The sequence below is a fragment of the Desulfobacter curvatus DSM 3379 genome, from assembly GCF_000373985.1.
Classification (GTDB): Bacteria; Desulfobacterota; Desulfobacteria; order Desulfobacterales; family Desulfobacteraceae; genus Desulfobacter; species Desulfobacter curvatus.
The window spans coordinates 1-57,671 of sequence record NZ_KB893068.1; the positions used below are offsets into that span (position 1 = coordinate 1).

General features: G+C 47.6%; 56 protein-coding genes and 1 tRNA gene (1 of these 57 running past the window's edge). 28 read left to right on the top strand and 29 right to left on the bottom strand.

What is annotated here, in order from left to right:
- From B147_RS32935 to B147_RS0115395, 15 genes are all read right to left on the bottom strand, one after another.
- Window positions 1–298 (bottom strand): AAA family ATPase (locus B147_RS32935; RefSeq protein WP_245569028.1); only part of this gene is annotated, 298 nt, incomplete at its 3' end.
- A 54-nt stretch (window positions 299–352) separates the two neighbouring features.
- On the bottom strand, window positions 353–1,447 hold the full coding sequence (rfbB, locus tag B147_RS0115325; RefSeq protein WP_020588079.1) for a dTDP-glucose 4,6-dehydratase: 1,095 nt from the start codon (window positions 1,445–1,447) through the stop codon (window positions 353–355).
- On the bottom strand, window positions 1,444–2,304 hold the full coding sequence (gene rfbD / locus B147_RS0115330) for a dTDP-4-dehydrorhamnose reductase (protein WP_020588080.1): 861 nt from the start codon (window positions 2,302–2,304) through the stop codon (window positions 1,444–1,446). Before rfbD ends, rfbB begins: the two co-directional genes overlap by 4 nt.
- The gene (rfbC, locus tag B147_RS0115335; RefSeq protein WP_020588081.1) at window positions 2,301–2,843 is read right to left on the bottom strand and encodes a dTDP-4-dehydrorhamnose 3,5-epimerase; all 543 of its coding nucleotides are present in this window, start codon (window positions 2,841–2,843) and stop codon (window positions 2,301–2,303) included. The genes rfbD and rfbC overlap by 4 nt, the downstream gene beginning before the upstream one ends.
- A gap of 1 nt (window position 2,844) precedes the next feature.
- Window positions 2,845–3,714 (bottom strand): glucose-1-phosphate thymidylyltransferase RfbA, encoded by an 870-nt coding sequence (gene rfbA / locus B147_RS0115340; RefSeq protein ID WP_020588082.1) that lies wholly within the window; start codon window positions 3,712–3,714, stop codon window positions 2,845–2,847.
- A 267-nt stretch (window positions 3,715–3,981) separates the two neighbouring features.
- Window positions 3,982–4,662 (bottom strand): PEP-CTERM sorting domain-containing protein, encoded by a 681-nt coding sequence (locus tag B147_RS0115345; RefSeq protein ID WP_020588083.1) that lies wholly within the window; start codon window positions 4,660–4,662, stop codon window positions 3,982–3,984.
- Window positions 4,663–4,910: 248 nt separating this feature from the next.
- A complete protein-coding gene (locus B147_RS0115355; protein WP_157237908.1) occupies window positions 4,911–6,041 on the bottom strand; it encodes a radical SAM protein in 1,131 nt (376 codons plus the stop codon).
- Window positions 6,028–6,525, bottom strand: a complete 498-nt coding sequence (locus B147_RS0115360) for a S24/S26 family peptidase (protein WP_020588086.1) — start codon at window positions 6,523–6,525, stop codon at window positions 6,028–6,030. Before B147_RS0115360 ends, B147_RS0115355 begins: the two co-directional genes overlap by 14 nt.
- Entirely contained in the window at window positions 6,513–6,809 is a 297-nt protein-coding gene (locus tag B147_RS0115365; RefSeq protein ID WP_020588087.1) for a PqqD family protein, read from the bottom strand. The genes B147_RS0115360 and B147_RS0115365 overlap by 13 nt, the downstream gene beginning before the upstream one ends.
- A 5-nt stretch (window positions 6,810–6,814) precedes the next feature.
- A complete protein-coding gene (locus B147_RS0115370) occupies window positions 6,815–7,693 on the bottom strand; it encodes a hypothetical protein (RefSeq protein ID WP_157237909.1) in 879 nt (292 codons plus the stop codon).
- 1,033 nt (window positions 7,694–8,726) lie between these two features.
- Window positions 8,727–9,566 (bottom strand): efflux RND transporter permease subunit, encoded by an 840-nt coding sequence (locus tag B147_RS33185; RefSeq protein ID WP_026259683.1) that lies wholly within the window; start codon window positions 9,564–9,566, stop codon window positions 8,727–8,729.
- Window positions 9,559–10,374: an efflux RND transporter permease subunit gene (locus B147_RS33190; RefSeq protein WP_026259684.1), complete on the bottom strand. Its 816-nt coding sequence runs from the start codon at window positions 10,372–10,374 to the stop codon at window positions 9,559–9,561. The genes B147_RS33185 and B147_RS33190 overlap by 8 nt, the downstream gene beginning before the upstream one ends.
- On the bottom strand, window positions 10,340–10,552 hold the full coding sequence (locus B147_RS30435; protein WP_020588089.1) for a hypothetical protein: 213 nt from the start codon (window positions 10,550–10,552) through the stop codon (window positions 10,340–10,342). Before B147_RS30435 ends, B147_RS33190 begins: the two co-directional genes overlap by 35 nt.
- A complete protein-coding gene (locus tag B147_RS0115390; protein ID WP_020588090.1) occupies window positions 10,552–11,904 on the bottom strand; it encodes a TolC family protein in 1,353 nt (450 codons plus the stop codon). The genes B147_RS30435 and B147_RS0115390 overlap by 1 nt, the downstream gene beginning before the upstream one ends.
- A gap of 192 nt (window positions 11,905–12,096) precedes the next feature.
- Window positions 12,097–12,630, bottom strand: a complete 534-nt coding sequence (locus B147_RS0115395) for a nitroreductase family protein (protein WP_020588091.1) — start codon at window positions 12,628–12,630, stop codon at window positions 12,097–12,099.
- A gap of 297 nt (window positions 12,631–12,927) precedes the next feature.
- Between B147_RS0115395 and B147_RS0115400 the strand changes: the two genes are divergently transcribed.
- The 4 genes from B147_RS0115400 (at window position 12,928) to B147_RS0115415 (ending at window position 18,437) form a co-directional block, all read left to right on the top strand.
- Complete coding sequence (locus B147_RS0115400) at window positions 12,928–13,386, top strand: MarR family winged helix-turn-helix transcriptional regulator (protein WP_020588092.1); 459 nt, start codon at window positions 12,928–12,930, stop codon at window positions 13,384–13,386.
- Window positions 13,387–13,630: 244 nt separating this feature from the next.
- Window positions 13,631–16,309 carry an efflux RND transporter permease subunit gene (locus B147_RS0115405; RefSeq protein ID WP_020588093.1) on the top strand — a complete coding sequence of 893 codons (2,679 nt, stop codon included), beginning with the start codon at window positions 13,631–13,633 and terminating at the stop codon, window positions 16,307–16,309.
- 33 nt (window positions 16,310–16,342) lie between these two features.
- Entirely contained in the window at window positions 16,343–17,170 is an 828-nt protein-coding gene (locus B147_RS0115410) for an outer membrane lipoprotein-sorting protein (RefSeq protein ID WP_020588094.1), read from the top strand.
- Window positions 17,157–18,437, top strand: a complete 1,281-nt coding sequence (locus B147_RS0115415; protein WP_020588095.1) for a hypothetical protein — start codon at window positions 17,157–17,159, stop codon at window positions 18,435–18,437. Before B147_RS0115410 ends, B147_RS0115415 begins: the two co-directional genes overlap by 14 nt.
- A 67-nt stretch (window positions 18,438–18,504) precedes the next feature.
- On the opposite strand, the gene B147_RS0115420 is transcribed toward B147_RS0115415, so the two are convergent.
- The gene (locus tag B147_RS0115420) at window positions 18,505–19,122 is read right to left on the bottom strand and encodes a hypothetical protein (RefSeq protein ID WP_020588096.1); all 618 of its coding nucleotides are present in this window, start codon (window positions 19,120–19,122) and stop codon (window positions 18,505–18,507) included.
- Window positions 19,123–19,274: 152 nt separating this feature from the next.
- Here B147_RS0115420 and B147_RS30440 point away from each other — a divergent pair, with 152 nt between their 5' ends.
- Genes B147_RS30440 through B147_RS0115440 form a run of 4 tightly spaced genes read left to right on the top strand, consistent with a single transcriptional unit; the run spans window position 19,275 to window position 21,631 of the window.
- Window positions 19,275–19,874, top strand: a complete 600-nt coding sequence (locus tag B147_RS30440) for a TetR/AcrR family transcriptional regulator (RefSeq protein ID WP_020588097.1) — start codon at window positions 19,275–19,277, stop codon at window positions 19,872–19,874.
- Between the two features lie 55 nt (window positions 19,875–19,929).
- Entirely contained in the window at window positions 19,930–20,505 is a 576-nt protein-coding gene (locus B147_RS0115430; protein ID WP_020588098.1) for a class I SAM-dependent methyltransferase, read from the top strand.
- An 11-nt stretch (window positions 20,506–20,516) separates the two neighbouring features.
- Window positions 20,517–20,996 (top strand): GNAT family N-acetyltransferase, encoded by a 480-nt coding sequence (locus B147_RS0115435; RefSeq protein ID WP_020588099.1) that lies wholly within the window; start codon window positions 20,517–20,519, stop codon window positions 20,994–20,996.
- Between the two features lie 38 nt (window positions 20,997–21,034).
- Window positions 21,035–21,631, top strand: a complete 597-nt coding sequence (locus B147_RS0115440; protein ID WP_157237910.1) for a class I SAM-dependent methyltransferase — start codon at window positions 21,035–21,037, stop codon at window positions 21,629–21,631.
- A 17-nt stretch (window positions 21,632–21,648) separates the two neighbouring features.
- Here B147_RS0115440 and B147_RS0115445 read toward each other — a convergent pair whose 3' ends face one another.
- On the bottom strand, window positions 21,649–21,936 hold the full coding sequence (locus B147_RS0115445) for a DUF503 domain-containing protein (protein ID WP_020588101.1): 288 nt from the start codon (window positions 21,934–21,936) through the stop codon (window positions 21,649–21,651).
- Window positions 21,937–22,133: 197 nt separating this feature from the next.
- Here B147_RS0115445 and B147_RS0115450 point away from each other — a divergent pair, with 197 nt between their 5' ends.
- Window positions 22,134–23,516, top strand: coding sequence for an NAD(P)/FAD-dependent oxidoreductase (locus B147_RS0115450; protein WP_020588102.1), 1,383 nt, complete (start codon window positions 22,134–22,136; stop codon window positions 23,514–23,516).
- Here the strand turns inward: B147_RS0115450 and queD are convergent.
- Both queD and dnaJ read right to left on the bottom strand, forming a co-directional pair.
- Complete coding sequence (queD, locus tag B147_RS0115455; RefSeq protein ID WP_020588103.1) at window positions 23,494–23,892, bottom strand: 6-carboxytetrahydropterin synthase QueD; 399 nt, start codon at window positions 23,890–23,892, stop codon at window positions 23,494–23,496. The genes B147_RS0115450 and queD overlap by 23 nt on opposite strands.
- A gap of 26 nt (window positions 23,893–23,918) precedes the next feature.
- Entirely contained in the window at window positions 23,919–25,016 is a 1,098-nt protein-coding gene (dnaJ, locus tag B147_RS0115460; protein ID WP_020588104.1) for a molecular chaperone DnaJ, read from the bottom strand.
- A 124-nt stretch (window positions 25,017–25,140) separates the two neighbouring features.
- On the opposite strand from dnaJ, the gene ubiE reads away from it, so the two are divergent.
- The 3 genes from ubiE (at window position 25,141) to B147_RS0115475 (ending at window position 29,379) form a co-directional block, all read left to right on the top strand.
- Window positions 25,141–25,842: a bifunctional demethylmenaquinone methyltransferase/2-methoxy-6-polyprenyl-1,4-benzoquinol methylase UbiE gene (gene ubiE, locus B147_RS0115465; protein WP_020588105.1), complete on the top strand. Its 702-nt coding sequence runs from the start codon at window positions 25,141–25,143 to the stop codon at window positions 25,840–25,842.
- An 87-nt stretch (window positions 25,843–25,929) separates the two neighbouring features.
- Window positions 25,930–26,598, top strand: coding sequence for a small multi-drug export protein (locus B147_RS0115470; protein WP_020588106.1), 669 nt, complete (start codon window positions 25,930–25,932; stop codon window positions 26,596–26,598).
- Window positions 26,599–26,610: 12 nt separating this feature from the next.
- A complete protein-coding gene (locus B147_RS0115475; protein ID WP_020588107.1) occupies window positions 26,611–29,379 on the top strand; it encodes a phosphoenolpyruvate carboxylase in 2,769 nt (922 codons plus the stop codon).
- Between the two features lie 22 nt (window positions 29,380–29,401).
- On the opposite strand, the gene B147_RS0115480 is transcribed toward B147_RS0115475, so the two are convergent.
- Entirely contained in the window at window positions 29,402–29,608 is a 207-nt protein-coding gene (locus B147_RS0115480; RefSeq protein WP_020588108.1) for a hypothetical protein, read from the bottom strand.
- Window positions 29,609–29,754: 146 nt separating this feature from the next.
- Here B147_RS0115480 and B147_RS32945 point away from each other — a divergent pair, with 146 nt between their 5' ends.
- Window positions 29,755–30,093, top strand: a complete 339-nt coding sequence (locus tag B147_RS32945; protein ID WP_020588109.1) for a DUF6122 family protein — start codon at window positions 29,755–29,757, stop codon at window positions 30,091–30,093.
- A gap of 190 nt (window positions 30,094–30,283) precedes the next feature.
- On the opposite strand, the gene B147_RS0115490 is transcribed toward B147_RS32945, so the two are convergent.
- The gene (locus tag B147_RS0115490) at window positions 30,284–30,625 is read right to left on the bottom strand and encodes a 4a-hydroxytetrahydrobiopterin dehydratase (protein ID WP_020588110.1); all 342 of its coding nucleotides are present in this window, start codon (window positions 30,623–30,625) and stop codon (window positions 30,284–30,286) included.
- A gap of 333 nt (window positions 30,626–30,958) precedes the next feature.
- On the opposite strand from B147_RS0115490, the gene B147_RS0115495 reads away from it, so the two are divergent.
- The 4 genes from B147_RS0115495 to B147_RS0115510 all read left to right on the top strand — a co-directional run bounded on the left by B147_RS0115495 (window position 30,959) and on the right by B147_RS0115510 (window position 35,601).
- A complete protein-coding gene (locus tag B147_RS0115495; RefSeq protein WP_020588111.1) occupies window positions 30,959–31,972 on the top strand; it encodes a helix-turn-helix domain-containing protein in 1,014 nt (337 codons plus the stop codon).
- A gap of 199 nt (window positions 31,973–32,171) precedes the next feature.
- Window positions 32,172–32,774 (top strand): DUF4405 domain-containing protein, encoded by a 603-nt coding sequence (locus B147_RS0115500; protein ID WP_020588112.1) that lies wholly within the window; start codon window positions 32,172–32,174, stop codon window positions 32,772–32,774.
- On the top strand, window positions 32,771–33,415 hold the full coding sequence (locus B147_RS0115505) for a class I SAM-dependent DNA methyltransferase (protein ID WP_020588113.1): 645 nt from the start codon (window positions 32,771–32,773) through the stop codon (window positions 33,413–33,415). Before B147_RS0115500 ends, B147_RS0115505 begins: the two co-directional genes overlap by 4 nt.
- A gap of 17 nt (window positions 33,416–33,432) precedes the next feature.
- Entirely contained in the window at window positions 33,433–35,601 is a 2,169-nt protein-coding gene (locus tag B147_RS0115510) for a TonB-dependent receptor (protein ID WP_020588114.1), read from the top strand.
- 134 nt (window positions 35,602–35,735) lie between these two features.
- On the opposite strand, the gene B147_RS0115515 is transcribed toward B147_RS0115510, so the two are convergent.
- Window positions 35,736–35,822 (bottom strand) — tRNA-Leu (locus B147_RS0115515).
- A gap of 119 nt (window positions 35,823–35,941) precedes the next feature.
- On the opposite strand from B147_RS0115515, the gene B147_RS0115520 reads away from it, so the two are divergent.
- The 9 genes from B147_RS0115520 to B147_RS0115560 all read left to right on the top strand — a co-directional run bounded on the left by B147_RS0115520 (window position 35,942) and on the right by B147_RS0115560 (window position 45,377).
- Complete coding sequence (locus B147_RS0115520; RefSeq protein ID WP_020588115.1) at window positions 35,942–36,871, top strand: bifunctional riboflavin kinase/FAD synthetase; 930 nt, start codon at window positions 35,942–35,944, stop codon at window positions 36,869–36,871.
- Window positions 36,872–37,402, top strand: a complete 531-nt coding sequence (def, locus tag B147_RS0115525) for a peptide deformylase (RefSeq protein ID WP_020588116.1) — start codon at window positions 36,872–36,874, stop codon at window positions 37,400–37,402. It abuts the gene before it with no gap.
- Window positions 37,399–38,346, top strand: a complete 948-nt coding sequence (fmt, locus tag B147_RS0115530; protein ID WP_020588117.1) for a methionyl-tRNA formyltransferase — start codon at window positions 37,399–37,401, stop codon at window positions 38,344–38,346. The genes def and fmt overlap by 4 nt, the downstream gene beginning before the upstream one ends.
- Complete coding sequence (gene rsmB, locus B147_RS0115535; RefSeq protein WP_020588118.1) at window positions 38,343–39,719, top strand: 16S rRNA (cytosine(967)-C(5))-methyltransferase RsmB; 1,377 nt, start codon at window positions 38,343–38,345, stop codon at window positions 39,717–39,719. The genes fmt and rsmB overlap by 4 nt, the downstream gene beginning before the upstream one ends.
- 2 nt (window positions 39,720–39,721) lie before the next feature.
- Complete coding sequence (rpe, locus tag B147_RS0115540; protein WP_020588119.1) at window positions 39,722–40,387, top strand: ribulose-phosphate 3-epimerase; 666 nt, start codon at window positions 39,722–39,724, stop codon at window positions 40,385–40,387.
- Window positions 40,384–40,935 carry a glycine cleavage system transcriptional repressor gene (locus tag B147_RS0115545; RefSeq protein WP_020588120.1) on the top strand — a complete coding sequence of 184 codons (552 nt, stop codon included), beginning with the start codon at window positions 40,384–40,386 and terminating at the stop codon, window positions 40,933–40,935. The genes rpe and B147_RS0115545 overlap by 4 nt, the downstream gene beginning before the upstream one ends.
- Before the next feature lie 205 nt (window positions 40,936–41,140).
- Window positions 41,141–42,511: a PFL family protein gene (locus B147_RS0115550; RefSeq protein WP_026259685.1), complete on the top strand. Its 1,371-nt coding sequence runs from the start codon at window positions 41,141–41,143 to the stop codon at window positions 42,509–42,511.
- A 12-nt stretch (window positions 42,512–42,523) separates the two neighbouring features.
- On the top strand, window positions 42,524–43,708 hold the full coding sequence (locus tag B147_RS0115555) for an MFS transporter (RefSeq protein ID WP_020588122.1): 1,185 nt from the start codon (window positions 42,524–42,526) through the stop codon (window positions 43,706–43,708).
- A 10-nt stretch (window positions 43,709–43,718) separates the two neighbouring features.
- Entirely contained in the window at window positions 43,719–45,377 is a 1,659-nt protein-coding gene (locus B147_RS0115560) for a B12-binding domain-containing radical SAM protein (protein WP_020588123.1), read from the top strand.
- Between the two features lie 146 nt (window positions 45,378–45,523).
- Here B147_RS0115560 and pyk read toward each other — a convergent pair whose 3' ends face one another.
- From pyk to rsmG, 6 genes are all read right to left on the bottom strand, one after another.
- The gene (gene pyk, locus B147_RS0115565) at window positions 45,524–46,954 is read right to left on the bottom strand and encodes a pyruvate kinase (RefSeq protein WP_020588124.1); all 1,431 of its coding nucleotides are present in this window, start codon (window positions 46,952–46,954) and stop codon (window positions 45,524–45,526) included.
- 245 nt (window positions 46,955–47,199) lie between these two features.
- Window positions 47,200–48,465 (bottom strand): DNA polymerase III subunit delta, encoded by a 1,266-nt coding sequence (holA, locus tag B147_RS0115570; protein WP_020588125.1) that lies wholly within the window; start codon window positions 48,463–48,465, stop codon window positions 47,200–47,202.
- Window positions 48,452–49,222, bottom strand: a complete 771-nt coding sequence (gene lgt, locus B147_RS0115575) for a prolipoprotein diacylglyceryl transferase (protein ID WP_020588126.1) — start codon at window positions 49,220–49,222, stop codon at window positions 48,452–48,454. Before lgt ends, holA begins: the two co-directional genes overlap by 14 nt.
- Window positions 49,223–49,233: 11 nt before the next feature.
- Window positions 49,234–49,728: a signal peptidase II gene (lspA, locus tag B147_RS0115580; RefSeq protein ID WP_020588127.1), complete on the bottom strand. Its 495-nt coding sequence runs from the start codon at window positions 49,726–49,728 to the stop codon at window positions 49,234–49,236.
- A complete protein-coding gene (gene ileS, locus B147_RS0115585; RefSeq protein WP_020588128.1) occupies window positions 49,728–52,523 on the bottom strand; it encodes an isoleucine--tRNA ligase in 2,796 nt (931 codons plus the stop codon). The genes lspA and ileS overlap by 1 nt, the downstream gene beginning before the upstream one ends.
- Window positions 52,524–52,626: 103 nt before the next feature.
- Window positions 52,627–53,289, bottom strand: coding sequence for a 16S rRNA (guanine(527)-N(7))-methyltransferase RsmG (gene rsmG / locus B147_RS0115590; RefSeq protein ID WP_020588129.1), 663 nt, complete (start codon window positions 53,287–53,289; stop codon window positions 52,627–52,629).
- 318 nt (window positions 53,290–53,607) lie between these two features.
- On the opposite strand from rsmG, the gene fusA reads away from it, so the two are divergent.
- Both fusA and B147_RS0115600 read left to right on the top strand, forming a co-directional pair.
- Window positions 53,608–55,695 (top strand): elongation factor G, encoded by a 2,088-nt coding sequence (fusA, locus tag B147_RS0115595; protein WP_020588130.1) that lies wholly within the window; start codon window positions 53,608–53,610, stop codon window positions 55,693–55,695.
- A gap of 26 nt (window positions 55,696–55,721) precedes the next feature.
- Window positions 55,722–56,417 (top strand): hypothetical protein, encoded by a 696-nt coding sequence (locus tag B147_RS0115600; RefSeq protein WP_020588131.1) that lies wholly within the window; start codon window positions 55,722–55,724, stop codon window positions 56,415–56,417.
- A gap of 148 nt (window positions 56,418–56,565) precedes the next feature.
- Here B147_RS0115600 and B147_RS0115605 read toward each other — a convergent pair whose 3' ends face one another.
- Window positions 56,566–57,671, bottom strand: partial view of a putative Na+/H+ antiporter gene (locus B147_RS0115605; protein ID WP_033397515.1) — the 3' portion only. The gene runs 670 nt beyond the window's last position; only the last 1,106 of its 1,776 coding nucleotides appear in the window; its start codon lies beyond the right edge, outside the window; it ends in the stop codon at window positions 56,566–56,568.

The following is a 57,671-nucleotide window of genomic DNA, read 5'->3' on the forward strand; positions in this document are numbered from 1 at the left end:
GATTATGGTGAATTATATTAAAAAATTGGGTGTATGCTCTAAAAATTAGACTTTTTCGACCGATTTTATTGATTTTTAAATTTATAAAATTCAAAATGGGAACAAGCGAAATCCAAGTTGAATAAGTCCTGTTTTTGTTGAATTTGCCTACTCCGGTGATAAAACAGAACCAGATATAGCGATCACAGTCCTTGATGACAGAGTAGAATCTTTTAAGAGTATCCCGCATCTCTTCAGCTTTGGCAGGGTTTTCGATATGATTCAGAATGGGTTTGTTATATTCATCCCCTATAATCACCACTGGTTTACCGCTATTTGTCTAAAACTTTTGGATCAGTTCCACCAGATAGGATCAGGCATAGTTTACCGCAATCCAGTCTTTATAGGAGACATCCAGCAGTTCATTCCACCAAGGTTGATGGTCCAGGAACCAAGTAAGGGTTTTGCGGATACCCGTTTCAAAGGATTCTTCGGGTATAAATCCAAGATTATTCTTGATCTTTTTGGCATTGATGGCATACCGCCGGTCATGCCCTGCCCTGTCTTTTACGTGGGATATCAAGGAGGCTGGATGATTTGCCTGTGCTGCAGGTGAATTGGCGAATTGTTTAGCCAGGCTTGTATCGTTGGAAAATTTTTTAAGCAGCAGGTCGCAAATCAAATGAACAATATCAATGTTTGCCCATTCATTGGTGCCGCCGATATTATATGTCTGGCCGGGTATGCCCTTTTCCAGTATCAGGTCCACACCCCGGTTGTGGTCGTCTACGTAGAGCCAGTCCCGGATTTGCCTGCCGTCACCGTATATTGGCAGGGGTTTATTAAATAGGACATTGATGATTACAAGGGGGATCAGTTTTTCCGGGAACTGAAAGGGGCCGTAGTTGTTGGAGCAATTACTGATGGTGGTGTTAAGTCCGTAGGTCTCGTGGTATGCCCGGACCAAATGGTCGGAGGATGCCTTGCTGGCAGCATAGGGAGAATTGGGCGCATAGGGGGTTAATTCCGTAAAAGGCGGGTCATCGGGCCCTAATGTGCCATACACTTCGTCGGTTGAAATATGGTGAAATCTATGAGATTTATTGTCGGCATCCAGCCAGATCTTTTTAGCGGCTTTGAGCAGGGTATGGGTGCCAACGATGTTTGTGTTAATGAATTCATCCGGGCCGTGAATGGATCGGTCTACATGGGATTCCGCTGCAAAGTGGACGATTGTGTCGATATTGTGATTTTCCAGGAGAGTCTCCACCAAGGACTGATCTAAAATATTGCCGTGAACAAATTCGAATTTGGGATTCTTTTCAGCTTCTGTCAGGTTAGCTTTGTTGCCGGCATAGGTGAGGGCATCCAGAACCACGATATGGTCTTCGGGATATTTATCGAGCCAGTAATATACAAAGTTGGTGCCGATAAAACCGGCCCCGCCTGTGACGAGAAGGTTTTTCATTTGAGTTCCTGCAGCATGGACCTTAGTTGTTTGCGCCAATGGATTGGGCTTATCTCCAGAGCCTGCCAAAGGGATGTTTTATCCAAAACGCTGTAAAAAGGGCGCCTGGCAGGGGTCGGGTATTGACTTGCCGGGATGGGCGTTATGGGTATTTCTTTTCGGATGAGGTTCAGGTTCAAGGCTTCTTCCTGAATGGCTATGGCAAAGTCGTACCAGGATGCTACGCCGGCATCTGTGAAATGATGTGTTCCGGTCACTTTTTTCTCAATTGTGCCCCATACTGCCCGGGCCAGACCGTTGGCCCAGGTTGGGGTGCCAACCTGCTCATCAATGATGTTCAGCGCAGGTTTTGTATCCATCAATGAAAGCATGCTTTTAACAAAATTGCTGCCATGGGATGAATAAAGCCAGGCTGTTCTGATGATGGTGGCGTTTGTATTAAGGATTTCCCGGACAACCTGTTCTCCTTTTAATTTGGTTTCGCCGTATACGGAAATGGGATCCGGAGTGTCCTGGGGCAGATAGGGTTTGTGGTTCATACCATTGAAGATAAAGTCTGTGGAGATATGAACCAGATGGATTCTATCGCTGCTGCAGATTTCTGCTATTTGTCTGACGGCACCATGATTAAGTTTGTCTGCGTTCTCTTTTTCCTGTTCTGCTTTATCAACAGCGGTATAGGCTGCGGCGTTAACGAGAATGTCCGGCTGCGCCGCTTTAAGGCAGGTGTGGATACTATGAGAATCAAGCAGGTCGATTTCAGGATAATCACATGCCGTCAAGCTGACATTGTCCGGGCATGTCCGCTGCAGCTCCCATCCCAACTGGCCGTTGGCGCCTAAAATCAGAACCTTCATTTGAATACCTCCGCGGATACCAGAGTTATTGCCTGTGCATCTTTTGCGGATAATACCGGCTCTTTGTCCAAAGGCCAGTCAACGGCAATATCAGAATCGTTCCAAAGAATGCTGCGCTCATGTTGTGGGGCGTAGTAGTCCGTACATTTATATGAGAATTCGGCTTCATCACTCATCACATAAAATCCATGGGCGAATCCCGGGGGAACCCAAAGCATATTTTTATTTTCGGCAGAAAGAATTTCACCCACCCATTGGCCAAACCAGGGTGATGATTTGCGGATATCCACCGCCACGTCAAAAACCGTTCCTGATGTCACCCGGACAAGTTTGCCCTGGGGCTGTTTGATCTGATAGTGAAGTCCCCTTAATATACCCTTTGTGGATTTGCTGTGGTTGTCTTGAACAAAATGATAATTGCCGACGTGGGTTTCAAAATCATCCTGACGAAATGTTTCCAAGAAGAAACCTCTGTGGTCTCCAAAAACCTGCGGCTTGATCAAAACAACATCGGGTATGGATAAAGGCGTGTATTTCATTTTATTCTCTTAAAAGATTGAGCAGATATTGGCCGTATCCGTTTTTTTTCATGGGAGCGGCAAGCTGCGCCAGTTGTTCCTTATCGACCAAACCCATTCTGAATGCAATCTCTTCAAGGCAGGCAATTTTTAGGCCCTGGCGGTCTTCAACCACTTTTATAAACTGTCCTGCATCCAGAAGAGACTCATGGGTACCGGTATCCAGCCAGGCAGTGCCGCGGCCGAACAATTCAACAGTCAGGCGCCCCCGGTCAAGGTAGGTTTTATTGACATCTGTGATTTCAAGTTCGCCACGGGCTGACGGTGTGATTTGTTTGGCAATGTTAATGACGTCATTGTCATAAAAATATAACCCGGTTACGGCATAGTTGGATTTGGGATTTGCCGGCTTTTCTTCCAGGCTTGTGACAATGCCGTTTGCATCGAATCCGGCAACGCCGTACCGTTTGGGGTCTTTGACATAATATCCGAAAATTGTGGCCCCCTTATCCTGACCGGAGATAGTCTGAAGCCTGGAGGACAGCCCTTCTCCATAAAATATGTTATCACCCAGTATTAAGGTAACAGGATCATTTTCAATGAATTCTTCACCAATAATAAACGCCTGGGCCAGCCCGTCCGGGGAGGACTGGACGGCATAATCTATGGACAATCCCCATTGGGAGCCGTTGCCAAGCAGGCATTTAAAGTTGTCCAGATCTTTGGGAGTGGTAATGACAAGGACCTCTTTTATCCCTGACAGCATGAGCGTTGACAAGGGATAGTAGATCATGGGTTTATCATAAACAGGCATGAGTTGCTTGCTGACCGAATAAGTCAGAGGATACAGGCGGGTGCCTGATCCGCCTGCGAGTATGATTCCTTTACGCATGGTTTAACTCACTGGGACATATAATATCAGTTTAAAGAAATTCTGCAGGACACTCCCTGTTTTGATATGTTATAATTGTGATTAACGCGTTTTAGTCTCAATTAATTTTCCAAGAAACAGCTATCCGGTACTGGATGAATGGATTCACCCCGCATTTTTATTTAGCCGTATTGTAGCGTTTTTTTACACTTAGGAAGGAGAAAAAGAAAGGCACAGGGCCAAACCTATTAGCAGCACGGGAGTTGATTTAGCCCTGTGTTTGGGGAGTTATTTCAAAGACCTTCTTCTGCTAAACCAAGCCAAGCCAAAAAGGCCAAGGCCGAAAAGGGTGAAGGTAGCGGGTTCTGGAATTTCACTGACTGGCCATTCCGCGCTAGTTGCCCATGTCCCTGCGATGGTGACGCTTGTGTCAGCGTTGGCGACTATAAGATTGGTGATACCGTCGGAGCCAAGATCATTATAACCATCCTCGTCAATAACTCCATCGCCGTTAGAATCCAAACCTGAGTAGTTGTTAGTGTTACTAATGGCGGTCAATGTCGGAGTTCCACTTGTGGATTCAATTACATACAAGGTTCCATTAGTTCCAGTAGTGACCCAATATTCAATTGCATTAACGCTCCCATCGGAATTCAGAGTGACTAATGGATAGCCTTCTGTCCAGGAAAAGGCGTCATCGGAATAGGGTGTTCCGTCTACTGTCAGAGAAATCGTGAACAACGAGTCATAAGCGTTATAACCAGTTACAATAGCATCTAAGCCGTTGTGCATGCTGGGATAACTGTCAGTACCCTGATCAGTGTCAATAGTGAATAAAATAGTAGCGTCGCTGCCATCCGACAAAGAAAAAGAGTTTGAATAATCAATTGTAGTGGCGTTAGCCGTACACGCCAATGACGTTACAAAAAATATGGCTAAAAAAAACTGGCTAATCTTCTTTGATAACATGTGAGATCTCCTGATTTGATTTTAATAGTATTAAATTAACTTGCAGCAATCACAAAGCTGGGGCCGTCGCTGGTCCCACATGTGTGTCGTGACTGCTTGCATACCCCAAGTACGCTTTCTTCGGGCCTGCAACGAACGATCACAACAAGTTTTGGTTCTTCGTAGACTTTCTTTTTCATTGACTTCTCCTTTTTTTAATTAATTTGTCTTAGGATTTTTTCCCAAGATGAATGTATTTGTTACTTAATCTATGTCCGCTTTAGATAAGGAACATAATCAAATTTTTTCCACGCCCTTTGTCTTTCTTTGGCAACTTTGCAAAAATACGGAATGCAGCCGTCCAATTGACCTGTTTCCAGGTCTGCGTGGGCCGGGCACCAAGCGCAGATGTCGTGCAGAGTGCATGTGCCGCAGGTTTCGGTATAATGGCTGCGCACTGAGGTGCGTTTCAGGATCTCAGGGGAGAAATGGTTCCAAGCCTGGGCCAATGTATGAGTTTTAAGATCAAGGGTGCAATTCCGGTTAACAAGAGACGGGCAAAGCTGATATTTACCATCCCATCCGATGGCGCAGGTATTGATGCCTGCCTGACATTTAAACAGTGTGTCCGCATCTTGCTCAATGCTGTTGTCCAGGTTTTTGCAACCTTGCTCCAACGCCTTGTATCGTTGCGGGTCTTTTTTATCCAAAGCAGCGATCTGCTCTGGAGTCAGACGCTGGGACAGAATGGATTTATTTCTATGGGGATCTCTATCGGCTCTCAGCTGAAGGCATGGATCAAATCTGAAGAGGCGGCTGGTTTTTGATCGACAAAAATTTGCGATATCATCAAAGTCCGAGAAATTGGCCTGCATGATTGTGGACTTCAGGGTGACGGGAAGACCCGCAGACAGAAGCCGGTTAATACCCGTCATGGTTGATTCAAATGTGTTTTTTCGGACAACACTCTTATGAATTTCCGGGGTGGTGCCATAGACGGACACCTCAATCTCCCTTGGTGGATACTTTTTAAATAGCCTGATGTGCTCATCTGTTACAAGAGAGGCGTTAGTGAAAACTGAAACAAATACCCCCCGGGTTTTGACGTGGGTATAAATTTCTGAAAAATCGGGGCGCAACAGCGGTTCGCCGCCGCTTAAAAGTATCCACAGGACGCCCAAATCCACAGCCTGGGCCGTTATGGCTTTTATCTCATCCAGGGTCAACTCTTTTTCCAGAGCCTGCCGGTCATGGGCCGGCCGATTGATGTAACAGTGGACGCAGTCGTTGTTGCACCGGGCGGTTAGATCCATAACCATGGAGAGAAGAACTCTTTTTTCTTTGGCCCGTTCCCAGACCGGAAGGCTTGCAATGGATATCTTGTTGTCAGACCTGTACATGATGTACATAACCGGTCAGTTTTTTGATTATCTTTTTGATTACCCTGGCTGCGGGCAAAAACAGATAGTTAAGCAGTCCTGTTTTTGAGGCTCGGGCAATGAATTTGTTTGACCAGGGGACCGGGATAATTTTCCGACCGTTAAATTCAATAGCCTGGACCCGGCCCAGCAGATCTTCCCTGTTGAACCAACCGTCACTTTTCAGATTATTATCGCCTTTTACCTGGTACCGGTTATTTTTACAGGCAACAATTCGGTGGACGACCATTTTCCGGCATTTGTGCATGGCTGCAAGGACGATATCTCCTGTTTCCAAAGTGTGGGACGATTGAAGAACCGCCAGGGTCAGAAGACTGTCGTGACGGATGAAGGGAGCCATACTGAATCCCGGGCACTGGAGCTTGAACCGGTATTTGTCGGACCCGCTGAAAAATGCGGTCATCATGGCGTAGAACTGTTCGCCTGTCGGGTTCAGGATGTCCATTCAACAATAAGTTCCTTTTCGAGCAGTTCGGCGACGAGTTTTTTTACGCCTCGCTCTATCTGATCCATACCGGAATCATACTCTTCGGAAATGGCCGCACAGATCTGACTTATTGATTTTTTTTGCTCAATGCATTTCCAGGCAAGGGCGCCTGTCTCGTTAAAGGAAAACATCGCATCACTGAAATCGGCAATGCCCGATTCAATGGGAACAATGACGATTTCGCCCATGATATCTCTGGAAATTATTTTGTCTGACGGGGCATAAATTTTATCAAGGTCCATTGAACTTATATTCCTTTCATCAGATTGTAGACTTGGCCTGTTTTATCAAACTGCAGGTTCCAGCAGGGAACCTGCCGACAAAGACCGGACAGAAAATCAAGCGCGTTGTCCCACCAGTCGCGGGTTTCAAGGGGCCGAATCATGCAGGCCAACAGCCGCTCAAAGGCATGGCGCTTATCTCCGACAGGGACAATCTGGTTGGTGTTGGCTTTTTCAAGAAAAAAAATGCCTTTTAAAGGGACGGTTTCCGGGGAGATATCAGGAACGTCTCCGTGGCTCCAGGTACCGGAAACAAAATAGTTATCGTCTTTTTTTCGTACGATGTTGCGATCATCACAAAGGATATCTGCTCCTTGCTTCATGATACCGGCCATGGTGGATTTACCGGCGTCCGAGTGGCCTACAAATAAAAGGCCCTGTTTATCTAAGCTTACGCCCAGGGAGTGCATGATACAACCGTTTTTATATGCAAGGATGCGTCCCATGAGAATCTGGTCTGTGGGAAACATGGTCAAACTGGTTAATCCGCCCTTGAGAAATTGTTCTTTCATACTATTATCATTGTAGATATCCAAAAACGAGTGCTCCTTGTCGGTAACAACGGTTCTAAAATAGTTCTCATGGGGAGGGTCAGCTTTGATCCATTGATAAATCCATTGGCCGTCCTGGTGGTAAACAGCCCAAGGTGGTTTCAAATAAACCCGATTTTCAGGCCTTGGTATTGTCTTGCATGTTTCAAACCGATGGTGAAGGACAATATTTTCCTCTAAAGGGCTGTTTATCTCAAAATTTTTAAATTTTGGACTGAGGGTGGTGTTTGAGAATGGCAGATCACTTAACACCTCAATGCTCATGCCTGCAATTTGAAAGAATATCTTATGCACAACTAAAAAAATCCCTATGAAAAAAAAAGAAAAGCTACTGAAAACATAGCTTCGCATTGTCGGTCACATTACTTAGCACCGAAAACCGATCGAATTTATTATATCTTTATATTATTTGATTTTTAAATACAAACTATAGGCGACTCTTTTTGCAGAATATAGAATAGGAAATTTCGCCTGTCAAGGTTAATTAAATTAAAAATTTTGATCTAACATGGGTTTAATATTGAACGAATCATAATTTTTAATTCGTCTATTTAGGAGGGGCCCATTTGATTTTAAATAATGTGAGTTTAAAGCATGACACCCGGTGACATATCCCAAGAAACAGATTGGAATAATATAGCTCCGCCCCGTCACTCACAACAGATAGAAGCGACAATTTTTCTAATACAACTCTTTTGTATGAAAGTATGTGTAACCGACACAGATCTTTCATTTTTTCTTGCAGGGTGAGCTTAGGAGCCGATAAACCCGATCTGCCCATGGCTGCTATATGCAACGGTGAGGACTAAATGAACTCTTTCGGCCTTAATCACTTTAACAAAAAAATATGAGCATATAGTCAGGATGTAAGGTGTTTTTGATTAATTGTCCCTATTACAAAACGACATACTTTCACATCGCAGCTTCATTGCAAATCATGTACCACCCTCTACTATACGATGTTTTCAACGTATCACCCGTTTTAACACCACGATATCGGCGTCATGGTTACGAAATATTCATTACGAGTTACGAAATTTGCACCTTGCTTTTAAAAATAATGCAAGCCCGGTGCCGACCGTCTTCCTCCCGGCTGGTATAGGACCAGCCAAGCTTGTCGCACAACTGCCGGGTCAGCTGCAGACCCAGTCCAAACCCCAGATCCCTGACCGTATCGTCTTCCCCTGGGATATCTCCGAAGTCGGCAGTTGGGCGTGTTCATTCTGTCCCAGCCACAAAAAGGGTCTGGGTCAGGTGCTTCATGGTCAGGCTGGCTCTATCTACGCGGTCTATGATTTTGTTTTTCTGCCGGGTCTGGTGAGCGAGTTTATCTGGATCTGTGTCGGTAATAGCGCACCTTGACTTCCACCTCGTCCGTTGAGCGCTGGAACCGCTGTACCACCTGGCCGGAAAAGGCCTGGAGCACCTGTTCGGCCAGCATGTCCGTACTAAAGCCTAAAGCACGGCCTTGGGGGGTCAATTCCATATAGAGCTGGGGTTGGCCTGGTTCCAGGTTGTCTTCAATGCCGCTCACCGCAGAAATTATGGATGACTGATTTTTCAAAGTCTCTCCTGCCTGGGTGAGGACGGTATCATCACTGGAACGTAGTTCAATACGAAGCGCATCCTTGGTCAGCTGCAGTTTCACAGACCCGGACTGATCTGCTTCGGACAGCACCTGCAGATACTCAATGGCACTGTTTTCGTCATCTTTGGCATGTAGTAGCTCCCGGTCCGCCTCATGTGCCCTTGACTCCAGAAGAGTTAAAGCCGCATGGGTCTGGCCGTAGCTTGCATCATTTTTCATGGTCAGTTCCGCCCGCACCGTATCGCCGGGAATATCCGGGAAAAAACTCATACGCACCATGCCGGTCAGGGGCATGGAAATGACAAAGATAAAAATGCCGACAAACACCACTAACACGGCATACCGGTGGTGAAGGGCGATCTTGATAAGGGGGCCGTAAATGTGTTCGTTCACCAGATTCAGGCTCTGGTCGGTGATTTTCTGCACCCACATCCAGCTACGTTGTATTGGATTTTTTCCAGGGGTCTGGCGCGTGTTAAGATGTGCCAGATGGGAAGGCAGGATTAGTTTTGATTCAATCACCGACAGCACCAGGCAGATGGTAACGACGGTGGCAAACTGGGAGTAGAGCTCACCCATGTGGCCGCTGACCTGGGAAATGGCCTAAAAGACCGCCACTGGCCACTGTGGTCAGCACACCAAACAGGGTGGGAATGGCCACAGCCTGGGCGCCCCGGATGGTGTTTTCAATGGTATCGCCGGCCTTGGAGCGCAGGGTGTAGATGCTTTCGCCGATAACCACGGCATCATCCACCACAATACCTAAAGCCATGATAAAGCCGAACGTTGTGAATTCATTCAAAGAAAGCCCTGCAAAGCTGTTCCCCATGAAATACAGGGTGCCGAAAAAAATAAAGGGCAGGCCCGTGGTAATGACCTGCAAAGCGATGCTGGCATGACCGTTAAAACGGCAAAGCATAGGCGTTTCATCATCAAAGGTATCGTCAATTTTAGCAACATCTCCCAAACGAATCCGGCTGCCGTCCTCAAGGGTGACCAGGGGGATGGCGGCAAACTCCTCTTTCAGGTAGGCCTGTTCCGAAGCTTTGAGCTGCAGATACAGGTTTTTATCCCGCAGCACTGCCGTGCGTGAACTTCCCGATTCATTGTTGATGGCATCTTCCACATCGGACAGGGACAACCCGTAGGACTGAAGCTGGGCCTTGTCAATCTCAACACTGATTATGGGATCAAGGTCGCCGGAGATCTCCACCCGGTTCACATTGGCATTGGCTAAAAGATCATCTTTAAGTTCTTCGGCCAGGGTCTGCAGGATATGGCGGCTCACCTCCACGTAAAGCTGGAGCCATAGGGTATGCTCCTCACGTTCCGCCTTTTCAATGACCAGCTTGTCAGCATCGGTGGGAAAATTGGATAATCTGTGCATTGTAGCTGCCGGTGGACACCGAGGTAACAGACACTTCAGGATGCACGCTTACTTCTTCTTTTTCCGGAACCGGCATATTGGCCTGGGCCTTGATGGCCCCCTGGATATAAAAGACAAGGCCGATCAGAAGACCAACGTCAACCAGAAGAACCACGATCTGGGAAATACGTCTAATCATTATTTTGCTCCAATGCCCAGTGCCAGCCCGAGGGTAACCCGGTTGGCCAGGCGGTCATATGTAAGGTTGTTCAGTTGAATGGCAAGATCAAAGGTCTGGGTCTGGACAGTGAGCAGATCCAGCATGTCCGAAAAGCCCTGGCGATAACTCTTCTGATACTGGACAAGGGAATCTTCGGCCTTGGATAGGGCGGTTTCAATATGAACCTGCTGTTTTTTTAAAGATCGTTCAAGTCCCATGGCGTCTTCAATTTCCTGGACAGCGGTATACAAGGTTTCCCGATACGCCTCAAAGGCCTGAGCGGTTTCCAGATCCGCAATCTCAGCCTTAGCTTTGAGTTGCCCGCCCTGGAACAAAGGCGCCGTGAGCTGTCCCAGAAGTGACCATACCGGACTTGTGAACAGCGCGGAGCCTGGGGTTGAAGCGATATCCTCAAGGGATGCCTCAAGACTGATGCTGGGCAAAAGATCCTTATATGCCACATCCGCATTCAAATCGGCCGATTCAATGGCCAAAAATGCCGCTTTCAGATCCGGCCTGCGCTGCGGGGTCTGCTCGGGAAAATCTGCCAACGGTACGATCACATTGGTATAATCTCCGGACATGGTGATGTCAGCATTGGGATCGCCCAAAAGCCTGGTAAGGGCGCGTTGCTGCTGGGCCAGGGTTTCCTTGTATTTTTCCAGGGTTGCCCTGGCCGAAGCCGTGGCAGTTCTGGCCGTATCCAGATCCTCCAGAGTGCCCAGTCCGCTGCGGTAGCGCTGTCTGGTATAGTTTTCCGTTTTTTCAAGCACATCAATACGCTTCTGCTCAATGGCGATATTTTTCTTTGCCGATGTAAGTTCCAGCCATCCGGTCATGATCTCTGCTGCCAAGGTATCCCGAGCGGATTGATACAGCATCTGCTGTTCTTGGACATCCTTTGAGGCGGCTTTGGCACTGTCCGCCAGCTTGCGCCATAAATCCAGTTCCCAGCTCACCGTGGCGGTTCCCGTGTACACATCGTCCTGGTCCTCTTCCCTGAGTGCTGAATGGCCTGCGGACACCTCGGGCAGTCGCGCGCCTTGAGCCTTACGATATTCAGCCTGACGAATTTTTAAGGTTAAAAGAGTCTGTGCAAGACCGGGATTGGCAGCCAGGCCCTTTTCCACCAGGCTGTCAAGTTCATCGGATTGAATCAAATCCCCCAAGATGGTGATGGGCTGTGCGCCGTCAAGATTGCTCCATTGTGCAATTTTCGCTTGTTCCTGCACAACCTTGACCCCATAATCCGGATTTGAACTGGATACACAGGCCGAAAGGGTGAACAGGCTAAGCAGCACAAGTTGTATGCATGCCGATTTAAGTGTCATCTTAACTATTCTCCATGTCATTTTTTCACCACGATTTTTCAAAACATATCGTGATGGTATAATAAGGATATAACTGACGGGAGGTTAAGACGGGGTTAACACGGAAAGATTATTTTTGCAGATGCGATTACAACACACCGCACCTGCAAATTTATGAGTTACTGGGGACCTTGAAAGTAGGAAAACTACATTTTAGCCGGGCTGATTGAATTTCTCGTAACTGACCTGATCATATAAAAGCGTGCTCGCATCATGCCCATCCATTTCATTTGCAGGATGGCCGATACCGATAACCGCCTGCACCTGGATATGTTCGGGCAAATCAAGAATATTTGAAATATAATCCGAGGCCGAAGAGCCGTCGTCACGGCTGCGCAGACGCATCTGTGCCCAGCAGGAGCCAAGACCTAAATCCGCCGCAGCCAGATGAATAATAATGGCGGCAATGGAGGCATCCTCAATCCAGACATCGCTTTTGGATGTGTCGGCACATACGACGATGGCCAACGGCGCATTTTTTAAAAACGCAGCGCCATGGGATTTAGCCTGGGACAATTGTTCGAGGCGTGCCTTGTCCTTAACCACCACAAACTGCCATGGATTAAAGCCCCGGGAACTTGGAGACCGAAGTGCGGCTTCGATCAGCATATCGCACTGTTCATCACTTACGGGTTTATCCTTAAACTGCCGGATACTTCTTCTTTTACGCAATAATTCAATAAACATGTTTACTCCTGTTTTTAACAATCTTTATACTGCTCTAAAGCACTCTTTATAACATTCTAACCAGTTTTTTGCATATGTAAGACAATTATTTGGTCATCTGCCTTTTTATCTCTTGGGCTATCCCTTTCGATTCTCTTTCATGGGATGGATTTTTATATGAAGTCGCCAGCAATTAACTGGATTCTTTCTATCTTTGTTGTGGGCCGAAGCCTGGGTGTAGATAGACCAAGGACGGCCCGTGGCCGTTATACAAAAAAAGCTTGCCAAAATAGTTAAGCTACTTTATATTTTATAACCATGAATCAGGAGCTGAAAAAAAAGATTGTCAACAATCTGATGCAGGTCACCCGCAAATTTGCCGAAGTGGAAGCGTTGCCCATTGCGGTTACTAATGATATCAACATTTCAACCCGGGAAGCCCATGCCATTGAAAGCATAGGCGAAAACCGGTGTGTGAATGTTACACAGATCGCCGACCATTTCGGGTTTACCAAAAGTGCGGCCTCCCAACTGGTGTCAAAACTGACCCGGCAGGGATTTGTGGTCAAAAAGCAGGCCGGCCACAGCAATAAGGAATTACAGCTTTCCCTGACGCCTTTGGGGTGGCAGGCCTTTGAAGCCCACGCAAAGATGCATGGCAAGGATCTTTCACAGGTTCTTGAAACCATGGACAGTGTGGAGATCAGTGTGCTTATACAATTGAACGAGTTGCTGGGCAGGCTGAATACCATTATGGATGGCCGGTTGACCAAGTAGTGTTTGAACGCAAAGTCACCCGCCTGCGGCGTTGAAGAAAAAGTTGCCAAATCATAAGATCGGGCCTCACAACCTTCCAGGTTGCTCCGGTTACAATTTTTTTGGCGCCTTGCATCTGGGCAACTTTACGCCCAAACACGGAGCGCTGCCGCTCAGGAATTACGTAGTCTAAGCGGCTAATTAGTGTGTATTAAATTTTTTTACATAAATAGTTAAGCAACTTAACTTTAATTATGAGGTAGAAATGAAACCCTTTAAAGAACGTATTATTGATTTTTCAATCACACATTACAGACTGGTCATGGCCTGCACCCTGTTGCTCACCCTGGTTACCGGTGCCTTTTTCCCCTGGGTGAAAATGGATACGGATCCGGAAAACATGCTTGAAGTAAATGAACCTGCCCGGGTGTTCCACAATACGGCAAAAAAACGCTTTGACCTCAGCGATACAGTGGTACTGGGCGTGATCAATGAAAAAGACCCCAACGGGGTGTTCAACCCGAATACCCTGAAACGGATCTATGAGCTGACGGAATTTGCCAAAACACTTCAGTGGCCGGATGAAAATAATTCAGCAAGAATGTCCGGCGTTATTGAGGCGGATATGATTGCTCCCTCCCTGGTGGATCATATGAGCCGTCAGGGGCCAGGGACCATAAAATTCGAATGGTTGATGGAAAAACCGCCCAAGACCAGGGAACAAGCCATTGAAATCAGGCAAAAGGCCCTTTCCAACCCCCTTCTCAAAGGCCAGATGATTTCAGAGGACGGGCGGGCAATCTGTATCTATCTGCCGCTGACAGATAAGCTGCTCAGCTACAGGGTGTACAAGGCTTTGCAGGAAAAGACCGGGACATTCACAGGGGATGACCAGTTCCATATTACAGGTCTCCCTGTGGCTGAAGGCGCCATTGGTGTTGAAATGTTTACCCAGATGAGCACAGCTTCCCCCCTTGCCATGGCCGTGATCTTTGCACTGCTTTTTTTGTTTTTCCGCAAATGGCGTATCGTCATTTTACCCATGATAATTGCGACGGTTTCCATTGTTGCCGCCATGGGCCTGATGATTGCCGTTGGATTTCCGGTTCATATTCTAAGTTCCATGCTCCCCATTTTTCTGATGTCCATCGCCATGGTGGATTCCGTGCATGTCCTGTCTGAATTCTTTGACGTCTACACCCGGGAAAAGGGGCGGAAAAAAATCCTGCGCCAGGTTATGTCCACCCTGTTTGCCCCCATGCTTTATACTTCTTTGACAACTGCGGCGGGATTTCTCTCACTGACCCTGGCCCCGATTCCACCAGCACGGGTTTTCGGACTTTTCCTCGGTATCGGAGTCATGATTGCCTGGATCGTGACCATATTTTTTGTTCCGGCCTACATCATGATGACACCCGAAAAAGCCTTGGCGGATTTTGGTCTGTCCGCACAAGGCAACAAAAAAAGCTGGCTGGTCCGTCCCCTGGCAGCCCTGGGCCGCCTGACCCACAGGCGCGCGAAGTCCATTCTCGTACTTCTGCTTGCCGCGATCCTGGTGTCGGTGTGGGGCATCAGCCAGATACGGATCAACGACAATTATGCCAAACGTTTTGACTTAAGCCATCCCATACGCCAGGCAGATATCGCTTTGAACAATCATTTCGGCGGTACCTATATGGCCTACCTGGTACTTGAAAGCCCCGGGCGGCCCAGCCCGGATACGTCCGAAATTCAAAACCTGACCAGGGGGCTGGAGAAATTTGCCCTGACCATTGAAAACGAGTTTCCCCAGGCCCCGGAACTTGCCCATACGGTTGCCCTTACCCTGCCTGCCATTGCCGCCGGTTCCAGTGATTTTAAGGATTTTGTGGACAATGTAGAGCAACATCTGGACAAAATGGCTGCCTGCGTATCCGAAGATACCGGCTTTACCCTGGGGGAACTCCAGGTATTTTTCGGGTTGGAAAGGGAAAGGAACAAGCCGTTCAAGCGCCCGGATGTGCTCTCCTATATGGCGGATCTCCAGTCCCACCTGCTGGAGACCGGCTTAATCGGCAAAGCAAGCTCTGTGGCGGATGTGGTCCGCAAGGTCAACCAGGAACTCACCGACGGCCGCCCTGAAAGCTTTGTCATTCCCCGGCGGTTCCAGAGTGTTTCCGAATGTTACCTGCAATACCAGCAGAGCCACAGGCCCAACGATCTGTGGCACATGGTCACGCCAGACTATTCCCAGGCCAACATCTGGCTGCAGTTTCCCACCGGTGACAGCATCAACACAAAAGCAACCGTGGCCGAAGTCCGGTCCTATGTTGAGGCCAATCCCCTGCCTGCCTCGCTGACCTACCGGTGGGCCGGCTTGCATTACATCAACCTGGTGCTTGAGGGCAAGCTGGTCTGGGGTTTTTTGAAATCATTTGCCGGCAGTTTCCTGATTGTATTCATCATGATGTCATACCTGTTCCGTTCCCTGCTGTGGGGTGGGATCTGCATGGTGCCCCTGACCATCACCCTGGGGACCATCTACGGCATTACAGGTATCGTGGGGAAGGATTATGACCTGCCCATTGCAGTACTTAGCGCCCTGTCCATCGGTATGGCCGTGGATTTTGCCATTCATTTTCTTGAACGCGCCAGGGCAGGGTACCGGGAAAAAGGATCCTGGGAGCAGGTGGTAGGCCATATGTTCGGTGAACCGGCCCGGGCCATCAGCCGGAATGTCCTGGTCATTGCCATCGGGTTTCTGCCCCTGCTGGTCGCTTCCCTTGTTCCCTACAAGACCACTGGCGTCATGCTTTTCATGATCCTGTCATGCTCGGGGCTTATTACCCTTTTTGCACTGCCAGCTATCTTGACCATTGGTGAGAAAATTTTTTTCAAAGGGCTTTATCCCGGAAAAAAAACGAAGGGAGAAACTGAAAACAACGAATTGATTCAAACATCCTAAGACAACAAAGGTAAAAAAAGAGGAGTAACAACAATGAAAGTAACGCTTACAGCCACAGCCATTATATGTATTTTGCTGCCCGCGATCCTGTATGCCGGGGAAGGTTCCATGACAGCAGCCGAAATCGTAAGACAGGCCAATCATATGGCCCTTTACCAGGGTGAGGACACCAAAGGGTCTGTTAAGATGGAGATCAAAGACAGCCAGGGCCGTATCCGGCGCCGGGCCTTTAACATCCTCCGGAAAAATGCCGACACCAAAGACCGGAACCAGCTTTACTTTACATATTTCCTGGCCCCGGCCGACGTACGAAAAATGGTGTTCATGGTGCATAAACATGCCGCCCTTGACGTTGACGATGACCGCTGGCTCTACATGCCGAGCCTTGATCTGGTCAAGCGGATCGCAGCCGGAGACAAGCGGACCAGTTTTGTGGGATCCGATTTCCTCTATGAAGATATATCCGGCCGCAGTCCGGAAGAAGATCGGCACGAACTGACCGGCACAACAGACCGGTTCTATGAGATCAAAAGCGTCCCGAAAAATCCGGGCAGTGTGGAATTTGAATATTCGATATCCTATGTTGACAAACAGACCTTCATGCCTATGAAAATGGCGTATTATAAAAGGGGGAACCTTTGCGCCAGGGTGATTGAGGTGATGAAGCTTGAGAACATTGAAGCCCGGGAAGACAATCGCAAAGTCGTTTATCCCACGGCGATCCTGACAGTGGCCAGGAATCTCGAGACCGGCAGCCAGACAACAATGGCCTTTTCCGGAATCCGGTACAATGCCGGATTCGGCGCAGATCTGTTTACCGAGAGGTATTTGAGGAGGCCTCCCAGAGATGTTATGCGTTAAACAACAGATCCTTGAGGGATGCCTGTTTCTGGGCGGGCTTTTTTTTTCAATTTTTCTTGCCTGCGGGGCCTGGGCCGGGGACAATTTCAAGGCGTTTTCCCCTGTGGAAGTAAACGGATTTTTAGAATTGCGGGCCGGATGCCGTGTCCGGGACGACCCCAGGCAAAAGCAGGCCTCTGTAATGGAATCCCGGCTCCAGGCCGAATTGTTCACCTATGCCCCTTGGGCGGAATTTAAATACAAAGCAGACGTATGGGCAGACGGGATTACCGAAAAAGGGGAGTACGACACCCGGGAATCCTGGATGTTTGCCAGGCCCTCGGATGTCCTGGATGTAAAGATCGGCCGGCAGGTACTGACATGGGGCACCGGTGACCTGGTTTTTCTAAACGACCTTTTCCCTAAAGACTGGCAGTCCTATTTCATCGGCCGGGACAGTGAATATCTCAAGGCCCCGTCCGACGCTTTAAAGGTAAGTTGTTTCACCTCACTTGCAAATATTGACCTGGTTTATACGCCCCAGTTTGATCCGGACCGGTACATTACAGGAGCGTATGTCTCGTATTGGAACGGCAGCGAACTTGCAGGCCGGGACAGCCTGACCGGTGCACAGGTTCCCGACCAGTGGTTCAAGGATGACGAGATTGCCCTTCGCCTGTACAAAAACATATATAACTATGAGCTGGCACTATACGGATACCGCGGATTCTGGAAACGGCCGGCCGGTCAGTCAGATTCGGGCGAGCACCTTTTTTTCCCCGAACTATCTGTATACGGATTCAGCGCCCGGGGCCGTGTGGGCCGGGGTATCGGAAACCTTGAATTCGCCTATTACAGGTCCGGCCAGGACTCGGACGGCACCAATCCGGAGATCAATAACTCAGAACTGCGGTATCTGGCCGGCTACAATCAGGACCTGGCCAGGGATTTCAATGCCAGTCTCCAATACTACGTGGAGCAGATTCTCCATTATGACGAATATGAAAACAGCCTGGTCCAAGGACCTGCCCGGGACCGGTTCCGGCATGTGATCACCTTGCAGCTCACCTGGCTTCTGATGAACCAGAATCTTGAATTGTCCCTGGCCTCCTACCTGTGTCCCAGTGACCGGGATGCCTATCTGAGGCCCAGCGCAGCGTACAAATGGACGGATGATATCATCGTGGAAGCCGGTGCTAATATATTTACAGGCAGGGAAATGCATACGTTTTTCGGTCAGTTTGAAGACAATACCAATGTGTACACGGCTGTCAGATTTAGTTTTTAGGTGGTGGATGCCCCCCCTACCCCCGATGGCCAGCTGACACTTACCGGGCACGACAAACACTTCACGCTCAGGTCAGAATATTGATCAGATTTCCGGGATCTGAAGAGGAGAGCCAGGACTGTAATATTTCTGCCAGATCGGTTTGGCCGATTTGGGGAAAAAAGGATTGTTCTCTGTCCTGGGACTTGGAAACCGGATCAGGAACAAGTGTCATTTCATCGGCAAGGGTATTGATTGTGGTGGCGGAGGTTTCAATGGTCAGTTGACTAAGGGTTTCATAGCCGGAAAGCAAAGATTGAACATCTGTATCTGTTTCCTGGCCGTTGGACATAATGCCAGACAGCTCTTTTTGAAGGCCTGCAAGCGCTTCTTTTTCATCCTGGCTCAAATCTCCTTCCACCCGGACTGAAATGGTTTCACTTGAAGCCTCTTCATCAATGAGTCCGGGAACCACTGTCCCCACGGGCCTCAGGTACCCGAAGTCAATAGAAGAAGATTGCCAGTTCAAGGTCACCTTGTCCCCTTGGGTGGTGGTCACTTCAATAGATGCTTCCCTGGTGGATGCGCTGGCAAACTGCCGTGTGGCAAAATATCCCTCCGGCGGCATTTGGGCGATGTCCTCTGCGGTCACAGAGGTGGGGCCTATACTCTGCATGGTGCCGGGTTGAACGAGGATTAAAGTCATGGGGTCTTCCTTCATGTGTTAAATTTTGGAAAACATGATTTTTTATAATTCGGCATACTGTTTCCAGAACTTTAAAAAAGAAAAAGCTTGACGTAATGACTCTTGGTCACTAAATTTTAATGACCAAGAGTCATTAAACAGAGGCGAGCTAAATGAAAAAAAATAAAAATACAGGAATAAGACGACGCAGATTAACCCCTGAAGCCCGGCGAATCGAACTATTGGAAGCAGCCGTGCAAGTTCTCAATACCATTGGGCCCGCAAACGCGCGGGTAGAGGACATCACTAAAACGGCAGGAACCGCAAAAGGAACCTTTTATCTGTATTTTTCATCCTGGGAAGATATGTTGGAAGCAGTGCGTAAACGTATTCTTTCAACTTATGTAACTGAAATGAAAAACCGGTTTGTCTGCCAGACACCAGCGGACTGGTGGGCCGCTTTTGAAAATGAATGTATGGCGTTCATCCGCTTCAGAGAAAACTTAGGAGAACTCCATGAGGCTATTTTCCATGGCGCAATCGCCGAACGTCCCGTCCACTCAACACTGTCCACTGGAGCAATTGTCGGGTGGATGCTGAAAGAGGGAATTAGAATAGGGGCATGCAGGAATATTGATGTTGAAGTTGCTGCAGAACTTGTCTTCTCAGTGATGCACACAATGGGAGATAACATCATGCTTACCGGAGAACGTGACCGCTATATTCAGACCACCTTTGAATTATTTCGCTTTTGGCTTGGCCGAAAATTATGAAAAAAACTTTTTCGTTAACTTCGCATTTTTAACTTAAAAAAACAGGATTAAAAAAATGAATCAAAAAAAGCCGCATGTATGCCCGGTCGAAAGGTCAGGATCTTTAGACAGTAAACTTCGTAAACTCTTTCAAGATCCCAAAAAACTTTTAAAACCTTATATCCGTACGGGGATGACAGTCCTTGAAGTCGGATGTGGTCCAGGGTTCTTTACCCTTGATATGGCAGAAATGGTTGGCGAATCCGGTAAAATCATAGCAGCCGATTTGCAGGAAGGCATGCTTGAAAAAGTTAAATCAAAAATAGCAGGGACCCAATTTGAACAACGAATAGAATTACACAAATGTGATGAGATCTCCCTTGGTATTTCTGAACATGTCGATTTTGTTTTATTATTTTACATGGTTCACGAAGTACCGGATAAACCCCAATTGTTCAGCCAGTTGGCTTCAATATTAAAACCAAACGGACAAATCCTTGTAGCAGAGCCGCCATTCCACGTGTCAGCCCTCAAATTTCAACGAATGCTTCAGCAGGCTAAAGACCAGAAACTTATAAATTTGGCGGGACCGAAGATGTTGTTCAGCAAAACAGCGATACTTAAAAAAAGCGACACTAACCCATTGGATTGATGGAGGACTCAATGCTTCAACATCGGCCATTTGTTAACAACGATCTTCAAACGATCTGTTCATTTCCACAGAATATGGAAGAACTGTTCTATTTTTTTCCAAAAGCGACTTATCCGTTAACGCCGGCACAATTGAAAATGGCCATTGATCAACGTTCTGATTCTACTGTTGTTGAGCAAAATGGTGATGTAGCAGGGTTTGCCAACTTTTATCGTTGGCAAGACAAGACATGCTGTGTAGGGAATGTGATAGTCTCCCCTTTGACCAGGGGCCGGGGTGTGGCAAAATATCTGATCAAAACCATGATTCACTTGGCCAGTACCAGGCATGCAGCAAAGTCTATTGAAATATCGTGTTTTAACCACAATACCGCCGGTATATTGCTGTACAGAAAACTCGGGTTTAAACCCTTTGACATTGAAGAGCGCCAAGGCCCAAATGGAAGGAGGGTGGCTCTTATACATATGTGTCATAAAATGGATAAGACATAGGCATTTAACAGGAAAAGCTAAAAATGAGGACAAATGATATGAAAAACGGACAATCCAAACAACATTCAAAAGGCAGGGGCCAGGGCCCCAGCAGCTATTGGATGCAGGAACCCGGACTTGTATTTGACGCACTGAATATTTGCCCAGGCCGGCGTATCTTGGACATGGGATGCGGCGCAGGCGACTATGCCCTTCAGGCCGCCCGTCTGACAGGGCCTTTGGGTCATGTAACGGCGGTGGACAAGTGGCCGCCGACTGTTGATGCGCTTAAGACGGCAGCAAAAGCCGCAGGCCTGTCCCAGATCCAATGCCTGACAGCAGATATTACAAACCCGCCCTTGCCCATTAAACAAAATTCCATGGATCTTTGCATGGCATTCACGGTGTTACATAGTTTCGGGACTGAGAACAGCAGAAAAAACCTGTTCCTTGAGGCGGCAAGGGTTCTCAAATCCACGGGGCGGCTTGCGGTGATGGAGTGTAAAAAACAAGAGATGTCCTTTGGCCCGCCAATACAGATGCGCCTTTCCCCCGAAGAGGTTGAGAGGTTGGCCGTAGAATGCGGATTCAGAAAAACCGGATACACAGACCTTGGATATAATTATCTTGCTATGTTTGCTCTTCCAGTGCCTTAGATCACCCGCCACCCATGTCATAAATAAATGATTTCCATATGGGTGTCGGCAATCATTGCAAGCCCCAGTTCGTCAGCCATATTAAACACCTTGTCTATTTTGGCGTTGATTGTCCTTGCATCGTTTCCCACCACCGCAAATCCGATTTCAGCCCAGTCATGGCTGTCATTGAGCGCGGTTTCCGCCACGCTGATGTTAAACCGGTTCTGCAATCTTGAGATCATTGATTTAACAATGGAACGTTTGGCTTTAAGAGAGTGAACGTCAAAAAGCCTGAGTTTGATTTGCCCTGTTCCAATAACCATATTAAAATGCCTTTCTTTTTTTTGCGTTATGACTGCTACATAAGGTCGTATTTTATCTGCACGAATTTGTTTTAGAAATAAAAATCTTCTTTCATTATGTGCTGCAGGAGTTATTATGTAAAAGTAAAATATTCCATATTCTAAGTGGCCTGATACCGACAAATTCCAAGAAGTTCTCTTTTTATGAAAGGATGAATATGACATATGATGTAATTATCGTGGGCGGCGGACCTGCAGGGCTGTTTGCGGCATACTATCTAATGGAACATGCCAACCTCAAGGTATTGCTCATTGAACGGGGAAAACAGCCCCAGGAACGCAAATGCCCCATCAGCAAAGTCCAGAAATGCGCCCAGTGCGATCCTTGCAATATTCTGTCGGGCATTGGCGGAGCAGGCCTGTACTCGGACGGAAAGCTTAATTTCATTCCCAGGCTTGGCAAAACCGATCTCACCCAGTTCATGCCCATGCCCCAGGCCCAGGCCCTGATTGATGAAACCGAAGAGATTTTTACCCACTTTAAGATGGATGCCCAGGTATTTCCCACCAATATGGATGAGGCCGGTCTCATCCGCAAGGAAGCCAAACGGTTCGGTATCGATCTTCTGCTTATCCGGCAAAAGCATCTGGGCAGTGACAATCTGCCTGGCTACATCGCGGGCCTGGCAGACCATATCCAGTCCAAAGGACTTGAGATACGCACCTGTGAGAATGTAATCGATATTATTGAAAGGGACGGGGTTATCCAGGGGGTGGTATCTGACAAGGGAACCTATCATGCCCATAACGTCATTCTGGCACCGGGCCGCATCGGGGCCAACTGGATGTCATCCTTAGCCCTTAAACACGGCATTGCATTGAGCCAGCGGGGCATAGAAGTCGGTGTCCGGGTGGAGGTGCACAATGATATCATGGATGATCTGTGCAACGTGATCTATGACCCCACCTTTTTCATCCGCACCCATACCTATGATGACCTGACCCGGACCTTCTGCACCAACCAGGGCGGTTTTGTGGCATTGGAAAATTACCAGGATTTTGTCTGCGTCAACGGGCATGCATATTCAAATAAAAAATCGAACAATACCAATTTTGCTTTTCTGTCAAAGGTGGTGCTCACAGAGCCGGTCACGGACAATCAGGCGTATGGGGAATCCATCGGGCGTCTGGCCAGCATCATCGGCGGGGGTAAACCCATTCTCCAGCGGTTCGGGGATTTGAAACGGGGCAGGCGATCCACCTGGAACCGGATCCACAAAAGCTACATTGAACCGACCATGACCAATGTGGTGTGCGGGGACATTGCCATGGCGCTTCCCGAGCGGATCATGTCCAATCTCATCGAAGGGCTGGAGACCTTAAACCTGGTAGTGCCCGGGGTATCCAATGATGAAACCCTGCTCTATGCCCCGGAGATCAAATTTTTTGCCACCCAGATTGAAACCACCCCGCATTTGGAAACCAGAATCAAGGGCATGTATGTGGCTGGAGACGGCCCGGGGGTGGCCGGCAACATCGTATCAGCAGCGGCCACCGGACTGATTCCGGCAAAAAAAATCATTGCGTCACAACAGGGGTAGGATAATAAATCGCACAGGCATCATCGGATTCCCAGGCCATGACCCTGGAGACCACGACGTTTTCATCTATATTTTTATCCAGGTATGCCTGGACCTTGCCCGCAATATAAACGGCAATCAGCTCGGACGTGGGCTGTTTGTCTTTAAAGGCAGGCAATTCGTTTAAAAATTTGTGGTCCAGCTCCCCGTCCACAACGGACCGGACCGCCCGTTTGATATCCCCGAAATCGGCCAGCACCCCGGCGCCGTTCAATTGATCGCCCTTGACAAATACTTCTATCTGCCAGTTGTGTCCGTGCAGATTCTCACATTTCCGGCCCACCATGGCAAGCTGGTGCGCCCCGGCAAACCGGGTTTTAACCTTTAGTTCAAACATAGCCCCCCAATCCGGATTTTTATCTATCACAGGTTTTTAAATAAATTTTTCAATTTGTTTGATATTTTATTTGCATCAAGCCTGTCAAACTCTTCAAGCAAATCCTTTTGTTTCTGGTTCAGTTTGGTGGGCGTTTTAACGATGACCTTGATTATTTGATCTCCTCTGCGGCCGCTTCTCAAAGAAGCAATGCCCTCACCTTTGAACTGGAAAGAGTCTCCATACTGGGTCCCGGCGGGGATTGTCAATTTCTTTTCTCCCACCAGTGTGGGTACGGAAATCTCAGCACCAAGGGCCGCCTGGATAAAAGAAATATCAATGGCGCAAATGATATTGGTCCTCTCCCGCTGAAAAAACTTGTGAGGTTTGACATTAATGACCACATAAAGATCGCCTGACGGGCCGTTGGGGGTGCTGGAGGCCTCGCCTTCACCGGTTAGACGCAGCTTTGACCCCACATCCACACCGGCGGGGATTTTGACCTGGACCTTGCGGTTGATTTCTATACGGCCGCCGCCCCGGCATTTGGGGCAGGGATTGGGAATAATTGTCCCCCTGCCCTTGCAATAGGGACAGGTTGTTTTGACTTTGAAAAAGCCCTGGCTCTGGATATATTGCCCCGTTCCCCGGCAGTGGGAGCAAGTTTCTGCAGAAGAACCGGGTGCGGCACCGGATCCGTTACACTCGTCACAGGTTTCCAGCTTGGGTATGGAGATGGTCTTTTCCGTACCAAAGGCAGCTTCCATAAAATCGATTGTCATGTCATAGCGCAGATCTGATCCCCGCCTGGCCCGGTTGCCGCCACGTCCGCCGCCAAAACCGAAAAAATCTTCGAAAATATCCCCGAAACTTGAAAAGATATCCTCAAATCCGCTGGGACCGGAATGCCCGGCGCCTTCAAGGCCCTGGTGGCCGAACTGGTCATAAATCTGGCGCTTGCTGTCGTCAGACAGAACTTCATAGGCTTCAGAGGCTTCCTTAAATTTATCTTCAGCCTCTTTATTATCCGGATTCTTGTCCGGATGATACTTGACGGCAAGCTTTCTGTAAGCCTTTTTCAGCGTTGTTTTGTCGGCATCCCGCGTTACCTCAAGGATTTCATAGTAATCTCGTTTTTCACTCATATTAGTGCCCGATAGTGATTTAATTCATTTATAATTGTGTTTAATCCGGTTGTATGGTAGCTTCCAAACCTGCTTTGGCTAAAATAAGTAATTTAAAATAACTCAGATTCTAAAGTTGTCAACGATGAACCAAGAACTGGATTTTGTCAAAGAAATGTTTGACAAAATTGCACCCCAATATGATTTTTTGAACCGATTGCTCAGCATGCGCCGGGATGTGTACTGGCGCAAGGAGATGGTCAAGGCGGCAAAACTGGAATCCGATGCAGCCGTATTAGATGCGGCCTGCGGTACCTGTGACGTCGGTCTTGAGGTCAGCCGCGTTCTCAAAGGCAAGGTATTGATTACCGGACTGGACTTTTCCTTTGGCATGCTGGCTTTAGGCAAAAAAAAATTAAACCGCCCCCCAGGCCGGGCCATTGCCCTTGTCAACGGGGATGCATTAAATCTGCCCGTAAAGAATCAGCAGTTTGACGCAGGCTTTATGGCCTTTGGCATCCGCAATATCATGAACCGAATCGGGGCCATGAAGGAATTTCACCGTACCCTGAAACCGGGCGGCAGAATCATCATCCTGGAGCTGACCACACCCCCAAAAGGACTCATGCGCAGGCTTTATCTTTTGTACTTTCAAAAAATATTGCCGTTAATCGGCTCTTTTTTTTCAAAACACGGCAATGCCTATGCGTACCTTCCTGAATCCGTGCTAAAATTTCCAGATCCCGTATCCTTTGCAAGCCAGATGAAAGCGGCAGGATTCAAGGAGATCCGTTTCAAGGAGATGACCTTGGGCATTGTGACTCTCTTTGTAGGCATAAAGCTGTAACCCGTTATTATTACAGTCCGTCTTGACAATAACCCCGGCATACTTTATAAACGGTCTTCAAAAAATAATTAGATAAAAATTGTAGAAATGAAAAAATTTCTTTTAAACACCATTGAAGGCCGGGTCCTTGTGACCGGTTTTTTGCTGACTGCCTTTTTTCTTGTTTTTGTTACCGTTGGCATAATCCAGGGCATACCAAGTGCAAAGATTGCTTTTATCGTATTCCTGACCCACTGTGTGGGTAGCCGGGCAGGAGGCATCGGTCTGTGCATCCTCAACGGTTTTGACCCTATTACCACTATCACCTTAAATTTTTTTTTAGAATGCCTGATTGTCTGCTATACCTATGCGGTCTTTGCCCTGAGCACCAGCGGTATATTCAAAGCAGCCTGGATCAAAAGAGCCATGGGCAGACTCAAAGAAAAAGCTGAAGAAAAAAAAGAAAAAATAGAACGCTGGGGCTGGATCGGAATCTTTGCATTTGTGATGGCCCCCCTGCCTGTCACAGGCCCTGTGGTAGGAACCATCATCGGTTATATGCTCAGAATGCGCCTGTTCAGCAATTTCAGTGCGGCAGGCCTTGGGACCCTGACAGCCATCGTGGCCTGGTGCTATGGGTTTGATTTTCTTGAGCACCGGTTTGCAATGCTCCAGTACGTTTTTGGCGCCATCTGTGTAATCATCATCATCCCTTACTTGAAGCCATTGAAAAGATTCATTGATTCCCTGTGCCATGAACATGAAAGCGATGAATAAATAGACAATGCTATGAACACAGTTTTTACCCACGTCAAAAACGCATTGGGCAAACCCTATGACGATCTTCATTTCCTTTTAATTTGTTTTAAAGAAGTGTTGGAGGAAAACAATCAGCGAAAACTGGTTGATTTGATTCCGTGGCTGAATGCCGCAGTGCCGTCGGAACCGGACCTGACAAGCAATGAATACATCCATATGATGTCAATGTGTTTTCAGCTGTTAAACTTGGTGGAGGTAAATGGTGCGGTACAAAGCCGCCGCCACAAAGAGGATGAGGATATGGCCCAGGTAAACGGGCTGTGGGCGAATCAATTCCAATATTTGAAGTCCAAAGGGATCACCGAGCCCCAAATTCTACAGGTATTGCCTAACGTTCTGGTCGAACCGGTCTTAACAGCACATCCAACAGAAGCCAAACGCACTGTGGTGTTACAGGAATACCGCGATTTATACCTGTTGCTGGTTAAACGCGAGAATCAAATGTACACCCGAATGGAACAAACGGACATCCGACAGGAGATCAAACAGATTTTGCACCGCTTGTGGCATGTCGGAGAGATCTATATTGAAAAGCCGCAATTGGAATCGGAACTGGACAATATTCTGCATTATCTGACCCATGTTTTTCCCAATGTGATTATGATTTTGGATAAACGTTTGCGTCAAGCCTGGAAAGAATCCGGATTCGATCCCATGGTACTTAATGACTCGGATTTACTTCCGGTGGTGTCGTTTGGCAACTGGGTTGGCGGAGACCGTGACGGACATCCATTGGTGACGCCGGAAATCACCAAAAAGACGATCGAAAAACTGCGAATTCATGCATTTTATATCATTAAAAATGAATTGAAAAAATTAGCCCAAAAGCTCAGTATCTATCACAATATTTCGGATGTGAGCCCCAATTTTGCTCTACGGATCAAACAGCTTCGGGAGGAAGTCGGGGTGAGTGCCGAAGTTGAGCTTAAAGAAAATGTCGAGGAGATCTTTAAGGCTTATGTACTGATCCTGATTCAGAAAATCCCCATTGATTTAAGCCGGGAATTTAATCTTGAATTAGAAGATAAGCCCAATAGCTACACAAGTTCCATTGATTTGATTGCCGACCTAGCCTTGCTTCATGATGAATTGGAGAAATACGGCATGGGCGAGGTTGCCCATGTTGATGTTGGGCGGATGAAGCGAATTTTGAAAATTTTCGGTTTCCATCTGGCAAAGTTAGATATTCGCCAAAACAGTGATTACCATGAAAAGGCGTTAACACAGTTGGTTACCGCATCCTTGGGAGCAAAAGCCGCCAAGCGGATTGAAAATTCCCAGGACGTCAGGCGCACGTTTCTGGAACAGGAACTAAAAATCAACCGACCATTTTTGGTAGACCATAAAAACATTGATCGGGAAGGGCAAAATGTGATTGGGGCTTTGCAGGTCGTTAGCGATCATGTTCAGCGATACAGCCCGAATGCTTTCGGAAAGATCATCGTGAGTATGACCCGAAATGCAGAGGATTTGCTCACTGTTTACCTGTTCATGCGCGAAGTGGGTTTAATTGTGAGAAAAGATGATCAACTGGGGGCAATTCTGCCTGTTGTGCCGCTTTTTGAAACGATTGAAGACTTAAAGCGTAGCCCGGGTATTATAGACGATTACCTGAGTCTACCGATTGTTAAACACAGTTTGCAGATGCAGTCGTGGAGAAACCCCAATGGCGAATTGATTCAGGACGTGATGATCGGCTATTCCGACAGTAATAAGGACGGCGGTATCCTGGCCAGCTCCTGGCTCTTGCATCAGGCACAAAAAGAATTGACAACAACAGGCGAGAGCCACGGTGTAAAACTCCGTTTTTTCCATGGAACCGGGGGCAGTATCAGCCGTGGCGGGGGACCCAGTCATTGGTTCATCAAAACATTACCCTACGGATCAATCAACGGTAAGTTTCGTGTTACAGAGCAAGGTGAGACGATTGAACGCAAATATGCCAACCAGATGAACGCTGCATATAACCTGGAGCTGATGGTTTCAAGCGTTACGGCACAAACCGTATTGCACGAAAATACAAAAAAAACCAGCGAAGAAATTGAAAGCTTATTCCAGCTGTTAAGTGATAGGGGACTTTATTACTACCGACAACTGATTTCCGACCCTGATTTTATAACGTTTTTTTCCCAGGCAACACCCATTGATGTTATCGAGTCAAGTAAAATTGGTTCCCGCCCGGCACGTCGTACAGGGAAGCGCAGCATGGAAGATCTTCGGGCAATTCCTTGGGTGTTCAGTTGGTCGCAATCGCGCTTTAATATTACCAGTTGGTATGGTGTTGGTTCCACTTTGAATGAATTGAAAAACCAAGACCCGGAAGCCTACAAAAACTTGCTCCATTTCGTTGAATACAATCCTTTTGTGCGTTTCGTGATGACCAATCTGGATAGCAGCCTGATCGCGACCGATGTGCGGATTATGGAAAAATATGCTTCGCTGGTTGAAGCGGTGGAAATTCGCGACCGAATCATGGAAATGATTAAAAATGAGCTGGACTTAACACGTAAAATGCTGGTCGATATGTTAAAACGACCCATTAACGAACGACGCATTAATCACTATTACTCAACCATACTCAGAGCCGAAGCCCTCAATAATTTACACGATGCCCAGGTTGAATTACTGCAAAAATGGCGTAAAGCCAAAAAGGCGAAGTCAAAAGAAGAAGACCAGTATCTGTTTGCCCTTTTGCAGTGTGTTAATGCAATTGCCAACGCGCTAGGCGCAACAGGCTGATGCGTAAGATAGATTTTAAATGTTAAGCGATGATATCAATCATTTTTCCTTTACCCGTGATTGTTGCAATATCGGGGGCCTGTTGAACTTCAGGAGTTTGGGTATTGAGAGGCCGGCTTGCGGTATTGGGCGTTTGTTGAAGGAGATTAAGCATAAGATTAGGCATCTCCATCGCTTTTTTCATAGCATCGGTTGATGCGCCTGTATTGGTGGCTCCGTTAATGTTCATGGTACACCTTTAATGAAGCTGTTTACAACCCATATATATAAACACAACTGTAAAAGAGATATAGGCAAATGTCCAGATTAACCTGATCTTATTTTTTTCAAACACTTCCATTCAAAAGAAATAACTTTAGACGAGGCAACAGTAGCATGCTGCATGCTTTACAACAGATAACGCACTACAGCTTACATTTGGCTTTTCCGGGACTGATTGCCTGCATATTTTTTAGAGAAGATTGGAAAAAGGCCTGGTTCATAATGCTTGCTACGATGCTTGTCGATTTAGACCATTTAGTCGCTGACCCCATATTCGATCCGACAAGATGCAGTATCGGGTTACATCCTTTACATTCTTACTATGCAATTTTGGTTTATTTTCTGCTTTTTTTCTTCTTCAAGACAAAAACGATCAGAATATTGTCGATTGGTTTGCTTTTCCATATGTTCACGGATTATCAAGATTGTCTTTGGATGAGGTTATCAATTTAAGGCAGCCCATGGCTGTTATATGAGTTTACTTTCCGCTCTTTTTTAAGCGCTTGATTCATTAGTTCAAAACCTGCTCGCTCGGGTGATTTTAAGATCCGTTAATATGGCTCACACCCTTTCTGGAGATGCTGATATCTGAATTTCAGTTTGTAAATATTTCATGCGCGTCCTATGTCCGCCTCTTTATTCATTAATATTTGACCAAGGCGTCCGTTTTGGCTGCCATTGAAAAATCATTTTTATGGAGGCCTTTTATTTTGTGGGTTGTCCACAATACTTCCACACGGCCCCAGTCCAGCACCAGTGTGGGGTGATGATATTCGGCCTCAGCCAACTCCCCTACCTGGTTTACAAAGGCAAGGGCCTGCTTAAAATTTTTAAACCGAAACACCCGCTTCAAGGTCGGGATTCCATTTACATCAACGATATCCCAGTCCGGAACCTGACGCTTAAAGGTTGCGATCTCATCTGCGGTTGCCACTGAACCGCCCTTTTCACAGGGAACACACTTATGCTTGAACAAGCTGTCCATAAAAACCTCCGTTCCATCATGTTTTTGTTTCTGCTTATAACATAATCAGCTATTTGCGACTGTCATCTTGGTTCCCAAATATGAAATCATTTTTCTATAGCCTGATTGATTGAACAACAACAAAATAGGAGCAGAGACATAAAAACAAAAACCACGCTGATGGAAAATGCTACCCAAATGTTACCCAAAAACATCATCAAAAATGTATAGAGCTATCCGAACATATCACAATCAAAAACTTATTTTATTTGATATTACTTTTTTGTTTTTGTAAAACAAACTAATAAAGCTTGGATTAAATATTTTTAGTAAAAGAGTTACGGAAAAATTACTATGATCCCCCTGCATTCTTATAAAAACAACCGGATTCAAGGGGAATGGTCGGCTGACCATGCTCCCGGGATAAACGTCAGCGCAAACGCCATAGTGCGAAATTTCCCGGACTTAATAGACCCAGCGGTCCAAAGCCGGTGCCGAGAGTATCAAATCCAGGAAGGATTCAGCGTCAGCCTATTTGACGCTGAACTTGAAAACGATTTATGTTTTTCATTTGAAAGGGATCAGCCCACGGTCAATTTCGGCTTTATTGTTTCAGGAAACTTCACAAATCGCATCAAAGCACCGGGTCTGGATCCAGAAGGATTTTCCAATCAGGCCGGTACCGGTGGCATCCTTTTTCTTCCCCGCCAGGAAGCCTGCCTTACCATTCCCGGAAAGCAGCGGGTCTGCCTGGTTCATGTCCATCTTTCTCCACTGGTATTTTATTCCCTCTTTTATCCGGACCGAGATAATATTCCCAAGGGGCTTCAATCTATGATGGAGGGAAGCCGGGACCAGGCCTGGTATTTCAGATCAAGAATCTCCATACATGCCGGGAACTGCTTGAACCGGTTGATGGCAGGCCCGGCTCCGGGCGCTCCGGTTCGTATTTTTTACCAGGGTATTGCCCTGGACCTGCTTGCCGATCAGATTGCCCGGGCCAATGCTGCAAAAACCCCGGTAACCGGGATGAGCCTGGATGACCGGGACCGTGTGTTCCGGGCAAGAGACCTGCTGGTCCGGGATCTGTCTTCTCCGCCTTGTATTAAACAGCTGGCCCGGACGACCGGCCTGAACATGAATAAACTCCAACAGGGGTTTCGCCGTTTGTACGGTGTTTCAGTCTTCCAGTATCTTCAGTCCTTCAGAATCAAGGAGGCCAACCGCCTTTTTCACGAAACCGACATGAATGTCAGCCAGGCCGCCTTTGCCGTGGGATATACCAATGTCAGCCACTTTAGCCGGGCCTATAAAAAACATTTCAATATCCTTCCGAAAAAACATCTGGTCAGCATTAAAAGCGATTAGCTGTTCGCTTCCAACGTATTTTAGGTCCATGTCACCCCGCTTTCAACCGTTGTGTGTTTCGGGGCATAAATCGGTTGGACCAGGGTAGAAACCGCCTTTTTGATTCTCTATACTCCTTTTTTAGTTTTGCCAACCAAAATATTTTAGGAGTTAAAATGAAACTTAGCGGTTTATTTTTTAGGTTCCAAGGCTGGTGTGCATGTTAAAAAAAGCCACCTCTTTAACCCTGGCCCTTTCCGGACTGGTCATGCTGGTGACCAGCATAGTGCTCTATTTTGGCCCGGCCGGTCATGTCGGCCATTTTTGCCGCTGGTCGTTCTGGCATCTTTCCCGGCATCACTGGGGCGCACTCCATCTGAATTCAGGTCTTCTGTTCTGCCTGGCCATGATTATCCATGTATGGCTCAACTTCAGACTGCTTGTGGCCTATGTGAGAAAACAAAAAAAAGGGTTACCGGCAATTGCCGTATCTTTGATCCTGACCCTCTATGTCTGCATTGGAGGATATTATGAACTCCCGCCCATGGGACAGTTCTTGAATCTTGCCAGGTCGCTCAGAATTGCATCCATACAAAAGTATGGCTCCCCGCCGTATGGGGCAGCCGCCGGATTTCCAGCGCTTCATATTGCCCGGTACATGGGCTGGGATCCCCGGCAGTCCTGTGCACAATTGAGCCAAAACAGCATTATTCTTGACACCCCGGACCAGCCCCTGTCGGACCTGGCCCAAAAGAATCACACCAGTGTTGGCAGATTGCTGGACATCATGTGTACCCATTCGAACAAAGGAAATCTCAAATGACAACTGTAAGAAACGTATTTAACAGCGACCATGTTACCAACTATGACAAAAACGCTGAAAAAGTAACCTGGCTGGATCCTGCAATCATTTTCGGCATGGCCTACCGGTTTGTCGAACCCGGCGACCTTTTACTGGATATCGGGATCGGCACCGGATTGTCTTCGCAATTGTTTTACAAGGCGGGCCTGGAAATTTACGGGATTGATTTTTCCCCGAAAATGCTTGCCCGCTGCCGGTCAAAACAGATGGCCAAAGACTTGAAAGAACATGATCTTTCCATAACCCCCTACCCTTTTGGGGCAGATTCCATGGATCATGCCGTCTGCACCGGGGTCACCCATCTTTTTAAAGACTTGGCTCCGATTTTTCAGGAACTTGGCAGAATTCTCAAGCCCGGTGGCATATTTGCCTTTGTGGTACCGGATTGCCGAAAAGGCGAACCCCGGGAAATTCAGGTGGATGCCCGGCATTCCCCCGGGGAAAAAGTCACCATTTTTTCTTATTCCGGACAACGTATAAACACGCTGCTTGAGTTATACGGCTTTGTCCGGATTTTCGATCTTACCTTTGAAGCCTCGGCCATCGGCCACCGTACGGCGCAATACAAAGCCTATGTGGTTCAAAAAACAAAAAACAATTAATTGGGGAGAAAAGACAGTTGATAAAAAAATTTTACACGACCATTGCGTCCTGGACAGGTAAATGGGTGTGGCTGACCATGATTTCAACCATTTTTATTTGTTCCGGCCGGGATCTGCAGGCCCAAGAATCGCTCGAAACGCCGTATCAGGCAGAAGCGGTGATTGTCACCGCCCAGAAGCGCGAAGAAAATGTACAGGATATACCGGATAGTATCACGGTACTGGATGAACTGAATATTTCCGATGCCGGTATCACTGATATGGCCGGCCTTTCCACATATGTTCCCAACTTTGAATTTTATAATTTCGGCAGCCGCTGGCATTCCCAGACCTATATCCGCGGTATCAAAACCCTGAACAACAGTGAACCGTCAACCGGCTTGTATGTTGACGGCGTGAATTATTCCAAATCCTATCTGTTTGACTTTCCCCTCTTTGATGTGGAACGGGTAGAGGTCCTGCGCGGTCCCCAAGGGACCTTATACGGCCGCAACACCATGGCAGGCGTAATCAATATACACACAAGGACACCGGACAATGAAACCCGTGCCCAAATTTCAGGGACATACGCAAGCTACAATGAAAAGCAAATTCAAGGTCATGTCCAGGCACCTATTCTCAAGGACAAACTTTTTTTCGGAATCTCGGGTCTGATTTCGTCAAGTGACGGATACATGGAAAACGATGTTGAAGGTGTCGGCGAAGACGGACGGCATAAAGACGGGCAGGCCGGGAGAATAAAACTTCGGTATCTGCCTGCCCCGAAATGGGATATTACCTTGAGTCTGGATGGCCAGCACCATGAAGACGGAGCGTTCCCGTTCCGCAGAACCCAGCGAAATTCATTTGTCACTGCGGGGAAACTGGAAGCGGACAGCCCATATCACTATTCCCACGATTTTGACGGCACATCTGAAAACGACTTCTGGGGAGCAACGCTGAATACCTCTGTTGATACAAAATTAGGCAAGGTCACATCCATTACAGGGTATCGGGACTTTAACAATGAGGATTTCATTGATTCTGATTTCAGCCCTTTGGATGCTGCGCGGATGAAATATGTTTTACAGGAGCGCACCTTTTCCCAGGAACTTCGCATTGCATCTCCGGGAAATAAAACCGGCCCCCAATGGCTTGCCGGTATCTATTATTTTTACATCAACTCGGACAAAGAACGAACCAACTACTATCAGTCCGCCATGGCAAACAGTCCCAGCAACCCCTTTGCCCCGGGAACCGGTACCAGGATGACACAAAGCAAGGGGACCAACTTCGGGGAGGCCCTGTTCGGCCAGATCACCTGGCCTGTATTCAATACGTTGGATATCACCACAGGGCTTAGATATGAGGTGGAGGATGCGCAAATGGATGCCACTGTTTTTTACACCCCAGAGGGCGGGGCCAAAACCGCCACGCAACAACCCTACCAGGAGAGCCGGTTCACGGCATTGCTGCCCAAATTAAGTGTTGGGTGGCATTTCATGGATGATCAAATGCTCTACACCACTGTTTCAAGAGCCCACCGCAGCGGCGGGTTCAACGATCCCAATGTGGGTGGTGCCCCCTATGATGAAGAGTACAGCTGGGTATATGAAGCCGGTATTAAGTCCGGTTTTTTTCAAAACCGGCTTACGGTCAACATCTGCGGATTCTATACGGATATTCAGGATGAGCAGATCACCCGCTTCGATGAATACAACCAGTCATATCTTGAAAATGCAGGCGAATCCCACCGACTTGGCATGGAGGTTGAGGCGGGCTGGTTCATTTTAAAGGACTTGGAACTATTTGCATCATTCACCTGGCTGCAGGCCGAGTATGATAAGTATACCGACCCTGTCACGGGCGAAGACTTTGAAGGCAAGACCACATTCGGGGTCCCGGACTATACCTATACTTTAGGATTTCAGTACAGGCGTCCCTTGTGGAGGGACTGGAACGGCTTCTGCCGTGCGGAACTGGCCGGAACCGGCCGCCGGTATTTTGACGATTCCAATACCGTTAAAGAACCCGGATATGAACTGGTCAACCTCAAGCTGGGCCTGGAAGGCGCCCACTGGGACGGCTATGTATGGGCAAAAAATCTTTTTGACCGGCATTACTGCATTTTTGAAAACGTTGACCGGGGTATGACTGAGGATGGAGAGCCCTTGACCATCGGTATAACCCTCTCATACCGATTTTAGTCCTAATAGATGAACAATATCTCAGACTATAGTTTGAACTTTTGGGGGCATCAAGTTTGTTTAACATTGGAAAAAAGAGGAAACTGAAACTAAAAAGAAACCGAGAAGGTTTTACTTCCAGTTCTTGTTTGAGATGGTGCCGAAGGGGAGATTCGAACTCCCACAAGCGTACGCTCGCTAGTCCCTGAAACTAGTGCGTCTACCAATTCCGCCACTTCGGCACACTCAGGATCGCTTTGTTGGCAACCCATTTAGGGATTGCGTAAAAGCGATGGTTGGGATATATATATGTGTTTGTTTGGTTTGTCAATAGCATTTTGTTTAAATTTTAAAGGACGACATGGAATTAATTGAAGATTTAAATCAGATTAAGGCCCCTTTCAATAACGCTGTTGTTACCATTGGTAATTTTGACGGTGTGCACAAAGGTCACCAGGCCCTGTTGAGCCAAGTGATTGAACGGGGGGGGCAGGTCGGCGGCACCTGCATAGCCATGACATTTGAACCGCATCCGCTTCGAGCATTGGGCCTTTCCAGTCCCCCTCTGATCACCCGGCGGGACCAGAAAATAGAATTGATAGAATCCTCGGGCATAGATGTACTGCTTTGCCTGCCCTTTGATAAAGCCTTTGCACAGATATCAGCCCAGGAATTCATTGAAGATATTCTTGTAAAAAAGATCGGTGTGAAAACCATCGTTATCGGTCCTGATTATACCTTTGGCAAAAACAGGGGCGGCAATATTGAGCTACTTAAAACCATGGGGGGTGAACTTGGGTATGAGACCATTGTATCTGATTGGATAAAGGGTCCCGAAACCAACACGGAGCGCATTTCCAGCACAAAAATCAGAAAACTTGTCATGGACGGACATGTGGACCGGGCAAAGCACTATCTTGGGCGCTTTTACCAAATCCGGGGAAAGGTTATAAAGGGACGCAAGCGCGGCGGAAGTCAGCTTGGATTTCCCACGGCCAATATAAAACTTCATGATGAACTGTGCCCCAAGTTCGGGGTTTATGCGGTAACAGTTGAAACCATTCACGGCAACTTCAAGGGTGTGGCCAATATTGGTTTTTCCCCGACCTTTGGGGATGAGATGTTCACCATTGAAGTTCATATCCTTGATTTTAAAGAAGACATATACGACTCCCGGATACGCGTTAATATGGTGGAAAGACTCCGGGATGAAATTAAATTTGCAAATATTGCGCAGCTGTCCGACCAGATCAGAAAGGACATTGAAACGGCAAAGGAAATTTTAAAATAAATGGCTATTCTTGATATTGTCACATTTCCCGAACCCTCCCTAAAAAAGGTTTCAGTACCTGTGGAAACCATTGATGACGAGTTGAAAACGTTGATTGAGGATATGGGCGAGACCATGTTCCATGACGCGGGCGTCGGCCTGGCCGCCCCCCAGGTCGGGATCAATCGCCGGGTTATTGTGTATGATCCCCATGCAGGAGAGGAACAAAAAGACGCTGAGGACAAAACATTTACCGCACTGATTAATCCTGAAATCCTCTCCAAATCCAAAGAGACTTTCACTTCCGAAAAAGAAGGATGCTTAAGTGTTGTCGACTACAGGGCCGATGTCAGGCGGCATGCAAGTGTTACCGTACGGGCCATGACTATTGACGGCGAAACCATCGAATTTGATGCCCACGAACTTATGTCCGTTATCATGCAGCATGAAATAGATCACCTTGACGGTATCCTGTTTATTGACAGAATTTCTGCATTGAAACGGGCCATGTATACGAAAAAACGGTTAAAACAATTGAAAAATAAAAAATGAAAAATACCCGTATCGTTTTCATGGGGACCCCGGAATTTTCAGTCCCGGCGTTAAAGACCCTGGCAAAAGAGCCGGGGTTTGACGTTTTACTGGCAGTGACCCAGCCAGACCGGCCCAAAGGCCGCGGAAAAAAGCTTAGCCCTTCCGCAGTCAAGCAAGCCGCTCTAAACCTTGGTATTGACGTGTATCAGCCCGAAAAAATAAACACCCCGGAAGGCATAGAGCGCCTTTCCGGTCTTGAACCGGACTATTTTGTCGTGGTTGCCTTTGGACAGATCCTTTCACGGCAGGTGCTGGATATTCCCAAAACCTATCCCATAAATATCCACGCCTCGCTCTTGCCCAAATACCGGGGGGCAGCCCCCATCCAGGCGGCTGTTTTAAATATGGATGAACAGACCGGTGTGACCACCATGGTCATGGCTGAAAAAATGGATGCAGGGGATATTCTGCTGATGGAAACAACACCTGTGTATTCTGAAGATACCGCGTCAACACTGCATGACAGATTATCGCAGATGGGTGCCGACCTTATCATTAAAACCATCCACGGCATTGAACAAAGCAAAATTACCCCCGTTCCCCAGGATCATTCAAACGCCACCTATGTATCCATGCTCAAAAAGTCGGACGGCCGCATTAACTGGGACAAGAGCGCCAAGGCTATCTGCGCCCACATCAATGCCATGACACCCTGGCCCGGCGCCTTTACGGAACTTTGCGGAAAACGCCTTAAAATCTTTAAAGCAGTTGTTTCATCTACACCCACGCAGACTCACACCCTGCCGGGTACCGTTTTAAGCTGCAATGACCAAGGACTGTTTGTGGCTGCCAATGATGGTGTCGTCCAGGTGCTTGAACTGATGGGAAGCTCAGGAAAACGTCTTGATGTCGCAGCATTTCTTTGTGGAAATAAAATTGATCTGCCGGCCTGTTTTCAATGAATAAGGACGCTGACCCACGTTATATCGCTTTTACCCTGATTGAAGCAGGGCAAAAGCCGACCCTGCCCCTTGACCGTGCCATTGAAAATGCGGCGCAACAACTTGAACACTTGAGTCAAAAGGATAAAGGGCTTTGCCATGCCATTGTGTTCGGGGTGTTTAGGCATAGAGGCCGCATTGATCAATTAATTTGCCACTGCTCCAAACTTGCCTTTGACCGCATTGATGCCAAGGTTAAGACCATTCTGCGAATCGGTGTGTTCCAGATTGTTTTTCTGGATCGAGTCCCGGATTTTGCAGCCATCAATACCAGTATTGAACTTGCAAAACCGATTTGCGGCAAAAAGGCATCGGGCTTTATTAATGCGGTGTTACGCAATATATCCAGGTCACACAAAGATATTGCCCTGCCCTGTTCCCATAAAAATTTAGCCGGGCATCTTACGGCGGCCTTTTCCATACCATCATGGCTTGGCAAACGCTGGGCAGCAAGATATGGAAAAGAAAAGACGTTGGCACTTGCCGGCGCTTTGATGGATTTGCCCCCACTGACTCTCAGGATCAATCCACGCAAAATCAGCCGGGAACAGTTGATTGAAAAGTTTGAACGGGAAGGAATTAACAACCAAGCAACACGGTTCAGTCCGTTGGGCCTCCAGATCCGGACATCCGGTGTTGCCATACCTGATCTGCCCGGGTTCAATGAAGGCATGTTCCAGATTCAGGATGAAGCGGCCCAGCTTGCCGTACAGCTTTTAGGCCCCAAGCCCGGGGAAACTATTCTGGATGCCTGTGCAGGCCTTGGTACCAAAACCTGCCACATGGCCCTTGAAATGGAAAACAAAGGTCAGATTACCGCCAATGATACCGGCGAAAGCAAAGCAGATCGCTTGGACAACGAAGCCGGACGTCTGAACATTAATATCATCCGCACCACCCATGTGGATATGGCCCGGGCCGGGTTCAATGATTTTTCATCCTATTTTGACCGGGTGCTTGTGGATGCGCCATGCACAGGCTTAGGTGTCCTTGCCAGAAACCCGGACAGCCGGTGGAAAAGAAAAGCAAACGACATTATGCGCATGGCCGCCCTGCAGAAAAAAATCCTTAACGGGTCCGCCAATTTGGTGGCACCCGGAGGCGTGCTGGTATATACAGTCTGTTCCTGCGAACCCGAAGAGACAACCCAGGTGGTTGAACGATTTTTAGAAAAAAGAAAAGATTTTACCCCGGACCCTTCAGGGTTTGAGAGGCATTTGCCGTTTTTCTGCGAATCCGGGATTAAAACATATAGTAAAACAACCTTTCCTGATCATCTTGACATGGACGGCTTTTTCATGGCCAGGATGCGACGAAATAAAAATAGGAGATAATTATGACACTGATCGCCCCCTCCATTCTGTCTGCGGATTTCACCCGTTTGGGAGAAGAGGTCAAAGCAGTAGAAAAAGCCGGTGCAGACTGGATTCACATTGATGTCATGGATGGACAGTTTGTACCTAACATTTCATACGGCCCCATTGTTGTAGAGGCGTGCAAACGCGCCACAGATCTGGTGCTGGACGTCCACCTGATGATTGAAACCCCGGATGCCAGGATTCCGGATTTTGCCAAAGCCGGGGCCGACTACATCAGCGTCCATGCCGAAGCATGCCCCCATCTGCACCGAAGTCTGCAACTGATAAAAAGCCTGGGTGTAAAGGCCGGTGTTGCCTTGAATCCGGCCACGCCGTTGTCGGTCATTGAATATATCATTGATATGCTGGATTTTGTTCTGATCATGAGCGTCAATCCCGGTTTTGGCGGCCAAAAATTTATTAACTCCAGTTTAAATAAAATTACCGCGCTGTCCAAAATGCTGTCTGATGCAGGTTCCAATGCCGTTATCCAGGTGGACGGCGGCGTAAACAACGATACCATGGAAGCCGTTACAAGGGCCGGAGCCCGTTGTTTTGTGGCAGGTTCCGCCATTTTTAACACCCCTGACTATAAAACGACCATAGACGGGCTTCGCAAGCTTTCCGACAAAGGCAAGAAATGAACAAAATGATAATCTCCGTCCTGGCCCAAGACCGGCCGGGCATCATTGCAAGTGTCACCTCGGATCTGTGTGATCTGGGGTGTAATCTTGAAAACGTCAACCAGATGATCCTGCAAAACCAGTTTGCCGGTTTCTTTGTTGTCCAGGCCCCCGAAGGCGTATCCGCTGAAACCATCAGGCAGGATCTGACCTTAAGAGAGAAAGACCAGGGACTGACCATCCATGTCAGATCCCTTGAAGGGGACACCCAGGCCCCTGTAGAGGAGAAAGAGATCTTTCTGATCACCACCTCCGGCCCTGACCAGAAAGGTCTTGTGGCACAATTATCCAGTGTTATTTCAAGTTTCGGCGCCAATATCGTTAATCTGAAAGCCGTGTTCATGGGCGGTTCCAATCCCAATGAGAATGTCATGTCCTACCAAGTCCCGGTGACAAAAGAGATTGATGCCCCTGCCCTGTTTGCCGCCCTTAAGGAAAAAGCAAAGGAGCTGGACCTGGACATCCGTATCCAGCACAAAAATATTTTTGACGTGACCAACAAAATATAACAGCCATGGGCTGACCTGACATATCAACTGCCAGGTATAGCCCACAACGAATGTTGAAAGATCTGTATTAGTTACACAGACTTTCTCATAACGGCCATGGGCCGTCTTTGGTCTATCTACAACCCAGGCTTCGGCCCACAACAAAGCAAGAAAGTAATTCAACAACTTATTGGAACTTTCTTATAAAAAAAAAGGAAATTTTACGGTGTTCGAAGATCAGGAAATTATCTCGACCATAGAGATGGTAAGAAATGAAAATCTTGATGTGCGGGCAGTTACATTAGGAATCAACCTGTTTGACTGTATTTCCCATGACCTGAATGTATTCAAAAAAAATATACGCAAAAAAATCATCGGCCACGCAGCCAAGCTTGTGGAAACCTGTGACCAGGTGGGTGAAAAATACGGCATTAAGGTGGTCAACAAGCGTATCTCCATCTCTCCCATTGCCCTGGTGGGTGCATCTTTCTCATCTGAGCAGATGGTGGAGATTGCCCATGAACTCAATGACATTGCCAAAACCGTGAATATTGATTTCATCGGTGGGTTTTCAGCTCTGGTGGAAAAAGGCATTGCCAACGGAGACCAGGCGTTGATTGAAGCGATCCCCCAGGCATTGGCCGAAACCCAGCGGATCTGCGCATCGGTAAATGTGGCTACCACCAAGGCCGGCATTAATATGGATGCCGTGCTGGCCATGTCCAGGGCCATTAAAAAAGCTGCCGCCCTCACGGCTGACGAAGACGGGCTGGCCTGTGCCAAGCTGTGTGTATTTTCAAATATTCCCCAGGACATGCCGTTTATGGCGGGCGCTTATCTTGGGGTGGGCCAGGCAGATGCCGTGATCAATGTCGGGGTGTCCGGGCCCGGCGTGGTCAAACGCGCCATTGAAAGAAACCTGTCCCAGCAGCGGTTGCGCCTTGGCCGCATAGCCGAAATCATCAAACGCACCGCCTGCAAGGTCACCCGGGTGGGAGAGCTCATTGGCAGGGAGGTGGCAGACATCCTTAATATCCAATTTGGCGTGGTGGATCTTTCCCTTGCCCCAACCCCCACGGTGGGGGATAGTGTGGGCGAAATTTTCCAGGCCTTAGGGCTTTCCTATATTGGTGTGCCCGGCTCCACCGCAGCTTTGGCCATGCTCAATGATGCGGTAAAAAAAGGCGGGGCCTTTGCCTCATCCCATGTGGGCGGCCTGTCCGGTGCCTTTATTCCTGTCAGCGAAGACCTCAATATTGCCGAAGCTGCACAGAAAGGGTTTCTCTCCGTGGAAAAACTGGAAGCCATGACCTGTGTATGTTCCGTGGGGCTGGATATGGTGGCGGTGCCCGGAGACATTACAGAGCAGGTTTTAGCAGGCATCATTGCAGATGAGATGGCAATCGGCATGATCAATGCCAAAACCACGGCTACGCGCATTATCCCTGTGCCCGGTAAAAAAGCGGGGGACAGTGTCAATTTCGGCGGACTTCTTGGCAAAGCCAGTATTATGGATGTGCCCCACCTTGATCTTGAAGATATTTTTGTGGAATACGGCGGTCATATTCCGGCACCGATCCACAGTTTAAAGAATTAGGACATCCCCATTATGAGCATCCCCCATGCCCCGGGCCCCTTGCCCGAGGGGAAGATGATTGATTATCAAATTGTCCTGGTCTTAAGCCTGGTTCATTTTACAGGGGATTTTTACTCCGCTTTTTTCACTCCTTTGCTTCCCGCATTTCAGGCCAAGCTGAGTCTTACACTGACCCAGGTGGGCCTGATTACCGGCACCGTACGCTTCTTATCCTTTGTGGTGCAGCCGGTGGTGGGGTATATGGCCGACAGGTACGAAACCCGGTGGTTTGTTCTCACCGGATTATTCTTGGTTTTTTTTGCCATTCCATTTTCCGGCATTGCACCCAATTACTGGATTTTGCTCACCACGCTGTGTCTGGGTTCTTTGGGTTCTTCCATGTTTCATCCATCCACTTCGGGCATGGTGAATGTGTATGCCGGAAACCGGGCAGGCTTTGCACAGTCTATTTTCAATACCGGCGGCACGTTGGCGTTTGCTCTGGGGCCTGTATTCATCACCTGGTATGTGAGCCGGTTTGGGCTGTCTGCCATGCCCTGGACCATGATTTTGGGTCTTATATCCTTTATGTTCTGCCTGAAATATATGCCCAAACCCGTATCCGAGAATATGGCGGGATTGGGATTTATCAACAGTTTGAAGCACACCTTTGGCAAGGTGTATAAAACGGTGTTTTTAATCTGGCTGGTCATGGTGCTGCGAGCCGTTGTGGGCCAGACCTTTTTAACCTTCATGCCCATTTACCTGACCCTTCACGGCCATCCCCTGCCCTCTGTTGGCGTAATCATCGCGCTTTTCACCATTGCCGGGACCCTGTCCGGACTGACGGCAGGCTATTGTGCAGACCGATTCGGGTTCACGCCTGTTTTCTTTCTGTCATACTTGCTCATGCCGCCCACCCTTTTAATGTTTTTATACATGCCGGGCTTGGGCGCCTACGCAGGCTCTTTTCTTTCCGGTTTTTTCGTGCTGGCCCCCATGCCTTTAGGCGTGGTTATGGCCCAGAAGCTTGCCCCCGGTTCCAGGGCCATGGCAGCCAGCCTTATGATGGGACTGGCCTATGGGCTTGGCGGAGTCATTGCTCCGGGAATCGGATGGCTTGCAGACGTTTATGGACTGACCATCGTTCTGAAGTGCACTGCATTTATCCCATTGGTCTGCCTGGTACCCATTGCCTTGTTCCCTAAAATAAAGTAGGTAACGATCCGTGTCAGATGTTGTCTTAATTGCCCCGCCTATCCAGGAATTTTATCTGACAAAAAAGCGGACCATTCCCTACGGGTTAGCCTGTATTGCCACACAGCTGGAGCGTGCCGGATTTTCATCTACCATCATTGATGCCCTTGCCGTTGATAAATCTAAGATCATTGAGTACCCACAAGGTTTTGATCACCTGGTGCCCCATTACGGTAGAACCGATATCTCCATGTTTTCTCTGTTCCACCATTACAGACATTTCGGCTACAGTTTTGAGCATATTGGTAATCTGGTTAGACGGGAAAAACCTTTTTTAGTGGGCATATCCGCCTTATTCACCCCCTATTGGGAGCAGGCCCTGGACACGGCAAGGGCAGTGAAAAAATTCTGGCCCCACGCATTTATAGTTTTGGGTGGCCATCATGCCACCCAATTCCCTAAAAACTGCCTTGAATACCGAGAAATCGATTTTGTGATCCAAGGAGAAGGCGAGGTGCCCATGGTGCAGCTTGCCGAACTGATCAAAAAGCAGCCGCCACACACCGCACCCAAGGCGGCTGAATTAAAGAAAATCAACGGCATCGGTTTTAGACACGGCAATGACATCACGCTAAATCCCCCTGCCTGGGCTGAGTCGCCCCATGGCCTTGACCAAAATGCGTTGGATAAAATCAATTGGCACTTTTACCGGCGCAATAAAAAAGCGGCTATTACCGTTGTGGCATCCAGAGGCTGCCCTTTTCTATGTTCTTATTGTGCGGTATCCGGGTCAAGCAATCACGCCGGGTTCAGGATGCGGCCGGTCAAAGATGTTATTGATGAGATTAAATTGCAGGCAGAGTCTAAACAGGTTGGGTTTATTGATTTTGAGGATGAAAACCTAACCCTTAAAAAATCATGGATCCTGGAACTTTTAGCCGGCATCCAACAGATATTCAAGGGACAGGATGTTGAACTGCGGGCCATGAACGGACTTTTCCCCCCGTCCCTTGATATGAAGATCCTGACAGCTATGAAAGCATCCGGGTTCAAAACCCTGAACCTGTCCGTGGGCTCCTTCAGTGCAACCCAGTTAAAAATTTTTAAACGCCCGGATGTCAGAGAGGCCCATGACAGGGTGCTGGAGATGGCCAAGGATTTGGATATGGATTGTGTCTCTTATCTTCTTGGGGGCGCGCCGGGCCAGACTGCGGCCACCACCTTGAATGATCTTTTGGCCCTTGCGGCCAGAAGAACCATTGCCGGGCTGTCCATCTACTATCCGGCCCCGGGCAGTGCGGATTATGCCCTGTGTGAAAAACAACTATTGCTGCCCCGGGATTTTACCTTAATACGTTCGACTGCTTTTCCGATTGCAGATACGACGTCCAGGCTTGAAGCCGTGACACTATTACGCCTGGCAAGAATTTTAAATTTTCTTAAATTCTATGTGGATAAAGAGGGTGTTATGCCAAAGGTGTTGAGTGCCGGCAAAATTTTAGATATTGAAAACAACTGCCATGGGGAGATGGATAGATATGAGGCCGGCACCCTGTTACTCCGAATGTTTCTAACAGACGCGATTCCCAGGGGAATGGATCATGAGGGCCGCATCTACCATCATCCCCACAGTATGGATTTATGTAAACAGTTCATTCAAAGGCTTGTTATGCTTCCCACAGGCGTTTGAACTTCCTCAACCCTATCCTGCCCAACCACAATGCTTGAGGCGAATCTCAGCCGGGTGTGTTTCGGGTAGATGGGCTCCCTAGGCAGGTAGTTTCGTGAACCCCCTTCCACTATTCGTTTTGTATGCCGTTTCCCGGAGCAATACGATTATTGCTGCCCCAACGCGCATTGGGTACTGAAATTTTCTGCATTGCCGATTTCAATATAGGATGCCCCTCGTTCAGGTCCGAAACTGCCGGAAAGCACAATAATGAGGTCGTCATCTTTAAAATTTTGGTCTGCAATCAAACGGCAGATGGAACCTGTCAGCGAGTCCCTTGGACCTGCCCCGAGGGATATGTACTCGGGGAATACGCCAAAGGACAAAGAGAGCATGCGCACCACTTTCTTATCGTAAACCTGGGCGAAAATCGGGCTGTCCCCCCGATAGGCGGCCAGGGCCAGAATGGTTTTTCCGGAAAGTGAGTCTGCCACAATCCCCCTGGTGTTCAAACGCAGGGAAGACTTCACCGCGGCCTTGGCAAGATAGTCTGTCAGATTGCCGTGGCTTGAATAGGGAATATCAATGAACGAGCTTCTTTTCAACTCCACCTCCTGGGCAATCCTGGCCATGGTCTGTACCGCTTGCTCGGGATATTTGCCATTGGCCGTCTCACCTGAAAGCATCAGCGCGTCAGTATGATCCAGGCAGGCATTGGCCACATCAGACACTTCAGCCCTTGTGGGCCGTGGTGATTGAATCATGGAATGCAGCATCTGGGTGGCCACAATCACAGGACGTCTAAGTTCAATGCAGGTTTGGACAATATCTTTTTGAATCAACGGGATTCTTTCAGTTGGGATTTCAACGGCCAGATCACCCCTGGCCACCATCACCCCATAGGCATTTTCCAAAATTTCCCGAAGATTATTAACCCCCTGGGCATTTTCAATCTTAGCAATGATTTTGATTGAAGATTTTTTCTCGTCAAGGATATTTTGAACCGCCAGGACATCTTCCTTGTTGCGAACAAAGGAGTGGGCAATAAAATCAATATCCTGGTCTGCAGCAAAAGCAATAAAGCCCCTGTCCTTTTCGCTTAAGGCCGGTAATTTAACATGAACCGATGGAATATTGATGCTTTTTCTGGGGTAAATCACCCCGTCATTTTCCACGAGACAGTTGAGATAACCGTCTGCATTGCCCGTTACTTTCAGGGCAATACATCCGTCATCAATGAGAATGGAAGATCCGACCGGCACATCATCGGCAAATTGTGGGTAGGATACGCAGATCACATCATCTTTGGAAATCCCGCCGGCCGCTCCTTTAATGCGGATAGAATCCCCGGAGGCCACCGACAGGGGGGCTTTAGCATCACAGGTTCTGATCTCAGGGCCTTTGGTATCTATAAGGATACCGATCTTGTCCGATACCTTGCGGGTATTTTCAATAACCTGCATGGCATCATCATGGCTCATATGGGCCGTATTCAAGCGGACCACGTTCATTCCCGCCTTATAAAGCGTTTCAATGAATTGAACCGAACAATTCAGGTTGGATATGGTAGCGACAATTTTTGTTTTACGCCTTTTCAAAGCAGTCCTCTCTTTCGGCACAATGCCATGATATATGTCTTAATATCCGGCAACGGCACCGGATAATTAAATGCGGGAAATAAGGTTGGTATGGGGATTAAGAACTATTACGCGTGTTACAATATGTTACATTCCAGCTTAAAATATTTGATAAAGAAGAATACGCTATTTGGGGGATCAGGTGCAAGGAAAAAGCATGATCTAACCGTTTACTTTTACTTGATTGAATTTATTTTCCAGTAAGATTAACCAGGTCTTCGGCACAGGGCCATAATAAAATTTTCAAGTCCTGTGGCGGCGTCAACCCCGGATGATTTAATACGATAATCAAGTTCAGCAAGGGCAGACAGCGCGTGTGTCAATTCCTCCAGGGCAAAATTTTCCGATTTTAAAAAATTCTGGAATATAGGATAGGCATTTTTAGGATTTGGGGCCAGCAAAAGGTCATTGGCCGGTAATTTTGCAGATTTTTTTTTATTTTCATCGTCCCCGGCCCTTAAAAGGCTGATGTTTTCTTCATCCGCTTTAAGGGTGTTTGCATCCCAGTCAATAATTGCAGGCAAAAGCATTTGCTTGAATGCATTGAACTGCATATGTTTCAAAGCAGGCCCCCCTGACCGGCCAGTATTCAGACCCGTTGTGAAGCACTTGACGGCTAAAAGCTTTCTGACCTGATTTTCAAGGGTTTTTAAAATCTGTAAAGGATGAAACCCATCGGACAACAAACCTGCTAAAAGCGTCAGCGATTTAGACACATCCCGTTCCATCACGGCATTGGTCAAGGCAAATATGGGGTCCTTTTTATCTTTGTGCACCACAGCCCCAATATCCGCCACTGATATGCGGTCTCTGCCCCCGGTATATGCCAGAAGTTTTTCAATTGCATTTGCAAATAACTCGGGATTAAATCCTGTCTGATCCACAAGTGCGGCAAAGGCATCCGGAGGCATCTGCTTTCCTGCCTTTAACAGCATCTGCCGGCTGATATCCCTAAGCACGGCCTGCTGTTCTTCAAGGTCCGCCTTTCTGGCGCCCGTGGCAACACTGCAGTCCACCACCAGTCCGTATTCAAGAATAAGCTTGTATATTTTTTTTCTACGGTCCGGCGTACCCGTGGTAAATACAAGCACATGATTATCAGGGATACCCTCTTCAACAAGGCGGATCAGAATCTGCAGATCCTTTTCACTGTAGCTGATCTCACCGGCGGGCGCTTTCAGCAAAAAAAGCGGTGCATCTTTTACGGCAATGACTTTTCTGGTTCCAAGAAACGAAAACGTACCGGCCTGTTCGGAAATCTCGCCCACGGGTGTGGTCTTCCCGTCCAGAACATCAAGGCCGAACTGTTTGGATTCCCCTTTAAGCAGTATTGGGACAAGGGTATCCAAAGCCTTACGCACCAGAAAGGATTCCCCGCAGATTAAAACGGTTTTAAGATTATCCTCCTTTGACAGCCTATCAAGAGCACCTGCAAGGGCCTTGTATGTAACCAGATTTTTAGTGGCGGTCATGCCTTGCTCTCAGTTTGATGACCATGAATATCAAGGCAATGCAGGAGACCAGCAATCCAATGCCCTGGGACAGAGACAAAAAATCAAAAAAGAAGTTCCCCCTGAAATCTCCCCTGAAAAACTCAATGATTGACCTGAACAGGGAATAGAGCATGATGTAGCTTAAAAAAACCATGCCGTTGAAGCGTTTGCGCCGCTGAATGGCCAAAAGAATTAAAAAAAGAACAAAGTTGGATGCAATCATATACACCTGGGTGGGGTGCAAAGGGATATTAAGTGGGGCCAAACTGTCCGGATTTGTAAAGGTAATGGCAATGGGCAACGTACAGGATTTGCCGTAACAGCATCCGGCAAAAAGACAGCCGAAACGCCCCACGGAGTGCCCCAAAGCAAGGCCGGGCGATATAACATCAGCGGTTTTCCAGATATCCATTTTTTTGATGCGCAAGAAGATAATGGCCCCAAGGGAACCGCCGATAAACCCGCCAAAAAAGACCAGGCCGCCGTTCCAGATTTTAAAAATATCAAGAATGTTGTCCCTGTATGCGTCGAGATCAATAAGTACATACAGGATACGCGCGCCGGCAAGGGCACTGATCAAAACGGTAAAAAAAAGATCGGATATGATCTGATCCGGAACACCATAAAATTTAGCATTTCGTTTTGTAAACCAGATGGCGGTGATAAACCCTAAGGCCACGAAAAGGCCATAGGTATAAAGCTTCAGACTGCCGATCTGAAGAAGAATCGGATGCATGAATACTCCTTTTATATTTCAGGCAGTTTGTTGAATACTACGTGGTAAATTAATATGCCCATTCCAATGGTAATGGCTGAATCTGCGACATTAAATGCCGGCCAGTGAAAGGCACCGACATAAAACTCCAGAAAATCAACAACTTTTCCAAACCGGAACCGGTCAATCAGATTCCCTATTGCACCGCCAAAAATCAAGGCCAGACCATAGGACAAAAAGATGTGGGATTGGGCCGTTTTCTTGTAAAGCCAGAGTACGAACAGAGCAACCCCGGAAGATAAAAATAAAAAAATAAATTTTCTGATCCCTGGGGACTGTTCGGCGAAAAAACCGAACGCCCCTCCGGGATTCAGTACATGGGTGATATTAAAAAAATGATCAATCACCGTAATATGCGCATGCAGCGGCAAATGCCTTACAATAAGCCATTTGGTGATCTGGTCCAGCAAAAGCACACAGATACTCACCAGGGCAAGCCGCCGCATGGGTATTAAAAAACCGTCCATCAGCCCAGAATGGTTTTAAGGGCCTGGGTGCAACGGGGACAGGCAGTGGGGTGGTCCGGATCAGTTCCCAATTTCTCATCAAACCGCCAGCACCGTTCACATTTTTCACCGGACGCCTTGGCAACCTTTATGGCCAGGCCCTCGATCTCCTTGCCTTGGTAAATATCCCCGTCAAGGGTATCCACCACCCGGGCTTCTGACACGATAAAAATATCATTGAGTTCAACATCCAGGGATGCCACCTGGGCTTCAAGATCGCCCTGGGGCAGTTTGATTTCAACAGAAGCATCCAAGGGATGGCCGATGAGCTTGGTTGCTCTTGCCTCTTCCAGTGCCTTGGTTACTTCTGCCCGCAATGCCCGGATATTTTCCCACTTGGCGGCAAGATCCCTGTCCTCAAGGAAATTATCAAGGCTAACCATATCCTCCATGTGAACACTCTCTTTTTTAGTGTCCCCCAGGGGCATGTGGGTATAAATCTCTTCGGCCGTAAAGGGCAGGATCGGTGCCATGATTTTGACCAGGGCATCCAGTATCATATACATGACGGTCTGGGCATCCTTACGGGTATCTGAATTTTCAGGGCTAGTGTAAACCCGGTCCTTGATAATATCCAGATAAAAGGAAGACAGATCCACCACGCAAAAATTATGAAGGGTGTGATAAATCACATGAAATTCATAGGCATCATAAGCGGCCCGGCACCGTTTTACCACATGATGCAGGCGATGGAGAATAAACCGGTCCAGCTCTGCCATATTCTCAATGGGTCTGGCCTGGGACGGTTCAAACCCGGTGAAATTACCTAAAAGAAACCGGCAGGTGTTCCTGATCCGTCTGTAGGCATCCGAAAGCTGCTTGATGATATTATCTGAAATACTGACATCCCCGCGGTAGTCCGCAGAAGCGGCCCAGAGCCGTAACACGTCGGCACCGTACTGCTTGATCACCTTGTCCGGGGCCACAACATTGCCCACGGATTTGGACATTTTATGGCCCTTTTCATCCACCACAAACCCGTGGGTGAGTACGGCTTTGTACGGGGCATGGCCGGTTCTGCCCACTGCGGTCAAAAGCGAAGAGTGAAACCAGCCACGATGCTGGTCAGAGCCTTCAAGGTACATGTCCGCCGGACGCTGCAGTCCCTCTCTTTCCTCTAACACGGCGGCATGGCTGACACCTGAGTCAAACCACACATCAAGGATATTCTGGTCTTTGGTAAAGGTTGTTGAACCGCAGTCTTCGCATACCGCACCATCAGGCATGAGATACTCAGCATCCTTTTCAAACCAGATGTCCGAAGAAAATTCAGTGAAAAGTTCATGGATACGGTCCACGGACTCCCGGGTCACATATACTTTCTTGCATTTGGTGCAGTGAAATACGGGAATGGGAACCCCCCAGGAGCGCTGGCGGGACAGGCACCAGTCCGGCCGGTGCTCAATCATGGAATAGATTCGCTCCCTGCCCCAGGACGGAATCCAATGGACATTGTTAATTTCATCAAGGGCTTTTTGCCTCAGCCCCAGGTTGTCCATGGAGATAAACCACTGGGGTGTGGCCCGGTAAATAACAGGCTTTTTACAACGCCAGCAGTGGGGATAGGAATGGGACATGTTTTCCTGCTTGAGCAACGCGCCTTTTTCTTCCAGGGTTTTATTGATTTCAGCATTGGCCTTAAAAATAAACTGGCCTTCAAACAGTTCAACTCCTTGGGAAAATGTACCGTTGTCCTCCACAGGCGAATAGCATTCCAGACCATAGCGTTTGCCTGCAATATGGTCGTCGGCACCGTGGCCCGGAGCAGTATGAACACAACCGGTTCCGGCCTCAAGAGTAACGTGGTCTCCCAGGATAATTAAAGAATCCCTGTCATAAAAAGGATGGTTGCAGTTGCGATTTTCAAGGTCCTTTGCAGACAGTTCGGCAATAATGGAATAATCTGCTATCCCAAATTCGCCCATGACATTTTCCACAAGCTCCTTGGCCATGATCAAGATACCCTGATTTTGTGTTTTAACCGCCGCATAAATAAAATCAGGATGCAGGCAGACCCCCAGGTTGGCCGGCAGGGTCCATGGCGTGGTGGTCCAGATCACAACGGATACGGTTTCCCCGCCTGCATCAAAAAGATCTTTGGCATTGTCCTTTAAAGGAAATTTTACATAAATGGATGGGGAGGTATGATCGTGGTATTCAATTTCAGCTTCAGCCAGAGCGGTCTGGCAATTGCAGCACCAGTAGATGGGTTTTTTCCCCAGGAACATATCTCCTGACAGGCCGAATTCACCACACTCTTTGGCGATGCGTGCTTCATAGGGATAGTTCATGGTCAAATAGGGGTCATCCCATTCCCCCGCAACCCCAAAGCGTTTAAACTCTTCTCTCTGGATATCCACAAACGATGCCGCATAAGCCCGGCATTCCCGGCGCACCTCTACCGGCGTCATGTCCTTTTTCTTGCTACCCAGTTTTTTGTCCACATTATGTTCAATGGGCAGGCCGTGGCAGTCCCAGCCCGGGACATAAGGTGCGTTAAAACCGCACATCTGCCGGGACCGGATAATAATATCCTTTAGTATTTTGTTAATGGCATGGCCCATGTGAAGATGGCCGTTGGCATAGGGAGGACCGTCATGGAGAATAAAAAGGGGCTTGTCCTTGGATTGTTCCCGCAGTTTTTTATAAATTTTTTTCTGCTCCCAGGCTTTGATCATCTCTGGTTCACGCTGGGGCAGGTTGGCCTTCATTGCAAATTTGGTAGAAGGCAGGTTCAGTGTTTTTTTATAATCCATTATTCCTAAATTCCTTTTGCCTTTCGGATCTGGTTTGAAGTCTTAATTAACGAACTTTTCTTTGTAATGGCAGCAAAGGCAAAAGTCAAGAATTTAGCTGAATTTACAGTGCTGACGCATGAGTCTGACGGGCTTCAAGAATAACCACAACCCTTTGGGCTTCCACAACAGGCAGGGTATAAGATCTATGTGTAATATGAAACTGTTTCGTAAGCTCAGAAGTGACTTCTTCTGAGGCATGCACCCCTTTCAGGGCATAAATTTTGCCACCAGGTGCCAACATGGGACCGGCAAGCCCTGCAAGTTTTCCAAGATCTGCAAAGCCCCTGGCCGTGACGGCATCATACATTTGCAACTGCCCGGAATCCTTGGCAAGATCTTCCACCCTTGCATGCAGCGCGCTGATATTGTTAAGCCTTAAGGTACGTACCACATGGTTTAGAAAGCTGACCTTTTTTCTCACCGCATCCACCATGGTGACATCAAGGTCCGGGCAGATGACTTTCATGGGGACGGCAGGAAAGCCTGCACCTGAACCCATATCCATTATCCGTGACGGCCGGTCCAGGAACCTGGCCGCAGCCAGGGCATCCAAAAAATGTTTATAGGCCACAAGCTGAATATCCGTTATGGCGGTTAGGTTTATTTTGGCATTCCAGCGTATCAATTCCCGGGCATGGGCAGCCAGCAGACCCACCTGCTCCGGTGACAGACTCAACCCAAGGACATCAGCACCCTTTTCGAGGTAATGACAAAATTCCTTCATTTATATATATGACCCATTATGTTTTTAAAAATACACGCTGATTGGCTTTATCCTTTCCATAAAGGATAAAATTTTCGGTCAATCTTATAATCTGTCTTCCTGAAATTCAACAATAAAACATAATTTTATTTGATTTTATCTGAAAAATAGTGTATTTTATCTTTTTCTATTTTATTTGATATTTTATATATTCTTAGGATAATTTAACAAGATCATAATAAAACTATAGTATGAAACATAACGGCTGCGCCTTTGGCAATGGTCGCGCTGCCTATTATTGGTTTCAAAGGATTTTTTTATTTTTAAGGACAAGACAAAATGATCAGAGATCTTAAACGGGTTAGAAATATTGGAATCAGTGCCCATATTGATTCCGGTAAGACCACGCTTACTGAACGGATTCTTTTTTATACCAACCGAATCCATAAAATCAACGAAGTAAGGGGCAAGGACGGCACAGGGGCTGTCATGGATTCTATGGAACTGGAAAAGGAAAGGGGCATTACCATTGCTTCTGCCGCCACCCACTGTGAATGGGACAACCATGCCGTTAATATTATTGACACACCGGGCCATGTGGATTTCACCGTGGAGGTGGAACGGTCCTTGCGGGTTCTGGACGGTGTTGTGCTTATCCTGTGCTCGGTATCCGGGGTACAGTCCCAGTCCATTACCGTTGACCAGCAGATGAAACGCTACGAAGTCCCTTGTATTGCGTTTGTCAATAAATGTGACCGTTCAGGCGCCAACCCGCTTAAAGTCTGCAAGCAGCTTCGGGATAAACTCGGCCATAATTCAGTGATGCTGCAACTTCCCATAGGTCTTGAAGATAAGCACGAAGGCGTTATCGACCTTGTGAAAATGAAAGCATATTATTTTGAAGGTGACAACGGGGAAAAAATGGTGGGGGCCGAAATCCCTGCAGAACTGCAAGATGATGCCGCCGCAGCCAGGGAAGAGATGCTTGACGCTGTGTCCCTATTCTCCGAAGAACTGACAGACGCTGTTCTTGAGGAAGCTGAAATCACCGAAGAAATGATCATGCATGCAGTCAGGATCGGCACCATTGCCCGGGAAATGACGCCTGTTTTTCTGGGTTCAGCGTACAAAAATAAAGGGGTTCAACCCCTGCTGAATGCTGTTGTCAATTACCTGCCCTGCCCTCTGGATATTAAAAATGAGGCCATTGATCTGGACAATAACGAAGAAACCGTTATCTTAGAAAGTGATTTTAACAAACCCACCGTGGCCCTGGCCTTTAAACTGGAAGACGGCCAATATGGTCAGCTGACCTACATCCGTGTCTACCAGGGCTGTGTTAACAAGGGAGACACCCTGATCAACGCCAGGGATCATAAAAAGGTTAAAATCGGCCGACTCATCCGCATGCACTCCAACCAGATGGAAGACGTGGAGGCCGTTCCGGCCGGTCATATCGGTGCTATGTTCGGCATTGACTGTGCGTCGGGCGACACCTTTGTTTCACCGGATATCAACTACTCCATGATGGCCATGCATGTTATGGACCCGGTTATTTCTTTGTCCATCACGCCCAAGGACAACAAAGCCCAAATCAACATGTCCAAGGCCTTAAACAGATTCACCAAGGAAGACCCCACATTCAAGACCTATGTGGATCATGAAACCGGAGACACAATTATCCAGGGTATGGGCGAACTTCATTTAGAAGTTTATGTGGAACGTATGAAACGTGAATACAAGGCCGAGGTTGCCACAGGCCAGCCCAGGGTTGCTTACAGGGAAACCATTACCAAAAAAGCACCCTTCAATTACACCCATAAAAAACAGACCGGTGGTGCAGGTCAGTTTGGCCGTGTGGCAGGTTTTATTGAACCCACTGAAGAAGAATTTGAATTTGTAAACAAGATCACCGGCGGCCGCATCCCCACACAATATATTCCGGCCTGTGAAAAAGGTTTTGAAGGCTGCCTTGTAAAGGGCCCAAGCCTTGAATTCCCGGTCACCGGCATCAAGGTCACCTTAGAAGACGGTGCCTACCATGCCGTTGATTCATCTGAAATGGCATTCCAGTCAGCAGCACGCGGCGGTTTTCTGGAGGCTTACAACAAAGCAAAACCTGTTATCATGGAACCGATTATGAAGGTGGTTATTGAAACCCCCAATGAGTTCCAGGGTGCCTGCATGGGACTGATTAACCAACGGCGGGGCATTATCCAGGGTTCCCAGGAAGAAGGGGTGATGTCCGTCATCGAATCCCAGGTTCCGCTGTCCGACATGTTCGGCTTTTCAACGGTTTTAAGATCCGCCACCCAGGGCAAAGCCCAGTTCACGATGGAATTTTCCTCGTATAAACAGGCCCCCCAGTCTATTGCAGACGAGATTGCCAAGAAAAAAGCCGAAGAAAAAGCAGCCAAAAACAAATAAGACCTTTTTGACATAAGAGAGGAAACATGCTTAAAAATGACCTCATTTTAAGAAGCCCGGCAGAAAAAACCATTGGTGCCGACAACATTACGAATGGTCAGTTCGGTGCAGTACTTTCCCGGGCTGGCGTCGGCAAGACCGGATTTCTGGTCCAAATTGCCCTGACACGTCTGCTTTGTGACGAAAAAGTACTTCACATCAGCTTATGTGACACCATAGAAAAAATAACCATAAGATATAATGAAGGCTACACCAGTCTTATCGACAGTATCGGTTATGTTGACGCTCAGGTTGCCGAACGTCTGTGGGATGAGATACAGCATCACAAAACAGGTATTGCATACAACGAATCCACATTTAATGTAAACAAAATCAGAGATTACCTGAACAGCTTTAAGGGGGCGGACCTTACCCTGCCGACCCTGATTATCATTGACGGCCTTGATTTTGATACCGACCTTTCAACTGTGCTTTCCGATTTAAAACAGCTTCAACAGGACTTTGGTATCTGCGTCTGGTTTTCCATGCAAAGCCACAGGGAAGAACCGCTTAACCCAAACGGCTATCCGGTTCAACTGGAAAATTACGACATACTGTTTGATAAAGCCGTATTCCTTGCCACGGAGGAAGATAGAATCCAAGCCATTGTACTTAAAGACGGAGACAGAACGGACCAGAAACTTTTGCTGGATCCGGCCACGTTGATGCCGGCTGAAGAATAAATCAATTGCATCAATAACACCGTCTGAACAGATCACAGCATTTAAAGGCCGCAACACCCGGCAAGACGGGATTGCGGCTTTTTTTATCTTAAGCAAATCATCATCATTAGAGATGTTTCAATCAAAGACCAATGACGGTCCGTGACCGTTATAGGAGAAGGAAACAAAGGGCCATGATTATCGTAGGTACCAGTGCATAGAGGAGCAGCAGCAATGGTGAGATGCCGTTATTGAAATAATTTTTCAAAATAGCCTGTCCAGCCGGATTCGGTGCATTGGCAATTATGGTGAGCCCGCCGCCGGTAACAGCTCCTGCCACCACCGCATATTTGAGGTTGTCGGTGAAACCGGGCACCAGAGTGCTCAGGTAAGTAATAGCGGCATTGTCGTTGAAGGCTGTGAGCACCGTAGCACTCAACATGAGAGGAAGTTCTCCTAAACTGCCAAGCACCGGAGCAATCCACCACCCCTGGAGACCGCCATGGATAACCAGCCCGCCCAGAAAAAAGCCGACCAGCATCGGGGATTTCAAATTGATATTATTCTGAAATGGCCAGGTAACATGGCTAAAACCGACAAAAAACAACATGCCGGAAACAAAAATAGCCGGATAGTGGGCATTGGCAATGGTCCATACCATGAAAGCAACATGGACGGCGATAATCCATCCGGGGACATCGCCGGAACGGTTATCCCAGTTAGGGTCGTTGAGTTTTGGCCTTTTATCCCTGGGAAGCAGACCCGGAACGGAAACACTCATTTGTTGAACCTTGAGGTCTTCAAACTCCTGCTCAAATGTCTCCTCCAACAAAGCGCAATCGGTGTCATCCATCTCACAAATTGTCATGGTGGACTCTCTGGCAGCATGTTTAATTCTTTGAAATTCTTGCTGCAAATCATCCCCAATCCGCTGTTCAGCCATCTTCAGGTCTTTTTTGAGCGCATCACTATGAATATATTTTTCCTTAATCTCAGTTTTCAGCATGGACAGCCTGAATTTTCTTTCAAGCGTGAAAAGTTTTTTTCTAAACACCATGAAGACCAATACGTTGGATAGAACAATACCAATAACCGCTTTCCAGCCAAAGTTGCTGAGCATGAAAGGCAGGTTCCAGTCCCAGGGAGCTGCCACCATAAGGACCGGTGGGGCAGCAAAATGGGTAAGAGTTCCGCCAACCGAAATATTGACAAAAAGAAGGGATATGGTTGCGTATTTAAGTGCTTTACCCGGTTTAAGTTCATAAAATTTGCGGG

Excerpts from the sequence above, each read along its gene's own strand:
- rfbB (WP_020588079.1), bottom strand. The coding sequence starts at position 1,447 with ATGAAAAACCTTCTCGTCACAGGCGGGGCCGGTTTTATCGGCACCAAC.
- rfbD (WP_020588080.1), bottom strand. The coding sequence starts at position 2,304 with ATGAAGGTTCTGATTTTAGGCGCCAACGGCCAGTTGGGATGGGAGCTG.
- rfbC (WP_020588081.1), bottom strand. The coding sequence starts at position 2,843 with ATGAAATACACGCCTTTATCCATACCCGATGTTGTTTTGATCAAGCCG.
- rfbA (WP_020588082.1), bottom strand. The coding sequence starts at position 3,714 with ATGCGTAAAGGAATCATACTCGCAGGCGGATCAGGCACCCGCCTGTAT.
- B147_RS0115345 (WP_020588083.1), bottom strand. The coding sequence starts at position 4,662 with ATGTTATCAAAGAAGATTAGCCAGTTTTTTTTAGCCATATTTTTTGTA.
- B147_RS0115355 (WP_157237908.1), bottom strand. The coding sequence starts at position 6,041 with ATGTACAGGTCTGACAACAAGATATCCATTGCAAGCCTTCCGGTCTGG.
- B147_RS0115360 (WP_020588086.1), bottom strand. The coding sequence starts at position 6,525 with ATGGACATCCTGAACCCGACAGGCGAACAGTTCTACGCCATGATGACC.
- B147_RS0115365 (WP_020588087.1), bottom strand. The coding sequence starts at position 6,809 with ATGGACCTTGATAAAATTTATGCCCCGTCAGACAAAATAATTTCCAGA.
- B147_RS33185 (WP_026259683.1), bottom strand. The coding sequence starts at position 9,566 with ATGGGTGAGCTCTACTCCCAGTTTGCCACCGTCGTTACCATCTGCCTG.
- B147_RS33190 (WP_026259684.1), bottom strand. The coding sequence starts at position 10,374 with ATGCACAGATTATCCAATTTTCCCACCGATGCTGACAAGCTGGTCATT.
- B147_RS30435 (WP_020588089.1), bottom strand. The coding sequence starts at position 10,552 with ATGATTAGACGTATTTCCCAGATCGTGGTTCTTCTGGTTGACGTTGGT.
- B147_RS0115390 (WP_020588090.1), bottom strand. The coding sequence starts at position 11,904 with ATGACACTTAAATCGGCATGCATACAACTTGTGCTGCTTAGCCTGTTC.
- B147_RS0115395 (WP_020588091.1), bottom strand. The coding sequence starts at position 12,630 with ATGTTTATTGAATTATTGCGTAAAAGAAGAAGTATCCGGCAGTTTAAG.
- B147_RS0115400 (WP_020588092.1), top strand. The coding sequence starts at position 12,928 with ATGAATCAGGAGCTGAAAAAAAAGATTGTCAACAATCTGATGCAGGTC.
- B147_RS0115405 (WP_020588093.1), top strand. The coding sequence starts at position 13,631 with ATGAAACCCTTTAAAGAACGTATTATTGATTTTTCAATCACACATTAC.
- B147_RS0115410 (WP_020588094.1), top strand. The coding sequence starts at position 16,343 with ATGAAAGTAACGCTTACAGCCACAGCCATTATATGTATTTTGCTGCCC.
- B147_RS0115415 (WP_020588095.1), top strand. The coding sequence starts at position 17,157 with ATGTTATGCGTTAAACAACAGATCCTTGAGGGATGCCTGTTTCTGGGC.
- B147_RS0115420 (WP_020588096.1), bottom strand. The coding sequence starts at position 19,122 with ATGACTTTAATCCTCGTTCAACCCGGCACCATGCAGAGTATAGGCCCC.
- B147_RS30440 (WP_020588097.1), top strand. The coding sequence starts at position 19,275 with ATGAAAAAAAATAAAAATACAGGAATAAGACGACGCAGATTAACCCCT.
- B147_RS0115430 (WP_020588098.1), top strand. The coding sequence starts at position 19,930 with ATGAATCAAAAAAAGCCGCATGTATGCCCGGTCGAAAGGTCAGGATCT.
- B147_RS0115435 (WP_020588099.1), top strand. The coding sequence starts at position 20,517 with ATGCTTCAACATCGGCCATTTGTTAACAACGATCTTCAAACGATCTGT.
- B147_RS0115440 (WP_157237910.1), top strand. The coding sequence starts at position 21,035 with ATGAAAAACGGACAATCCAAACAACATTCAAAAGGCAGGGGCCAGGGC.
- B147_RS0115445 (WP_020588101.1), bottom strand. The coding sequence starts at position 21,936 with ATGGTTATTGGAACAGGGCAAATCAAACTCAGGCTTTTTGACGTTCAC.
- B147_RS0115450 (WP_020588102.1), top strand. The coding sequence starts at position 22,134 with ATGACATATGATGTAATTATCGTGGGCGGCGGACCTGCAGGGCTGTTT.
- queD (WP_020588103.1), bottom strand. The coding sequence starts at position 23,892 with ATGTTTGAACTAAAGGTTAAAACCCGGTTTGCCGGGGCGCACCAGCTT.
- dnaJ (WP_020588104.1), bottom strand. The coding sequence starts at position 25,016 with ATGAGTGAAAAACGAGATTACTATGAAATCCTTGAGGTAACGCGGGAT.
- ubiE (WP_020588105.1), top strand. The coding sequence starts at position 25,141 with ATGAACCAAGAACTGGATTTTGTCAAAGAAATGTTTGACAAAATTGCA.
- B147_RS0115470 (WP_020588106.1), top strand. The coding sequence starts at position 25,930 with ATGAAAAAATTTCTTTTAAACACCATTGAAGGCCGGGTCCTTGTGACC.
- B147_RS0115475 (WP_020588107.1), top strand. The coding sequence starts at position 26,611 with ATGAACACAGTTTTTACCCACGTCAAAAACGCATTGGGCAAACCCTAT.
- B147_RS0115480 (WP_020588108.1), bottom strand. The coding sequence starts at position 29,608 with ATGAACATTAACGGAGCCACCAATACAGGCGCATCAACCGATGCTATG.
- B147_RS32945 (WP_020588109.1), top strand. The coding sequence starts at position 29,755 with ATGCTGCATGCTTTACAACAGATAACGCACTACAGCTTACATTTGGCT.
- B147_RS0115490 (WP_020588110.1), bottom strand. The coding sequence starts at position 30,625 with ATGGACAGCTTGTTCAAGCATAAGTGTGTTCCCTGTGAAAAGGGCGGT.
- B147_RS0115495 (WP_020588111.1), top strand. The coding sequence starts at position 30,959 with ATGATCCCCCTGCATTCTTATAAAAACAACCGGATTCAAGGGGAATGG.
- B147_RS0115500 (WP_020588112.1), top strand. The coding sequence starts at position 32,172 with ATGTTAAAAAAAGCCACCTCTTTAACCCTGGCCCTTTCCGGACTGGTC.
- B147_RS0115505 (WP_020588113.1), top strand. The coding sequence starts at position 32,771 with ATGACAACTGTAAGAAACGTATTTAACAGCGACCATGTTACCAACTAT.
- B147_RS0115520 (WP_020588115.1), top strand. The coding sequence starts at position 35,942 with ATGGAATTAATTGAAGATTTAAATCAGATTAAGGCCCCTTTCAATAAC.
- def (WP_020588116.1), top strand. The coding sequence starts at position 36,872 with ATGGCTATTCTTGATATTGTCACATTTCCCGAACCCTCCCTAAAAAAG.
- fmt (WP_020588117.1), top strand. The coding sequence starts at position 37,399 with ATGAAAAATACCCGTATCGTTTTCATGGGGACCCCGGAATTTTCAGTC.
- rsmB (WP_020588118.1), top strand. The coding sequence starts at position 38,343 with ATGAATAAGGACGCTGACCCACGTTATATCGCTTTTACCCTGATTGAA.
- rpe (WP_020588119.1), top strand. The coding sequence starts at position 39,722 with ATGACACTGATCGCCCCCTCCATTCTGTCTGCGGATTTCACCCGTTTG.
- B147_RS0115545 (WP_020588120.1), top strand. The coding sequence starts at position 40,384 with ATGAACAAAATGATAATCTCCGTCCTGGCCCAAGACCGGCCGGGCATC.
- B147_RS0115555 (WP_020588122.1), top strand. The coding sequence starts at position 42,524 with ATGAGCATCCCCCATGCCCCGGGCCCCTTGCCCGAGGGGAAGATGATT.
- holA (WP_020588125.1), bottom strand. The coding sequence starts at position 48,465 with ATGACCGCCACTAAAAATCTGGTTACATACAAGGCCCTTGCAGGTGCT.
- lgt (WP_020588126.1), bottom strand. The coding sequence starts at position 49,222 with ATGCATCCGATTCTTCTTCAGATCGGCAGTCTGAAGCTTTATACCTAT.
- lspA (WP_020588127.1), bottom strand. The coding sequence starts at position 49,728 with ATGGACGGTTTTTTAATACCCATGCGGCGGCTTGCCCTGGTGAGTATC.
- ileS (WP_020588128.1), bottom strand. The coding sequence starts at position 52,523 with ATGGATTATAAAAAAACACTGAACCTGCCTTCTACCAAATTTGCAATG.
- rsmG (WP_020588129.1), bottom strand. The coding sequence starts at position 53,289 with ATGAAGGAATTTTGTCATTACCTCGAAAAGGGTGCTGATGTCCTTGGG.
- fusA (WP_020588130.1), top strand. The coding sequence starts at position 53,608 with ATGATCAGAGATCTTAAACGGGTTAGAAATATTGGAATCAGTGCCCAT.
- B147_RS0115600 (WP_020588131.1), top strand. The coding sequence starts at position 55,722 with ATGCTTAAAAATGACCTCATTTTAAGAAGCCCGGCAGAAAAAACCATT.